This window comes from Proteiniphilum sp. UBA5384, assembly GCF_002410825.1.
Lineage (GTDB): Bacteria > Bacteroidota > Bacteroidia > Bacteroidales > Dysgonomonadaceae > Proteiniphilum.
Genome location: NZ_DHOS01000001.1, coordinates 112,574 through 170,244, shown reverse-complemented (window position 1 = coordinate 170,244; position 57,671 = coordinate 112,574). Strand labels below are relative to the sequence as shown.

General features: G+C 41.8%; 43 protein-coding genes and 1 pseudogene (1 of these 44 cut by a window edge). 21 read left to right on the top strand and 23 right to left on the bottom strand.

Going from position 1 to position 57,671, the window contains the following annotated elements:
* Positions 1–628, top strand: the end of a protein-coding gene (atpA, locus tag B4G81_RS00655; RefSeq protein ID WP_294078985.1) for a F0F1 ATP synthase subunit alpha. Its footprint begins 962 nt before the window's first position; 628 of the gene's 1,590 nt are visible here — the last part of the coding sequence; the start codon falls outside the window, past its left edge; its stop codon occupies positions 626–628.
* A 4-nt stretch (positions 629–632) separates the two neighbouring features.
* Positions 633–1,499 carry an ATP synthase F1 subunit gamma gene (gene atpG / locus B4G81_RS00650; protein WP_294078983.1) on the top strand — a complete coding sequence of 289 codons (867 nt, stop codon included), beginning with the start codon at positions 633–635 and terminating at the stop codon, positions 1,497–1,499.
* Between the two features lie 234 nt (positions 1,500–1,733).
* On the opposite strand, the gene B4G81_RS00645 is transcribed toward atpG, so the two are convergent.
* The 3 genes from B4G81_RS00645 to B4G81_RS00635 form a co-directional block, all read right to left on the bottom strand.
* Complete coding sequence (locus tag B4G81_RS00645; RefSeq protein WP_294078981.1) at positions 1,734–4,625, bottom strand: collagen-like protein; 2,892 nt, start codon at positions 4,623–4,625, stop codon at positions 1,734–1,736.
* A gap of 407 nt (positions 4,626–5,032) precedes the next feature.
* Positions 5,033–5,800: a LytR/AlgR family response regulator transcription factor gene (locus B4G81_RS00640; RefSeq protein ID WP_294078979.1), complete on the bottom strand. Its 768-nt coding sequence runs from the start codon at positions 5,798–5,800 to the stop codon at positions 5,033–5,035.
* 14 nt (positions 5,801–5,814) lie between these two features.
* Positions 5,815–6,549 (bottom strand): sensor histidine kinase, encoded by a 735-nt coding sequence (locus B4G81_RS00635; protein WP_294078977.1) that lies wholly within the window; start codon positions 6,547–6,549, stop codon positions 5,815–5,817.
* Positions 6,550–7,045: 496 nt separating this feature from the next.
* Between B4G81_RS00635 and B4G81_RS00630 the strand changes: the two genes are divergently transcribed.
* Entirely contained in the window at positions 7,046–7,843 is a 798-nt protein-coding gene (locus B4G81_RS00630) for a LytR/AlgR family response regulator transcription factor (RefSeq protein ID WP_294078974.1), read from the top strand.
* Positions 7,844–8,171: 328 nt separating this feature from the next.
* On the opposite strand, the gene yihA is transcribed toward B4G81_RS00630, so the two are convergent.
* Together yihA and B4G81_RS00620 are read right to left on the bottom strand one after the other, a co-directional pair.
* Positions 8,172–8,768 carry a ribosome biogenesis GTP-binding protein YihA/YsxC gene (yihA, locus tag B4G81_RS00625; protein WP_294078972.1) on the bottom strand — a complete coding sequence of 199 codons (597 nt, stop codon included), beginning with the start codon at positions 8,766–8,768 and terminating at the stop codon, positions 8,172–8,174.
* Between the two features lie 23 nt (positions 8,769–8,791).
* Positions 8,792–10,255 carry a sodium:solute symporter gene (locus B4G81_RS00620; RefSeq protein ID WP_294078970.1) on the bottom strand — a complete coding sequence of 488 codons (1,464 nt, stop codon included), beginning with the start codon at positions 10,253–10,255 and terminating at the stop codon, positions 8,792–8,794.
* 208 nt (positions 10,256–10,463) lie between these two features.
* Between B4G81_RS00620 and B4G81_RS00615 the strand changes: the two genes are divergently transcribed.
* The gene (locus B4G81_RS00615) at positions 10,464–11,414 is read left to right on the top strand and encodes a diacylglycerol/lipid kinase family protein (protein WP_294078968.1); all 951 of its coding nucleotides are present in this window, start codon (positions 10,464–10,466) and stop codon (positions 11,412–11,414) included.
* On the opposite strand, the gene ovoA is transcribed toward B4G81_RS00615, so the two are convergent.
* Together ovoA and B4G81_RS00605 are read right to left on the bottom strand one after the other, a co-directional pair.
* Complete coding sequence (ovoA, locus tag B4G81_RS00610) at positions 11,415–13,523, bottom strand: 5-histidylcysteine sulfoxide synthase (protein WP_294078965.1); 2,109 nt, start codon at positions 13,521–13,523, stop codon at positions 11,415–11,417.
* A 135-nt stretch (positions 13,524–13,658) separates the two neighbouring features.
* On the bottom strand, positions 13,659–15,584 hold the full coding sequence (locus B4G81_RS00605) for a biotin/lipoyl-containing protein (protein ID WP_294078962.1): 1,926 nt from the start codon (positions 15,582–15,584) through the stop codon (positions 13,659–13,661).
* Positions 15,585–15,755: 171 nt separating this feature from the next.
* Here B4G81_RS00605 and B4G81_RS00600 point away from each other — a divergent pair, with 171 nt between their 5' ends.
* From B4G81_RS00600 to B4G81_RS00590, 3 genes are all read left to right on the top strand, one after another.
* Positions 15,756–19,046 (top strand): S41 family peptidase, encoded by a 3,291-nt coding sequence (locus tag B4G81_RS00600; RefSeq protein ID WP_294078961.1) that lies wholly within the window; start codon positions 15,756–15,758, stop codon positions 19,044–19,046.
* A 115-nt stretch (positions 19,047–19,161) separates the two neighbouring features.
* Positions 19,162–20,397, top strand: a complete 1,236-nt coding sequence (locus B4G81_RS00595) for a PQQ-dependent sugar dehydrogenase (protein ID WP_294078959.1) — start codon at positions 19,162–19,164, stop codon at positions 20,395–20,397.
* A gap of 2 nt (positions 20,398–20,399) precedes the next feature.
* Positions 20,400–21,119: a pirin family protein gene (locus tag B4G81_RS00590; protein ID WP_294078956.1), complete on the top strand. Its 720-nt coding sequence runs from the start codon at positions 20,400–20,402 to the stop codon at positions 21,117–21,119.
* A 22-nt stretch (positions 21,120–21,141) separates the two neighbouring features.
* On the opposite strand, the gene B4G81_RS00585 is transcribed toward B4G81_RS00590, so the two are convergent.
* From B4G81_RS00585 to B4G81_RS00570, 4 genes are all read right to left on the bottom strand, one after another.
* The gene (locus tag B4G81_RS00585; protein ID WP_294078954.1) at positions 21,142–21,825 is read right to left on the bottom strand and encodes a zinc metallopeptidase; all 684 of its coding nucleotides are present in this window, start codon (positions 21,823–21,825) and stop codon (positions 21,142–21,144) included.
* 21 nt (positions 21,826–21,846) lie between these two features.
* Positions 21,847–23,106, bottom strand: a complete 1,260-nt coding sequence (locus B4G81_RS00580) for an adenylosuccinate synthase (RefSeq protein WP_294078951.1) — start codon at positions 23,104–23,106, stop codon at positions 21,847–21,849.
* A 74-nt stretch (positions 23,107–23,180) separates the two neighbouring features.
* Positions 23,181–23,708: a Fur family transcriptional regulator gene (locus B4G81_RS00575; protein ID WP_294078948.1), complete on the bottom strand. Its 528-nt coding sequence runs from the start codon at positions 23,706–23,708 to the stop codon at positions 23,181–23,183.
* Between the two features lie 138 nt (positions 23,709–23,846).
* A complete protein-coding gene (locus B4G81_RS00570; protein WP_294078945.1) occupies positions 23,847–25,298 on the bottom strand; it encodes a glycoside hydrolase family 10 protein in 1,452 nt (483 codons plus the stop codon).
* Positions 25,299–25,478: 180 nt separating this feature from the next.
* Between B4G81_RS00570 and B4G81_RS00565 the strand changes: the two genes are divergently transcribed.
* The 10 genes from B4G81_RS00565 to B4G81_RS00520 all read left to right on the top strand — a co-directional run bounded on the left by B4G81_RS00565 (position 25,479) and on the right by B4G81_RS00520 (position 37,379).
* Positions 25,479–25,922 (top strand): BT0820 family HAD-type phosphatase, encoded by a 444-nt coding sequence (locus B4G81_RS00565; protein WP_294078943.1) that lies wholly within the window; start codon positions 25,479–25,481, stop codon positions 25,920–25,922.
* Positions 25,923–26,021: 99 nt separating this feature from the next.
* Positions 26,022–28,391 (top strand): SLBB domain-containing protein, encoded by a 2,370-nt coding sequence (locus B4G81_RS00560; protein ID WP_294078940.1) that lies wholly within the window; start codon positions 26,022–26,024, stop codon positions 28,389–28,391.
* A 17-nt stretch (positions 28,392–28,408) separates the two neighbouring features.
* Positions 28,409–29,533 (top strand): Wzz/FepE/Etk N-terminal domain-containing protein, encoded by a 1,125-nt coding sequence (locus B4G81_RS00555; RefSeq protein WP_294078937.1) that lies wholly within the window; start codon positions 28,409–28,411, stop codon positions 29,531–29,533.
* An 83-nt stretch (positions 29,534–29,616) separates the two neighbouring features.
* Complete coding sequence (locus B4G81_RS00550; protein ID WP_294078935.1) at positions 29,617–30,969, top strand: LPS biosynthesis flippase; 1,353 nt, start codon at positions 29,617–29,619, stop codon at positions 30,967–30,969.
* The gene (locus tag B4G81_RS00545; RefSeq protein WP_294078925.1) at positions 30,950–31,750 is read left to right on the top strand and encodes a glycosyltransferase family 2 protein; all 801 of its coding nucleotides are present in this window, start codon (positions 30,950–30,952) and stop codon (positions 31,748–31,750) included. Before B4G81_RS00550 ends, B4G81_RS00545 begins: the two co-directional genes overlap by 20 nt.
* 2 nt (positions 31,751–31,752) lie before the next feature.
* Positions 31,753–32,562: a glycosyltransferase family 2 protein gene (locus tag B4G81_RS00540; protein ID WP_294078923.1), complete on the top strand. Its 810-nt coding sequence runs from the start codon at positions 31,753–31,755 to the stop codon at positions 32,560–32,562.
* A gap of 1,260 nt (positions 32,563–33,822) precedes the next feature.
* The gene (locus B4G81_RS00535) at positions 33,823–34,686 is read left to right on the top strand and encodes a glycosyltransferase family 2 protein (protein ID WP_294078920.1); all 864 of its coding nucleotides are present in this window, start codon (positions 33,823–33,825) and stop codon (positions 34,684–34,686) included.
* A gap of 1 nt (position 34,687) precedes the next feature.
* A complete protein-coding gene (locus B4G81_RS00530) occupies positions 34,688–35,506 on the top strand; it encodes a glycosyltransferase family 2 protein (RefSeq protein ID WP_294078917.1) in 819 nt (272 codons plus the stop codon).
* Between the two features lie 29 nt (positions 35,507–35,535).
* Positions 35,536–36,438, top strand: coding sequence for an NAD-dependent epimerase/dehydratase family protein (locus tag B4G81_RS00525; protein WP_294078914.1), 903 nt, complete (start codon positions 35,536–35,538; stop codon positions 36,436–36,438).
* Positions 36,435–37,379: an MraY family glycosyltransferase gene (locus B4G81_RS00520; RefSeq protein ID WP_294078912.1), complete on the top strand. Its 945-nt coding sequence runs from the start codon at positions 36,435–36,437 to the stop codon at positions 37,377–37,379. Before B4G81_RS00525 ends, B4G81_RS00520 begins: the two co-directional genes overlap by 4 nt.
* Positions 37,380–38,011: 632 nt before the next feature.
* Here B4G81_RS00520 and B4G81_RS00515 read toward each other — a convergent pair.
* The 7 genes and pseudogenes from B4G81_RS00515 to B4G81_RS00485 form a co-directional block, all read right to left on the bottom strand.
* A complete protein-coding gene (locus B4G81_RS00515) occupies positions 38,012–38,197 on the bottom strand; it encodes a hypothetical protein (RefSeq protein WP_294078909.1) in 186 nt (61 codons plus the stop codon).
* A gap of 239 nt (positions 38,198–38,436) precedes the next feature.
* A complete protein-coding gene (locus B4G81_RS00510; RefSeq protein WP_294079219.1) occupies positions 38,437–39,795 on the bottom strand; it encodes a phosphatase PAP2 family protein in 1,359 nt (452 codons plus the stop codon).
* Positions 39,796–40,139: 344 nt separating this feature from the next.
* Positions 40,140–40,838: pseudogene (locus B4G81_RS00505) on the bottom strand (ThiF family adenylyltransferase); the annotation flags it as partial.
* A gap of 68 nt (positions 40,839–40,906) precedes the next feature.
* Positions 40,907–41,845 (bottom strand): hypothetical protein, encoded by a 939-nt coding sequence (locus B4G81_RS00500; protein WP_294078907.1) that lies wholly within the window; start codon positions 41,843–41,845, stop codon positions 40,907–40,909.
* A 14-nt stretch (positions 41,846–41,859) separates the two neighbouring features.
* Entirely contained in the window at positions 41,860–42,834 is a 975-nt protein-coding gene (locus B4G81_RS00495; protein WP_294078905.1) for a hypothetical protein, read from the bottom strand.
* Positions 42,835–42,846: 12 nt separating this feature from the next.
* Positions 42,847–43,251, bottom strand: a complete 405-nt coding sequence (locus tag B4G81_RS00490) for a hypothetical protein (RefSeq protein ID WP_294078903.1) — start codon at positions 43,249–43,251, stop codon at positions 42,847–42,849.
* A gap of 35 nt (positions 43,252–43,286) precedes the next feature.
* Positions 43,287–44,621, bottom strand: coding sequence for a BACON domain-containing protein (locus B4G81_RS00485; RefSeq protein ID WP_294078900.1), 1,335 nt, complete (start codon positions 44,619–44,621; stop codon positions 43,287–43,289).
* A gap of 496 nt (positions 44,622–45,117) precedes the next feature.
* Here B4G81_RS00485 and B4G81_RS00480 point away from each other — a divergent pair, with 496 nt between their 5' ends.
* From B4G81_RS00480 to B4G81_RS00465, 4 genes are all read left to right on the top strand, one after another.
* Positions 45,118–46,026: a caspase family protein gene (locus tag B4G81_RS00480; protein WP_294078896.1), complete on the top strand. Its 909-nt coding sequence runs from the start codon at positions 45,118–45,120 to the stop codon at positions 46,024–46,026.
* The gene (locus B4G81_RS00475; protein WP_294078894.1) at positions 45,950–46,570 is read left to right on the top strand and encodes an RNA polymerase sigma factor; all 621 of its coding nucleotides are present in this window, start codon (positions 45,950–45,952) and stop codon (positions 46,568–46,570) included. Before B4G81_RS00480 ends, B4G81_RS00475 begins: the two co-directional genes overlap by 77 nt.
* A gap of 5 nt (positions 46,571–46,575) precedes the next feature.
* Entirely contained in the window at positions 46,576–47,379 is an 804-nt protein-coding gene (locus B4G81_RS00470; protein ID WP_294078892.1) for a hypothetical protein, read from the top strand.
* Positions 47,380–47,597: 218 nt separating this feature from the next.
* Positions 47,598–50,474, top strand: a complete 2,877-nt coding sequence (locus B4G81_RS00465) for a CHAT domain-containing protein (protein WP_294078889.1) — start codon at positions 47,598–47,600, stop codon at positions 50,472–50,474.
* Positions 50,475–50,852: 378 nt separating this feature from the next.
* Here B4G81_RS00465 and B4G81_RS00460 read toward each other — a convergent pair whose 3' ends face one another.
* The 5 genes from B4G81_RS00460 to B4G81_RS00440 all read right to left on the bottom strand — a co-directional run bounded on the left by B4G81_RS00460 (position 50,853) and on the right by B4G81_RS00440 (position 57,334).
* Positions 50,853–52,508, bottom strand: a complete 1,656-nt coding sequence (locus B4G81_RS00460; RefSeq protein WP_294078886.1) for a fimbrillin family protein — start codon at positions 52,506–52,508, stop codon at positions 50,853–50,855.
* A gap of 40 nt (positions 52,509–52,548) precedes the next feature.
* Positions 52,549–53,433, bottom strand: a complete 885-nt coding sequence (locus B4G81_RS00455; protein ID WP_294078884.1) for a fimbrillin family protein — start codon at positions 53,431–53,433, stop codon at positions 52,549–52,551.
* Between the two features lie 8 nt (positions 53,434–53,441).
* Complete coding sequence (locus B4G81_RS00450; RefSeq protein WP_294078881.1) at positions 53,442–54,329, bottom strand: FimB/Mfa2 family fimbrial subunit; 888 nt, start codon at positions 54,327–54,329, stop codon at positions 53,442–53,444.
* A 34-nt stretch (positions 54,330–54,363) separates the two neighbouring features.
* Complete coding sequence (locus tag B4G81_RS00445) at positions 54,364–55,422, bottom strand: DUF3575 domain-containing protein (protein WP_294078879.1); 1,059 nt, start codon at positions 55,420–55,422, stop codon at positions 54,364–54,366.
* An 808-nt stretch (positions 55,423–56,230) separates the two neighbouring features.
* On the bottom strand, positions 56,231–57,334 hold the full coding sequence (locus B4G81_RS00440) for a helix-turn-helix domain-containing protein (RefSeq protein ID WP_294078876.1): 1,104 nt from the start codon (positions 57,332–57,334) through the stop codon (positions 56,231–56,233).
* Between the last annotated feature and the right edge of the window lie 337 nt (positions 57,335–57,671).

Genomic DNA, 57,671 nt, shown 5'->3' with positions numbered 1-57,671 from the left:
CATCATGAACGACCTTCCACCCAGCCTCGAGGGGAAAGTAAAGGGTGGCGGTTCACTTACCGCCCTGCCTATTATCGAGACCCAGGCGGGCGACGTATCTGCTTATATCCCCACCAATGTTATTTCCATCACCGACGGACAGATATTCCTGGAGACGGACCTCTATAATAAAGGAATACGGCCTGCCATCAATGTAGGTATTTCCGTCTCACGCGTGGGAGGAAACGCCCAGATCAAGTCGATGAAAAAAGTAGCCGGTACGTTGAAAATCGACCAAGCTCAATACCAGGAACTGGCAGCCTTCTCCAAATTCGGCGGAGATATGGACGCGGTAACCGCCATGACCATCGACAAAGGACAGAAAAACGAACAGCTGCTTGTCCAGCCGGTACACAGCCCCTTGGACGTGGAGCAACAGGTAGCTATCCTCTATTGCGGTACCCATGGGCTTCTCAAAAATATCGCTCTCGAGAAATTGGCAAAATTCGAACAGGAATTTCTCGAAATGCTGGAGACCCGTCATCGACATGATGTACTCGATCCATTGAAAGAAGGCCGGATAAATGATGAAATCGGTAAAATGATTGAAGAGGTGGCGGCAGAAGTCACGAATATAATAAATTCCTGAAACGATGGCACAGCTGAAAGAGATAAAAACCAGGATACAGTCGGTACGATCCACACAAAAGATCACATCGGCCATGATGATGATCTCTTCTGCCCGACTGATGAAAGCCCAACGACTTATCAAGAACCTCTACCCTTATGAGCAGAATTTGTACCGGATACTGCAGTTGCTGGCAGACCAAGAGGAGAGCATCGACTCTCCCTTCCTGCAGGCACGCACCGTCAAACGGGTCGCCATTGTGCCTTTTACCTCCAATACAGGAATGGCAGGCAGGTTCAACGATGAAGTCATTGAAAAACTGAAAAAAGTAGTGGCGGATTACACGCCTCTCGGAAAAGAAAATATCCTCCTCTATCCCATCGGTGAGAAAGTGGCGAAAGCAGTGCGCACTATGGGGTTAAAACCGCAGGGAGATTACAGTTCAATCAGTGAAAACCCATCTTATCAGAATGCGCAACAGATAGCCGATGAGTTGATGGGGATGTTTCTGAAAGGGGAAATAGACCATGTGGAATTGATATACCACCACTTCGTCAGTAAAGGTACCCAGACCATAGTCAATGAAGCGTTTTTGCCTATTGAACCGAAAATAGATGACAAAGAAAATTCGGTACAGAATTATATTGTAGAGCCGGACAAGAAAACCATCCTCATCCAACTTATTCCTAAAATACTCAAGGTTAAGTTTTATACGGCGCATATCGACTCAGTCACTTCGGAACATGCCGCTCGTATGACAGCCATGCGGATCGCTACCGACAATGCAGATGATCTCACCCAAGAGCTCACTCTGGAATACAACAAACTGCGCCAGCAATCCATCACTAACGAACTTCTCGATCTGGTCGGCGGCTCTTTCAACATTAGTTGATATTACCCGGACAGGAAAGATTTTCTACCCTCCGCCTTCTTTATATCGAGTTTTGTTGCAATTGTTTAAAAAGGGATATGTAAAGAATGGGCGAAGTGGTAGAAAATCCGATATGTGAATAATTGATTATATGTTATAGTCGATTTACACCTCCAAGCGATTATCATGTATGGCACACTATGAAGAAAGACGTCCATAAAATGGACGCCTTTCACAAATTACTTGTCTAAACTATTAGTTAATAGCCATATTAAATTCTTTCGGTATGATGAATGTATAGCCATGTCCGAAATTATCCCTCAGTGTCACCTGGAGTTTGGTAGCTACAGGTCCTGCAGGAGGACTGGTGATTACCGGTGCGAAGTCGAATGCGTTTCCGTTGATTGTCGGAACGAAGTATTCGTTCACTTTGTCAAATGTATCGCCCGTCAATACTTTCACTTCTTCCACAGTGAAGGTCCTGCCGTCCTGCAATGCCGGTGAAGTGTTGGTCAGATTGACACGTGCACCTACAGGGGGTAAAGCCGTGATATTGGTGAATGCGTATCCTGCCAATGCTTCTGCATATTTCAAGGCAGGAGTATTAGCCTGGTTAGTACCAGTGTACTGCCATTCTCTCAGATCTTGTACATAAGAACGGAATTCAGCCTTGATCGGTATGGTCGGTGTCCAATGGACAATGTGTGTAGTGGTTCCGTCATATTTCACGTAACCAAACTCTTTACCAAGTTTCAGATCAAAGATCTTACCTGCTGCTGTTCCCGGCAGGTAAGGTACGCCGATTTCAGCTACAGGAACAATACCTTCAGTATTGCTCGGATTCCATGTCGGTAAAGTTGTGAATGTAGAAGCATTGGTTACGAGATATCCAGTTCCGTCTGTACCGATACCGTTCAATGCGTTGGCAAGATTGTAAGTTTGATTACCCGGTAACGGATAAGCGAAGATTACTTTCTGTCCATTTACATCGTGGTGGATATTGGTTTTATAACCGATACCTGTATTATCGAATGTAGGCATTACTTTGGTCAGGGTTACATTGGTGGTGCTGAAAGGCACATTGAAACTATTATGCAAAGTAAGCGTACCGGTATATGTCTTGCCTTCTTCCAGGTCTGACGGTGCCACGTAATCAATGGCAAGTTTCTTGATATCTGCAATATTCCCTACCGGATTATTGTTGTTACCAAGCCATACTAAATAGCCTTCATTCAATGTAATATCATGGCCGATATTCATCGTGAATGTCATATACGATGCGTTGGCAAGGTTTACACCCGGATTGAATGCGAGAATATTGGTACGAACAGCAGCTCCCGATGCCACATAATCTGTAATTGTCTGGGTGAAGTTGAGAGCAGATGTAGCCACGTTTCCTACATATGTATAGAATGACTTGCCATCGGGGTCAACCAGAGTGCCGTCGTAGTTCACAACTTTCACGCGGAAGCCAATAATATCACCTTCTGCCGAACCGGATTTAATGGTAATATTGGCAACTTCATCTGCTTTATATACCTTGTTCAAACCTTCTATCTCGTTCGCGTAGCTGAGCCAAGCATTCTTTTCAGAAGGAAAACTTTCTAATGCCCAATCCAGGTCTAACTCGACAGTGTAAGCGTATACATCATCGGGGTTGTCCAATTTCACGTTAAATGGCTTATTGATTTCAGCGCCGAACCAATCTTGAGCCCTTCTGTCGTCAGCATCGTCATTCACCTTGTTGTTTTCAGCGGTAACCCATGCAGTGTTCCATCTTTGATCTTTCGGTACAGTAGTTCCTGATTCGCTGGTCTGCCAACGGTTCCTGATGGAGGTGTGAGGTCTGTAAGCAGTTGCATCTTCAGTCCCTTTCTTCACCGAGAAGACCAGGTCATTGGGTGCGTCAGCGCTATTATAGATCGGATCTTTGTCATAAGCCGCGATTTCAATACCGAAATCGGAAACCACAAAACGTTCGTCAGAAGTAGCTGTCCCACCCACGTTGCTTTCAATAGCTACAGCAAAAAGATAGGGATCGTACCATATTCCGGGAGAAGTTCCCTTTTCTTCAGCTGTTACCTCTATTAATCCGCTTAAGTCTGTCCCGGCAGGAATCTGGAATGTTACGTTCCAAAGTCCGGTTACGGTAGGAAGAGCGCGCAGTCTGGTAGAACGTTCGGCTTTGACCGCTTTTACATACTCATTCACCTCGTTGTTGCCGTCGCGACGGATCAAGTAGATATTGTCGATCATCTTGGATAAGTCGGCAGTAGCCGGGCTTACTTTGATTTCGATGGTTTGGGTTGAATTCTCGATGCGTTTGTCTTTCACGAAAGTGATCGCGCCTGTGAATCCCTGTCCGAATGTCCAGCTTTTTTTTGCCGTTGCAGTAGAAAAGTCCATCCAACGGCCTCTACCTTCTTGATTCCAAGAATTGGGATAGCCATCCCCTTCATAATCCAAAGTGACACCGGTAATCATTACGTTCACGTCTCCGAAGTTGAAAGTGATATTAGTAACACCTTCTCCTGCTTTTACATTGTGAAGGGTAATCTCGCCTGTTTCCTCATTTACAACAGCGGTAATTGTTCCGTCTTGTAACCACTTGTTTTCGGTCTTGGTTTTAACGTCACCGTCCACTTTGTACCAGTAGCCGTCGGCGTTGGGTTCAAACCATACACCGTCTTTACCCGGAGTTCCCGGAGTTCCCGGTTCACTTGGAGTTCCCGGAGTTCCTTGTTCACCTTTCCAGGAAAATTCGGTTTTCACACCGTCGATGTACCAGAAACCGTCAGCATTAGCGGTAACAACAGATCCGTCTTTACCGGGATCACCTTTGTCACCTTTGGCTCCTGCATCACCCTTAGCACCAGTAGGGCCGGCAACACCGTCTACACCGTTTTTCAGGTCGAAGGTTTTACCATCACTCAACGTAACTTTTACACCGCCGGTGGTGCTTTCAACCTTAGTGATAACGGCACCGGCATCTACTTTGGACTTGAGGTCGTTCAAAGTGGTGCTGAGTCCAGCAATCTGTTTCTCGAGGTCGCTGATGTCATCATCATAATCTTTACAGGATGTAACTGTCACAAAAGCGCCAATTACAGCAAGAACAAAAAATTTAAACAAAACTTTTCTTTTCATAAATCATACATTTTTAATTAATTGAGTAATTTTAATCTATTTCAGATACATTGCTAGTATTGTCATTTTCCGTTTGTTTCATTCAATCCATATTCTTTTCACATTTGTTTTCAATGAGTACAAAAGTAGAGAGAAACAAATTACAGCACAAGAGGCTAAAATACTGAAAATGATTATCATGCAACTATGGTGACATATCCTGCAAAATCGATGCTTATCCGGTATATTTTTGTTTCCACAAAAATCATGACAGACAATCGCCTTGGACAACGCATAAGTTGAAGCCGGAAAGGGCAACACATTAAAAATTGCGGCCGAAACCGGAATTATAAAAGTGCGGACCTGAGTGTAAAAAAACCGGAAACGGAAATGCCGGGCTAAATAGCGATAGAAAACCGACATAAACATCATATCTGATAAAACTTCTCCTGTAAAGTATTCATATAGTTCCGCGACACGCAGAGGTTCTCTTCCCCGTCGAACGGAGGGGTCAGGTGGCAGGCTTTTCCTCTGATCGTGGACAGATAATTCAGGTTAATGATCTGGCGCTGGTTGATCCGGACAAACGAAGAAGAAGCTTCCAGTATATCACTCGCCTTTGTGTTTCTCCTTAACGATACCTGTTTACCGTCGATCAAGGTGGTATTCCATTGGCGTTGCGCATTGATATAGGTAAAATAACCGATCTGGTTTATATGGAGCAATTGGTATCCGGTGGCATCAGGCACAAGGAAAATCTGGCTGGACGGCAACAGTTCAGAGTATTTCCGGTCGAAAAAATGCAGGTTCTTCTGCCTTGCCGAATGTTCAAAAAAACGACGGATGATCAATGAGAACTCTTCATACCCATAGGGCTTGAGCAGATAATCGAAAGCGGACTTCCGTAAAGCGTCGAGCCAGTATTTCTGGTAGGACGTGTAGAATACCACCTGCATGGGCCATGTAATGCGGTATTGCAGGTTGTGCAACAGTTCCACCCCGCTCATACCGGGCAGTTCCACGTCGAGGAAAAGCAGGTCAGGGGTCTTCTCCAGTATCAGTCTGATCCCTTCTTCAGCCTTTGGGGCCTCTCCCACGAGCGTTAATTCTGGAAAGCCTGCCAGCGATTGGTGCAGGTTCCTGATGCAGACTGGTTCATCATCGATCACTGCCACGGTGTACATTTTGTGTATCATGTCATCCGACTGTTTTATTCGAACTTATAATTATCCGGTATGTAAACTGAGACCTTTGTTCCACCTAACCCCTCTTCGTCCGAACGAAGAATCCGGAAGAAGATCTTTTCCTTGTTTTTGTGATTGAACAGGTCGATACTCTGGTACAATACTTTTAATCCCGTATCGGTACCCGCCGACGGGTTCCCTTTCCCTGGTGAATAACCAGGGCCATTATCCTGAATGAGGATGCGGGTGCCGTCTCCCCATTTTTTCACGCGGAGAGACAGCCTTTTTTCTCCCCCTTTCGGGCGTAAAGCATGTTTGATGGCGTTTTCCACCAGTATCTGGATGATCATCGGGGGCACCAAGACCTGTGTTATATCGATACGTGGATCGATGTACCATTCGAGCCGAAAGCCTTCACCGAGGCTTTCCTGCTCCAGCCCGATATATGCCCGGGCGAACTCCAGTTCCTGTGCAAGCGTCACATAAGTCTGCTCGGTCAGTTCGAGGCTCCTTCGCAGCAGTGTCACCAGCCCCCTCAGGTTAGAGTGGTCGGAGTCGCCCGTGGAACTTATTTCCCTGTTAAGCACGTTGAATACAAGATGGGGGGAGATACGGTTACGGATATTGGACAGTTTTAGTTGGGTCATCTGGTCTTGATAAATCATCGATTGCCTGTCTTTTTGTTTTTTCATGACCAGATACACAATCGTCGCCACAACCACAACCAACAAATAGACCATAACCAATACAGAATTTTCCATCCGGAGCAACTTTGTTAAATAATTGTTCTTATTTCCATTCTGAAATATTTTGGAAACAAAACTCGGCTGTTCACCTCTATTTTTTCTCACGGCCTCCCGTGATTTTTGATCTTTTTATTTCTAATGTTACAAAGATAGAAAGAAGCAAAATGCAGCACAAGGGACGAAAATGCCGAAAATGACTATCTTGCAATTCAACAAGCCTATCCTGCAAAATAGATGATTAACCGGTATATTTTTTTATCCCTCAATGTTGTTTTTCAATTAAAATGACATAAATTTGCAAATAGAAGATTTTACACAACTTCATTAAAAAACAAATATTTCTCAATGAAACGAGCGCGTCGGAATGAAATGAATACCCGTTTAGGGAGGGAATTACGGGGCTTTGGCCTCTCCGCCCATTCTTTTTGGTCACTCCCGGCGGATACCGGTGGAAAACGTCATAAAACATGCTTTACACCAAAAAGAGGGAGAAAAAAGACTATCCGTCCGGATGAAAAACGAAGAGAAACAGTCAGATGAGATGATACACAAAAGGTATACCGTAGCAGTAGTCGATGATGAACCGGTCTGTATCAGGAACCTGCGCCAATCGCTGGCGGTCTTTCCAGAATTAACGCTCGTGGGAGAGGCCCCAAAGGCTGAAGAAGGGATCAGACTGATACTGGAAAAGACCCCTGACCTGCTTTTCCTCGACGTGGAACTGCCCGGTATGAGCGGGGTGGAACTGCTGCACAGCTTACAATACCGCGTCACATGGCCCATGCAGGTGGTATTCTACACATCCTACCAGAAATACTGGCTCGACGCTTTACGGGGATCCGCTTTTGATTACCTGCTTAAGCCCTATGGACACGAAGAATTCTCATTGATCATCCATCGTTTTTTCGAACATGCCACCAGGCAAAAGGATCTGAAGTTTCTCGGTCGAAAATTATCCAAACTACTACCTGAAAAACAGATCTTTATGGCGCCTGATGTGACGGGATACCAGTTATTTCACATCAATCAAATCGGCTATTTTACCTATATCAATGTGCGACGACAATGGAATGCCACTTTGAGCGACGGCAAACAGGTATTGTTAAAAAGAAACACAAAGGCGGACGATATACTGGAGGCTTCTTCTTCGTTTGTCCGGATCAGCCAACGCCAGATCATTAACCTGAATTATCTTTGCACGATCAGGGGAAAAGCCTGCCATCTGATCCCTCCGTTCGATGAGGAAGAGGACCTCTGCGTATCGCGAAACTATATGAAGACTTTACAGGAAAAATTCTATCAGATATGAAACGAGTATGAATAAAGAGTGCAGTACCTTATTGGTCGATGACCAAATAATTAAACAAAAAATTGCAGTGACAAAATTTTAACCCTGCATTTACAATACTAAAATCAATGACGATGCCGGCATTATTTATTATTTTCGGTTTATGATTTTACTTTTACGCAGACGAATACCTGCCAATGCATATTCATATTGAGAATGGTCCACAGGGAGGAACTGGACGAGGATATTCATATCCATCAGCAGTTTTTTCGATACAGCAGAGCAAACCAGACAAGATAAAAGCCACACTACACCGCCTGGGCAGAGAGCTTACGGCTGTGTAAATGAATTATACTGTTGTATTAATGTTGTCAATATAATTAAGTAACTCTTCCCTACCCTGCCTTTTCTCTGAGGAAGTAATAAAGATAGGCGGCAGTTCCTCCCAGGTCTCCAATAATTTTTCTTTATAAGCATTTACATTCAGAAATAAACGGTCGGAACCTTGCTTATCGGCTTTAGTAAATACGATTGCAAATGGCACACCATTCTCACCCAGCCACTCCATAAACTCAAGATCTATCTTCTGTGCCTCATGGCGTGAGTCTACCAATACAAACAGATTGGTCATTGTTTCCCGTTCAAGCACATAATCCTCGATGATCTTACGGAGTTTTTCACGACCCTCTTTGCCCCGGCGAGCATAACCATATCCGGGTAGATCCACCAGATACCACTCACCATTGACCAGGAAATGGTTGATAAGCATGGTTTTACCGGGAGTAGAAGAGGTCATCGCCAATCCTTTCCGGTTGGTCAGCATATTGATCAATGACGACTTACCCACATTCGACCTGCCTATAAACGCATACTCCGGTTTACCGTCCTGTGGACATTTCCGGTAGTCGCTGTTACTTATTACAAATTCTGCACTTTTTATATTCATTGTCATCCAATTGTTATTCAAATTTACCTTGTAAATTTAGAACGGATCACCCAAAGCCCTATGCCGGTCAGTAGTCCATTCATCAATAGCAATTCATAGCCCACCTGATAGCCATACCATTGTTTCATCACGATCTCTATTACGAAACAGATTACCGGCGCAGCAATAGCCACATACGGCACCCACTTGTCCAAAGGCTTCACTTTACTGTAAAGGCCAAAAACATAAAGTCCCAGCAATGGTCCATAAGTATAAGAAGCCAACTTATAGATAGCTGTGATGATACTGTCAGAGCCAATTGCTTTTATCAATAAGATGATCAGCACAAATGCCGCACTGACGCCCACATGCACTATTCTCCTCGTACGGATATCTTTCTGTTCCTGTTCTTTTGTTTGGGAGATGGGGTTCATATTCAGTATATCTACACAAAAAGAGGTCGTCAGTGCGGTCAGCGCCGAATCAGCACTAGAGAAAGCAGCAGCCACAATCCCCACAATAAAAATACCCAATACCGTCTGTCCAAGATATTCGCTTGCAATCACAGGCATGATATTATCCGATATTTCGGGTAATAAAATACCATTCTGTTCAGCAAAAGCAATCAGAAGTACTCCCAGGCAAAGGAAAAGAAAATTGATAGGTGCAAATGCCATTCCGTATGACACCACATTCTTCTGTGCATCTTTCAGCGTACGGATAGTCAGATTTTTCTGCATCTGGTCCTGGTCTAGCCCCGTCATCACAATAGTGATGAACATACCGCTAAAAAATTGTTTAAAAAAATTCTGGGTACTCGCCCAGTCGTCAAACACAAAAATACGGGAGTGCGGACTATTGGCGATCGTTGTCACTACCCCACCAAAATCCAGGTTTAACCGTATTGCTATCTGCCAGACGATCAATATGAGTGCAGTGATAAATAGGATTGTCTGCAGCCAGTCGGTCCATATAATCGTCTTGATTCCGCTTTTATGGCTGTAAAGCCAAATTACCAGAATAATCCCTACCACTGTCACTACGAACGGCACACCCCATGCATCAAAAACCAGCGTCTGCAGGATAAAAGCCACTAAATAGAGGCGTGCAGCCGCACCCACAATCTTAGATAACAGAAAAAACCATGCACCTGTCTTATAAGATTTCGGACCGTACCGTTGATCCAGATAACCATAAATTGTTGTCAGATTCAACCGGTAATAGAGAGGTAGCAATACGTATGCAATCACCAGATATCCGAAAAAAAATCCAAACACCATCTGCATATAAGTCATGTCAAGGTTCCGTACCATCCCGGGTACCGAAACAAATGTCACACCCGAAATCGAAGTACCGATCATTGCAACGGCCACTACATACCATTTGGAAGATTTATTGGCGCGGAAGAAGGTATCGTTCCCCGAACCTTTCCGGCTCGTGAGGTAAGATATCAACATCAATACACCAAAGTATACAAGAATTACGATCAGGATAAAAGCAGATTGCATAATGTGTCTGTATAATTAAGGGGCAAATATAGTGAAAGCCGAAAGAAATACCAAGTACACCTGAGTATTTCCGAGATGCAAACAAAATAAGAGATCAGTTGTTAATATATATCGCCCCGTTATGAGTGCTAAATGTTGAGCTTTTAGTTTTTAGTCCTGAATGACACATAACAGGCGGGATACGCAATAACAAAATGCGACAAATAATATGCCAAAAGAAAAGATATGTCTCATCATTAATCCTATCTCAGGGACTGAATCCAAGAAAAGTATTCCCGAAGAGGTGGCAGCTGCATTCGATCAGCGACAGTACGATGTTTTTATCCGGATCACCGGTTATCCGGATCATGCCACAGAAATAGCCCGGGAAGCGGCAGAGAAAAAATACAAATATGTGTTGGTCGCGGGCGGCGACGGTACAGTAAATGAGGTAGCAAAAACATTGGTACATACAAATACTACCCTGGGAATTATTCCATCGGGGTCAGGAAACGGATTGGCCAGGGAACTGGGTATACCGATGGAACCGGAAAAAGCAATAGACATCATCCTGCAATCACATATCCGTACTATCGATTATGGAATAGCCAACGGTCATATCTTTTTCTGTACATGTGGGTTTGGATTCGACGCTTTTATCAGTGATCGCTTTGCCGACGGCAAGAAGCGCGGACCATTGGGTTATGTGCGCAATATCCTGGAGAGTGTGGTAGATTTTCGATCGGAAGAATATGAAATCACTTACGATGAGGGAACTATTAACGAACGGGCATTTATCCTCACCTGCGCCAACGCATCACAGTACGGCAATGATGCTCATATCGCACCGGGTGCCAGTATGGATGATGGTTTGATGAATGTTTCCATATTGAAGCCGTTGAATGCTCTGGAAATTCCGCAGACGACACTTCAACTTTTCAACAGGAATATCGATAAAAACAGTAAGATGACCACACTGCTTACCCGTAATTTACATATCAAGCGTTCCCGATCCGGAATGATGCATGTGGATGGCGAACCGGTAAATGCGGAGAATGAAATCAACGTGGAAACCATCCATGGGGGATTGAAGGTACTTGCTCCCCATAACGATAACCATGAAAAAAAACGGACAGATATCGAAAATATCTTCAACTCTCTGACCCGCTGGTTTAATTAATCACCTTTTTTTCCAGATGGAGACCTGCATCAAACGGTTCTCCGTGAAACGTGACGATCTCCTTATCGTCCTGAAGATATCCTGTGGATCGGTCACAAGATCGAACTGGGGCAACAATACCGTCTTGATCCCATCGAGCGATGCAACCGGTTCACCATCCTTCTTATAACCTCCCGGCCATTTATCCCTTGGCGTTTTTGCCGGGTCCCACTCATAATCAGAGGCCATTATCAGGTAACCATTTTCATTTAACCGTAAATGTATCTGCGACAGGAATAACAATGGGTCACTCAACTCTTCCAGTAGCGCAGGGATAATAACCAGGTCGTATCCCGAATAATTAGGTTTCAAATTCATCGCATCCGCCTGCATAAACAGGATATGATTTTTTGTCTCCTCCAGACCAAAATCGGTCAATACGAGATCGCGATAAAACACCAGTTCACCCTCATCTTTAGTGATATAACGCATATAACCCCGCTCTTGTAGCTGGATAGGAACCCGGATCATACGAGCAGTAAAATCAAGTGCCGTAATGTCTTTGTAGTTCCTTGCCAGTTCAAAGGCCAGACGTCCGGTATCGGCATTCAGATCCAAAATTCTTGCATCGACATTCCCTTTCATCAGAGCATCAGCTATTTCTGCCAACCGGATAATAAAGTCAGGCTTATTGGAATAGGCATCTCCCCAACTATTCTCACAGGAAAGTGTCACCTCTGCATCGGTTTCATAATCGGCCTGTTGTATCACCAACGGAGTATCCGACTCCACATACCTGAATCCGGCATGCTGATAGAAATGTCTCCGGAAAGCATACCGGGAATGGACCGTCGTTTCATTACCGGTCGATATCCAGGAGCCCCCCTTGATTATATTGTGTTTACCGTCGAACGTAGGCGTGGAGAAATCATCATATATCGGATGTACTTTAAATCCCGGAAATCCGGTGATAGGGGTTTCCGTCCATTGCCACACATTCCCGATTACATCAAAGAAATCACCTTGCGGGAACATATCCACAGGAGAAGGTGAAGTAAAATATTCCAGGTTGATATTGCCCGGCGCTTTTCCCCGTTCGGTAATCTCTCCCAGACCTGCCAGATGATGTAAACGGTACCATTCCGCCTCGGTAGGTAACCTAAAGTTACGGTCCGTTTTCATACTCTTCCAGTTACAAAAAGCTTTTGCTTCAAGATAGTTTACTTCTACCGGCCAGTTCCACGGCATAGGTATTTCTTCGGCAACCAGCCTCAGACGATAGCCATTGGCTCCTTTCCGCCAGAAGAGTGGCATTTTCGCCTGTTTAAAGTTACGCCAGTTCCATCCTTCTTCCGTCCAGTACCTTTGTGTTTCGTATCCTTTGTCTTCTATGAACTGCAGGAATTCCTTGTTGGATACCAAATATTTCGATGCCGAAAAACCAGCAACTTCTTCCTCATATGAACCATATTCATTATCCCAACCATACAGGGGATAATCCATCGATTTACCTAATTTCATCGTCGCACCCGATACCGCTACCAACTCGTTCGCGGGCGGCTCCCCCACCGCAGTACAACGTTCACCGAAACGGCCTCCTACCACCTGATCCAAGGGCAACTGCCTGATCAACACGGAAGAGGTCTCCAGATGAATCCGTTCATGCTCAATACCCATCATTACGATCCAGAAAGGACTATTCCAATCGATGGGCATCTCCAGGGAAGTATGATCGATCACATTCAGGATCAACTCCTTCGCCTTATCACGATAAACCCGCACCTCCGATACCGGAGGCCAATCGTAGTGGTTATTATCCAGATCATCCCAGCTCATCTCATCTACTCCAATAGCAAAGACCGATTCGAAGCGGGGATTGATACGCCGATCGATTATCTTTGCAAGATAGAGCTTATTGATAAAAAAAACAGCCGTATGCCCCAGATAAAAGAGGAGAATATGTCTCAATGGATCGCCCCGCATATAAAATACATCCTCCGACTTCAACTGGGTGTATAATAACTCGTCAATTGCCCAGGTCTTCAGAAAATAATCGCGGATTTCCTGTCTCTTTTCTTCCGGCGAACCGGAACGGAGATCAATGGTCTTGGCCAGTAAAACTTTCACCATATCTTCGACAGTTATTTTGAATGATTGTCTTTTGTTATTGAACAAAATAGAATGAGGTATGTTCAAAAAAAATATTTGCCGTTCAGTGAATAAACGGCAAATATTTTTTTATACACAGTAAGTTACTCTCCCGGATCAGACAATCTCTACTAAAGGGGTCCCTTCCATTACCGTATCTCCCTTATTGACAAAGATACGGGAAACGGTACCGGAAAAATCTGAAGCGATATCATTCTCCATTTTCATCGCTTCAAGGACAAGGAGATAATCACCTTTTTCAATCTTGTCTCCTTCTTTTACCATAATCTGCAGGATATTACCCGGCATAGGGGAATTTACCTGAAAGCCTTTAGGTCCTTCAGTCCGTGCTTTCGCCTCATTTCCAACTTGTGTATTTCCTGATTCTTGTTTTATATTCTCTGCCTGAGATGAAACAGGGATTTCGGCCTGTCGTGTTTCCCACTCTTTCTTACGTTGACCTTTCAGATAATTGGCAGCAACAGTGGGGAATAAATCCAATAGAAGTCCCTCCTTCTCATCTTTTGCAAGAACCACATTCCCATACTCTTCCAAAACGGGATTATCCGGCTTCTTATACAGAGAAGTATCATACGGAGTTTCTTCTTTTGTACCGGCAATCTTCAATCTGAATTCCGGATCTACCGGCACAGGCGTTTTCCCGTACTCTCCCTTTACAAGTGAGACAAACTGGTTGGAAGGATTGGCATATTTAGGACGTCCATTTTTCAAGTTCAAGGCTGAACTCACTGCCTGTGCACCCACAATCTGGCTGGTTGGAGTTACCAATGGCGGTAATCCTGCATCAAGACGTACACTGGGAATCAATTTCATTGCATCCGGTAATATATCAAGCGAATTGACCTGCTTCAACTGGGCAACCATATTGGTATACATTCCTCCGGGAATTTCCGCTTCTTTCACCCGTTCATCAGGTTTAGGAAAATTAAAATAAGCTTCAATAGCATGACAGGCTTCCAATAAAGCGGTTTCGTCTTCGCGTTTTACTGCTTCAATGGCCAGATCGAATTCCTTATCAACCTCTGCGGGGATAGTATCCGTCAATGGATTGAACGGCCTGGGAAATTGTTTTACCGCATCATATGCTTCCAACTCCTTACGGATATCAAGCAATTCGCCATTGATCTTCGCTACAGCCTCCATATTCACATCTAATTCAATCCCCAGTTTCTTGCAGAAAATATAGATCAATTCTATGGCCGGAGCAGCCGGACCACCGGCAAAGTTCCAGATAACGGTATCAACGATATCCGCACCATGCATAATAGCTGTGAGCACTGCTCCCAATCCAAATCCCGGCGTACAGTGAGTATGAAAATCAATCGGAACATTCAATTGATCCTTCAACAATGGAATCAGCCGGGCAACACGTGAAGGGGGAATCAATCCACTCATATCCTTTATTGTGATCATATCGGCACCCAAGGTGAGCATTTCCTTAGCTTTATTTACAAAATACTCATCTGTGAAAATTTTTGTATGCAGGGGAGCCGCCTCCTCTTTTTTTCTGGAAAATAGACCGAATACCCCCCGCTTTTTCACTTCAGGAGAAGGCTCATCGTCATATTTCGGATCCACAGTGTAACAAACGGCACAATCGGCCATTCCTCCATATTTCTTAATTGATGCCACACTCGATTTGATATTGTCCACATCATTCAAAGCATCAAAAATACGCATGATATCCAATCCCGATGCAACGGCATTTTTAAAAAATCCATCAATAATTTCATCGGGATAAGGAGCATATCCATATAAGTTCCGCCCGCGTGAAAGTGCGGTCAATTTAGATATCCCTCCCACAGATTGGTGAATTTTCTCTAATCTGTTCCAGGGATTCTCGTTCAGAAAACGCATCACCGAATCGGGGACAGCACCTCCCCACACTTCCATAGCATAAAAATTGGCATCCTTGTAGTAAGGCAATACTCTGTCGACTTGCGATTGATTCATTCGTGTCGCAAACGCCGATTGCTGACCATCCCTTAATGTGAGATCTCTGATTAAAAGTTTTTGTGTCATACTTAAGTGGTTTTTACCTAATAACTAGACTCTAAATATCTACAAAAGTAGAACAATAATAACTTACTTCCAACTTTAATTACGGAAATTTTTATTTAATTTAATTGGATCGCCGGAGAATGGGATTTTTTCAGAAAAAAAACGTAAATTTGGGAGCAAAAAAATAAACTTATGAAAAAATCAGCCACACTTATCTTATTAACCCTTTTCATTTTACAGGTTTCAGCAATGGATAATGCCAGAATGATGCGTTATCCGGATATCAATGGAGATCTTATCGCCTTTGTTTATGCAGGGGATATCTGGTCGGTAAATGCCAATGGCGGCACAGCCCGGAGACTCACTTCGCATCCGGGAATTGAACTGTTTCCCAAGATATCGCCCGATGGTAAATGGATTGCTTTCTCCGCCGAATATTCCGGCAACAGGCAGATATGGGTGATGCCCGCCTCCGGAGGTACGGCTCGTCAACTTACTTTTTATAACTCCGTGGGAGAAATGCCTCCGAGAGGCGGATTCGACAATGTGGTACTCGACTGGACACCCGACAGCAAGCGAATACTTTTCCGTGCCAACCGCACCAGTTTTGGCGACCGTAACGGACGCTATTTCACCGTTAGTATCGATGGGGGTTTTGAAGAACCGCTTCCCATTGTCAACGGGGGATTTGCCTCCTTTTCATCCGATGGAACGCAACTCTGCTTCACGCCGGTCGACCGCGAGTTCCGCACATGGAAACGTTATAAAGGTGGACGTGCTACCGAACTCTGGACATATGACTTAGTAAACAACCGGTCAACCCAAATCACCCATTGGGCAGGCTCCGACCAATGGCCCGTATGGTATGGCAATGACATCTTTTATACATCCGACCGCGATACTCGACTCAATATCTGGCGTATTAATCCCGCTACCGGAGAAAATGAACAGATTACCTATCATACCGACTTCGACGTGATGTGGCCTTCCGGCCGTAATGGCAGGCTGGCATATGAAAACGGAGGTTATCTGTATGTCCTCGACCTCGCTTCGGGAGACAGCCATAAGATCAACGTAGCTATCCATTACGACAATCCCAACCTACAGCCCTATTTCAGGAATGTAAAAGATTTCATAGGAAGTTATAGCCTCTCCCCTACCGGAAAAAGGGCTCTCTTTGAAGCCCGTGGCGATATCTACAGTGTACCGGCAGAAAAAGGAGAGATAAAAAACCTTACCAATACCCGTGGAGTTCGTGAAACGTCGCCGGTATGGTCGCCCGACGGCAAACAGATTGCTTACTACTCCGATGCTACCGGCGAATATGAACTCTACCTCCTTGAAGATAAGGACGGAGCTTCTCCACGGCAAATCACACATAAATCCGCAGCCTGGAAACATACGGCCGAATGGTCTCCACAAAGCAGCCATCTGGTTTATAGTGATCGCACCATGAAGTTATGGCTGGTGGATATATCCACGGGCAGCCAAACCGCTATTGATGAAGCTACGGCGGAAGAGATCAGGGATTACACCTTCTCTCCCGATGGCAACTGGATAGCTTATAGTAAATCATCTCCCAACGACCAATCGGCACTGTGGGTTTATCAACTCTCTACCGACCGTAAATTTCAACTTACCGATGCTACATTCTCCGATGGCAACCCGGTATTCAGTCGCGACGGGAAATTCCTGTTTTTCGTTTCTAACCGTGATTTCAATCTCTCCTTCAGTAGTTTCGAATTCGACTATCTCTATAACAATGCTACCCGCATCTATGCCCTTCCACTACGTAACGATGGCACCACTCTCACCCCCTATAAGGAAGACAATGAGGCTTATGACAATGAGAAGGGAGACAAAAAGGAAGATACCGGGAACGGAAAAGAAAACGGGAAGGGTAAAAGTAATGAAGAAGACCTATCACCGGTTGCAAAAGTGAAAGTTGCAATTGACATGGAAAATCTCCAGAGCCGCATTCAGACTCTTCCTCTGCAAGCCGGCAACTATAACATCATCGGTGCTGTGGAGGAGGGACTTCTCTATTCCTCGGGAAACAAAATCATGCGATATAATATTAAAGACCAGAAAATCGAAGAAATTCTTGACGGTGCGGGATACGGCATACCGGCAGCGGATGGCAAATCGTTCATCTACCATAGAGGCAATAACTTCGGTATAGCCAAAAATCAGCCGGGACAAGCAGCGGGGACAGGCACGATCAATCTGGACAACCTGAATATGAAGATTGATCCCCGCGCAGAATGGAATCAGATCTATGCCGATGCTTTCCGCATCTTCCGTGACTATTTCTATGTGGATAATATGCATGGTGTAGACTGGAAAGCTATCAGGGAAAATTATGGTGCACTGTTACCATATGTTCCCAGCCGGTTCGACCTCGACTATATACTTAACGAAATAGTGAGTGAAACCAATACCGGCCATTCTTATGTGGACTGGGGCGATATCAATCGCATAGACCGTATCAACGGGGGACTTCTCGGCGCGGAACTCGAAGCAGATCTCTCTGCCGGACGTTACAAAATCAGGAAAATATATCAAGGTGAGAACTGGAATGAAAGTCGGCGCTCTCCCCTTACCGAAAGCGGGATCAACGTGAAAGAGGGGGATTACATCATCCGCATCAACGGCCAGGAACTTACTACCCAACAAAATCCATATGAACTGCTGGAAAGCCAGGGCGACCGTTATATTGCACTGACTGTAAACAGCACACCCTCTCCTTCGGGAGCAAAGAGTTATAATGTCAAAACCATCACCAGTGAACATGAGTTAAGGTATCTGGACTGGGTGAACGAACGCAGGGAAATGGCAGATAGATTATCCGGTGGAAAGATCGGCTATATCCACGTTCCCAATACCGCTATAGAAGGTAACCGCGAACTTTTCAGAGGTATGTATGCTTATCACCATAAGGAAGCCCTTATTATTGACGACCGATATAACGGAGGAGGATTCATCCCCGACAGGATGATTGATCTGCTCAACCGCCGTACTCTCGCATACTGGCATCGCAATGGGCTGACACAACCCATGAAAACGCCCGGTATCGCACACGACGGTCCCAAAGCTATGCTCATCAATGGTTATTCCTCCTCGGGGGGTGATGCTTTTCCTTACTTCTTCCGTAAGACAGGAGAAGGCAAGCTGATCGGTACCCGCACCTGGGGCGGATTAGTTGGCATTTCGGGGAACGCCCGGCTAGTAGACGGAGGCTATATTTCCGTACCCCGCTTTGGCATCTATGACCGGGCAGGTGAATGGATCATTGAGGGAATTGGGGTTTATCCCGATATAGAGGTGGTGGATCGCCCCGATGAACTGGCCAAAGGAAATGACCCCTCCATCGAGAAAGCTGTGGAAGTATTGCTTGACGAACTAAAGACCAATCCCCGTCCACAAGTCACCGTACCTGCACCGCCCGACAGGTCTAAATGGATAGAAGTAGAAATAAAATAGGGTTTCATGTTTAAATGTTTGGATTCTCAAATGACATATAATTGAACAATTGTAATTTGGTGATTGTTAGAAAATAAGCTATCTGATTAAATAGAATTAAATAAATCACAGCGTTATGAACTATCTAAAAATCACAGCACTTTTTCTATCAGCCTTTGTATTCCTTTCTTCTTCGTGCGAGGAAAAGAAAACAACCGGAGAGCAGTCACCTGAAGAATCCCTTCCCCCGGTAGAAACGCAACAGCCCAATAATCCCGGCTTCAAACCTGCTTTTGAGGGGCAGACCCGTGTGGCGGGAGTAAAAACAACCACCCCATATGAAGTCACGGTAATAACAAATGAATTGGTTAAGCCTTGGGCAGTCACCTCATTACCCGATGGTCGATTGGTCATCACCGAAAAAGGAGGTAGTCTGCGTATTATTGCCACCAACGGGAATATGAGTGTGCCCATCACCGGCTTCCCCGACGTAGACGACCGGAATCAGGGAGGACTGTTGGATGTTGCACCGGCGCCCGATTTCGATCACAGCAGAATGCTTTATTTTACACTTGCCGAACGCACACCGCAGGGGTCTCTTACGGCTGTAGGAAAAGGAAGACTTTCAGACGATGAAACCCGGATAGAAGATTTCAACATCATTTTCCGTGCCATCCCCTATTTCGACAACAGCATGCATTTCGGAAGCCGCTTATTATTCGACAAGAACGGACATATCTTCGTCACGACCGGTGAACGGTCTGATCTCAGGACCCGTCCCAATGCCCAGAAACTAAATACCGCCCATGGGAAGGTGATCCATATCACCACAGAGGGAAAACCGGCACCGGACAATCCGTTTATCGGGATTGAAGATGTGTTACCCGAAATTTATAGCTATGGACATCGTAATCCACAAGGACTTGACATCCATCCCGTCACCGGTGAACTTTGGCTGAGCGAGATGGGACCGCGTGGCGGCGATGAAATCAACCTTATTAAACCGGGCAAAAATTATGGATGGTCAATTATTACCTATGGTATCGAATATAGCGGCGAGATTATCGGTGAAGGTATTACCCAAAAAGAAGGTATGGAACAGCCCGTTTACTACTGGGATCCTGTAGTGTCTCCCAGTGGTATGGCTTTTTATAGTTCCAACGCTATTCCCGAATGGGAAAATAACCTCTTTATTGGCGGCCTTAGCAGTAAACACATCGCCCGCCTTATGATCAAGGATAATAAGGTAACAGGTGAAGAGCGCCTCCTTGCTGACGAAGGGCAACGGTTTCGTGATATTGCCGACGGAAAAGATGGCGCCCTTTATGCTGTGACGGATGAAGGACGGTTATACCGCATTGCTGCGAAATAATTATGAAAAAAATTTATCATCCGGCCAGTTCGAGGGGATACGTCGACCACGGATGGCTAAAATCCGCGCACACTTTCAGTTTTGCCGATTATTACAACCGGGCGAGAATGCATTTCGGCGTACTCCGTGTGATCAATGACGATTTTATAGAAGGGGGAAGTGGTTTTGGCACTCATCCACACAATGATATGGAGATTGTCACCCTACCCCTGGAAGGGGTTTTAAAACATCAGGACAGTATGGGTAACAGTGGTGTGATCCGGGAGGGAGATATACAAGTGATGTCTGCCGGCACGGGGATTACCCACAGTGAACTCAATGCGAGTGACACCACGCCTGTGAAATTCCTGCAGATATGGGTCTTTCCCCGGGAAAAAGGAATTACGCCGAGGTATGACCAGATGCACATTGCCGATTCAGCCAAACCCAACGATTTCCAGCTAATCATTTCTCCTTATGAAGATGAAGAAGGACTATGGATCCATCAGGACGCATGGTTCCATCTTGCCTGTTTCGATAAGGGGGTATCAAAAGAATACTACTTAAAAAAAGAGGGAAACAGTATATATATTTTTGTGATTTATGGAAAAGCCAGAATCGGTGAGCAGATACTGAATGAACGAGACGGTTATGGTATATGGGATACCGACCATTTTTCACTTGAAGCGTTGGAACCCTCGGAAATCCTCCTGATGGAGGTTCCCGTAGAGTTACCCCAATAAAATTATTATTCACAGGTGCAGATCATCTTCTGCTACCACTCATAGCAATCATGATATAGTAAAGTAGTGTTGCCAATGAACTGAGTGCTGCTATCACGTAGGTATATCCTGCCCAGCGCAAGGCATCCACAGCCTGGGTATGGTTGCTTGCATCAGTAATACCAGCACTGCTTAACCAGCGTAAAGCCCGGTTGGTAGCATTCTTTTCTACCGGCAATGTGATAAAACTGAAAAGGGTGGTAAGCGCAAACATTGCGATTCCAAACCAGAGCAGCATCGGGAAAGTTTGTATCAGGATTATACCTGCCAAGATCACCCACATCACCCATTTCGAAGTAGAAGAGATTACCGGGACAAGGGCCGACCGCATCTTCAACGGGGCATAACCCGTGGCATGCTGGACAGCATGTCCTGTCTCGTGTGCTGCGACGGCGGCAGCCGCAACACTATAAGATCCGTATACCGGTTCGCTTAAATTAATTGTTTTGTTCAAGGGATTATAATGATCCGTGAGTTGCCCTCTTACCGAGATAACCTGCACATCATAAATTCCATTGTCATGCAGCATCTTCTCTGCCACTTCTTTTCCGGTCATCCCATTACGTAAAGGTATCTTTGAGTATTTTTTAAACCGATTCTGCAGAGTAGCCTGTACGATCCATCCTGCTACTGCAATCGCTATAAATATAATCCAGATTGTTGCCATTTGTTATTGTTTGATATATTATTATCTTATGATTGTTTGTGCCCGGTCGGGACCCAGCGATACAATCGCCACCGGCACCCCCAGTTCGGTTTCCAGAAAGGTGAGATAGCTATTGAATTCTTCAGGGAATTCATCTTCCGATTGCATCTTACTCATATCCACTTGCCATCCGGGCAGTTCCACATACACCGGTTCAATCCCTTCTGAAATATCATAAGGCAGGTCTTCAGTTTCCTCTCCGTTCACCTTATAAGCGACACAAGCTTTAATCGTTTCAAAAGTGTCCAGCACATCACTTTTCATCATTACCAAACGGGTCACACCATTCAACATGATTGTATATCGCAGCGCCACCAAGTCGATCCACCCGCAACGGCGTGGTCGACCTGTCACAGAACCATATTCGTTACCTTTATCTCGCAATAACTGCCCGTCCGCATCAAATAATTCCGTGGGAAAGGGACCGCTGCCCACCCTTGTACAATAGGCCTTGAAGATACCATATACTTCGCCGATCTTTCCGGGAGCTATTCCCATTCCGCTACAAGCACCGGCGCAGATGGTATTGGAAGAAGTCACAAAAGGGTATGATCCAAAATCGATGTCCAGCATCGCCCCCTGTGCTCCTTCAGCCAGTACCGATCCCCCCGAAGCCAGATGCTTATTAATGAAATGCTCGCTGTCGATAATAGTGAACTGTTTCATCTTTTCAATTCCTTCGAACCATTGCTTTTCGAGCGAAGTCAAATCATACTCAAATTGATAGTGATCCAGCATTTCCTTGTGACGCAATACCGCATTACGATACTTTTCTTCAAAATTATGGAACAAATCTCCCACTCTCAACCCATGGCGTGCGATCTTGTCGGTATAAGCCGGGCCAATTCCCCGTCCCGTGGTGCCAATCATGGCATCGCCCATCGATCTCTCCGAAGCGGCATCCAACAAGCGGTGGGTTGGCAGGATAAGGTGTGCCTTTTTAGAAATAAAAAGCCGGTCGGTAAGGATGTGTCCTGCAGCTTCCAATCCCTCCACTTCCTGTTTAAAGAGCGCCGGATCGATCACCACACCATTTCCGATGATATTTATTTTCCCTTCCTGAAAAATTCCCGAAGGAATCGATTTCAAGACATATTTTTTGCCTTCGAATTCTAGCGTATGTCCCGCATTGGGACCACCCTGAAACCGTGCTACCACCTCATAATGGGGGGTGAGCACATCCACAACTTTACCTTTACCTTCATCGCCCCATTGGAGCCCCAAGAGTACGTCAACCTTCATTTTATATTATTCATTAAGCTATTTATGCTGTTTTATCCAAAATATATCCTGTCAAATTTACAGTCGGAATATATTTATTTCTTATTCTGTTTGCCGCTACCTCTTTTTAACGGCTTTACCTCATTTTTCCTCGTCAGTTTTCTCAATTCCATTCGCTTAGCGTGGATACATTTGCTACATGTACCATAAATATAGGTACTATAATAACTCACGCTGAATTTCCTGATTTTTTTCAGTTGGGCCGGCGTCAGCAGGTCACCCGTCATCTCACGCACCTCACCACAAGTAGTACAGATAAGGTGATCATGGTTTTCATTGCCGTAAGCCCGTTCATATTTCGACGTGTTCGCTCCAAACTGATGTTTCACCACCAATCCACAATCCAACAACAATTGAATAGTATTGTAAAGTGTAGCACGGCTCACCCGGAAGTTTTCTTCAATCATGGAATTGTAAAGAGAATCCATATCAAAATGCCCCCTTACAGAGTAGATATGATCGAGAATGGCAAAACGTTCGGGTGTTTTTCTATGCTTATGGAGTGTCAAATATTCCATAAATTCATTTTTAACCTGTTGCTTCAATTTCTGAGCAGTATCCATAGGCTACAAAATTATTCTATTTTTTCGATTTTTCCTCGTTATTTCAATTAAAAATTAGCATCAAGCGTCAAGAGCCAAGAATCAAGATTCTACTCTCACTCTCCTTGTCTGCCAGTCGATCATTATTCTCATTGCATATCATTTCTCCATCTCCGAGTGGAAGAAAAATGCCGGAATACACGGGCTACTCTCATTAAAATAGGCATCCGAGGTAGTAATATAGTAATAATAAGCCTTATCATTCTCCTCCGGCAGGCAATGATACACAGTCTCATGCAATCCCACCGCTATCAGTTCCTCAGCCCTGTCAGTGTGCAGTGTATCTATTTCACTCCGGTAAACATTATAAGTCATCCTTTCCCGGATATTAGCCTGCCATGAAAGTTCAAATACCCCCTCTTCATTTTTTTCTGCACGCAAATCAAACGGACCTTCAGGAATAGAATCACTTAGCCATGTCATTGGGGGAAGCTTGGCCGGATATCGATAGTATTCCTTCAACTCATTAAGAATTCCTTTTGTATCGGAAAGCACATTATCTGTACGAAAATAAGCCTGCCCATACGTATCTCCCTTACGGGTATAATCCACCTGATTCAATATATCCCGGCACGACCAACCCAGTTCTATCATCTGATACGCGCCCAATCCCGGTACGATGATCCGACCGTTACTGTGCTTCAGCCAATCGTCAACGAAAGGATAAAAGAGCCCTTCTTTATAATACATCATCGGGTAAATCGCATCATGCTTACCCATCATCATCCATTTACCGGCATCCTGTGAAACCGTCTCCAACGCAGTCCATCCCGCGCCATGACCACCCAGCGAACGGTATCTCCCCAACGGAGAACTGCTCACCTGCACCCATGGTTTCTCAGCTTTCACCCAATCATATACTTTCACTACAAAACGGGTGATATTATCCCTTCGCCATTCATCACGCGATTTTCCCTTACCATATAGCCGATACATTCCGTCATCAGGGAAACGTCCCCTGTTATCCGGATAACGGATATAATCAAAATGGATTCCATCTATATCATAACCCGTCACAATCTCTTTCACGATTGAGAGCAAGTAATCGTCAGTGCGTGGATTTCCGGGGTCAAGAAACCATTCCTTTTTAAACTGTTTGGTAATGGACGGATTCTTTTTAATCAACGACCGGCTTCCTAAACTCTTCACATGGCGATCGGTTCCTAAAGGGTAAGTGACTATCCATGCATGACAGACTAATCCCCGCTTATGACATTCCTCTATAACAAATGCCAATGGGTCAAAGGCCGCCCCCCCGGGTCCCACAGGTGCAACAAGAGTCGACATCGGCTCTATCTTCGAGTTATAAAACACTTCTCCCCTACCTCTCACCTGAAACAACACCGTATTGAAATTATATTTTTTCAGCTTATCCAGTATTTCGATTAGCTCTTTTTTTTGCATTTCTATATTGGTACGGTTGCGCGGCCAGTCCAATCCGTAATTAGTGGTCAGCCAGACCCCTCTCACTTCCGTTGCCGGCGGAGCTGACGAAAAGAGACTCATTGTTCCGGTTAAAAACAAGATCAGTAAAGGAAATATTTTGTACATACTGTGAATAAACAATCGTCGTTATTAGGATGTAATATCTATCATTTCGAAGTGCAAATTTAGCATAATATTCCTCTTTTCACATTATTCTTTGCTTATAAACAGAAGAGTATTCATTTCGAAAACAAGATTCACTCTTTTTTCGTACCTTTGTACTCTTAAAGCAATCCATACTGAATTATGATTATAGCCATTGATTTCGACGGAACCATCGTAGAACATGCCTACCCAAAGATTGGCAAACCCATTCCTTTTGCTATCGAGACTCTTCAGCAGATACAAAAAGATGGACACAAACTAATCCTGTGGACAGTGCGACGGGGACAACTCCTGCAGGATGCCGTCGATTACTGCGCAGAGCGTGGTCTCTACTTCTATGCGGAAAATGAAAATTACCGTGGTGAAAATAAAGAGATGAAAGAAAATGTGGCACGCAAGTTGAATGCCGATTTGTATATCGACGATCGCAACCTCGGAGGATTACCGGATTGGGGTGTAATCTATAATGCGGTCAAGGCCACTGAGGCAGGCATCAATGCCCTTCCACTGATGGCCGGACAACTCACTCTGCAACAAACAAAGGCAAAAAAGCCGAGATGGCTGAGAGCCATTGGCATACGCTGAAAATAACAGTTCTTTTATTGCCTGTTATCAAAATTACCACTATTTTTGTTACCGGTCGAATGACCAATCATCGGCTATAACGAAAAAACTAAAACTGCTATGCATAGAGAGTCTAAATTTATTGGCCTGTTAACCTTGCTGTTCTTGCTGGCCGGAGCCTTATCTGCACAGATGAGCGACCAACAAGTGATTCAAGAGTTAAAAAAATACCAAAACTCGAATATGTCACAGGAAGAGATCCTGTTGGACCTGAACAGTAAAGGGGTGACCATATCCCAGTTGCAACGTATCCGGGCCCAATATGAAGAAAACCAGGATACATCTGACTTCGACACAATGTCCGATATCAACTCACCAAGGTCGGTACTTCGCGATTCAGCTGAGATACCTCTCGTGATTCCGGAAGCCGACCGCCTCCCACAGGAAGACCGCATTTACGGGCAAAATTTATTCTCTGCAAGAAACCTCAGCTTTGTCCCAAATACCAATATGCCCACCCCGGCCAATTATGTATTAGGACCCGGGGATGAAGTTATCATCGACGTCTGGGGTAATTCCGAATTAAACCTGAAATACATCATCACTCCCGACGGCTATATCACTGTACCCGGTGTCGGAAGGATTATGCTGAACAGCCTTAATATACAGCAGGCTGAATCGAAAATACGTACCCAGTTCTCTACCATTTATTCTGATCTCGACTCGCCCACGCCGGGCACTTTCCTTGCTATTTCTGTAGGGAACCTGCGAACCATCAAAGTACATGTAATGGGAGAAGTAGTCGCCCCGGGCACCTATGACCTATCCTCCTTCTCATCGGCATTCCATGCGCTCTATGTAGCGCGGGGTCCCTCCCAATTGGGGAGTTTGCGTAATATACGCATTTTTCGTGGTGGAAGGAACGTAGCCACGGTCGACTTGTATGAATATCTGATGAAGGGCAACAGCATCGATGACATCAGCCTGCACGACGGGGATATTGTAATGGTAGAGCCGTACAGTTTATTAGTCCAGATTACCGGAGAAATAAGGCGGCCGATGTGGTATGAGATGCGTGAAGACGAAACGCTGGAAGACCTGCTTCGCTTTGCCGGGGGGTTTAGCGGCAATGCCTACCGAAGCAATGTGTCACTCCAGAGGAAAGGAAGCAACGAAATGGAAGCATTCACCCTCAATCAGCCGGAATATGCCACCTTCAACCTGAAGGACGGTGACCAGATCATAGTGGGGAATGTATTAGAGAAATTCTCCAATATGGTAGAAATTACAGGAGCAGTAGAACGCCCAGGAAAATATGCTCTGGGAGACCGTATCAAAACCGTACGCGACCTTGTGAATATTGCTTTAGGCCCCACCGGCGATGCCTACCTGCAACGGGCTCTTCTCTATCGTGAAAGGGAAGACCTGCGACAAGCCATCGAGTCATTCAATCTCAGTGCACTCCTTGATAACCGGATAGCCGATATCCCTTTGCGCAAGAACGACCGACTTCATATCCCGTCCATCTTCTCGCTCGAAGACAGCATAACAGTATATATTGATGGCGCAGTTCGTCATCGGGGCAGTTACCCATTTGCGTTGAATATGCGAATAGAAGATGTGATCTTGCAGGCAGGAGGACTCTCCCAGGATGCCTCTACTGCCCGTGTTGATGTTTATCGACGTATCAAAGATCCCTCCAGCATGACCATTCCACCTACTATGAGTGAAGTCTATACCTTTACATTACAGGAAGGTATCATCGTTTCGAGTGATCCCACTTTTACTTTACAGCCATTCGATGAGATTGTGGTACGCCGCTCACCCGGTTATGAGCCCCAGAGGAATGTCACGATAGAAGGAGAGATACTCTTTAGCGGGCGTTATGCAAAAAAGACGCGGAATGAACGAATTTCGGAATTAGTGGAAAGAGCGGGAGGATTGACTGAATATGCTTATCCCAAAGGAGCCAGGCTATTGCGTAAGCTCACTCCTGATGAGATAGAAAGAACCCGTAGAGCATTGAAAACGCGTGCGCGAATGGAGACAGAGTCAAAACTTATCGACAGCCTCGACCTCACAGAGCAGTATGTAGGTATTGACCTGGACAAAGCGATGAAAAATCCGGGAGGCCAGGATGATATTATTCTAAGGGAAGGGGATGTATTGACCATTCCACAATTCAATAATACGGTAAATATCTCCGGAGGGGTTATGTATCCCAATACTGTCACTTTCCAAAAAAACATGAAACTGGGAGGGTATATACAACAAGCGGGAGGATACTCACGCCTTGCAATGAAGAGCAAGCCGTTTGTGATTTATGCCAACGGACAGGTCGCCACTGGCCGTTGGGCCAGAATCGAACCCGGCTGCGAAATCGTAGTACCCGAACGTCCCGAGAAAGCTCCTATGTCACTGCAAGGCATATTGGGCATCTCCACCTCCATTGTATCTATTGCCGTACTTATCAGCAATCTAGTCAAATAATCAAACAAAGTGGATTCATGACACAAGACATACACGAAAATAAAATTCCACCAGAAACGACTAATGAAATCAACCTTGCTGATCTTATTCGTCAGTCATGGTTGAAACGCCGCTTTATATTGAAGGTAACAGGAATTTTTCTCTTAATTGGGTTATTTATCGCACTCTTTTCTCCTGTGAAATATACTGCCTATTGCACTGTTGTACCGCAAAGTGGGAAAGAGAGGTCTTTGGGTAATCTGGGTGGCATTGCCGCTATGATGGGAATGAATATCGGTTCTTTAGGTATGGAAGAAGTTCTTTCTCCGTCAGTCTATCCACTTATAATGAAAAGTGTGCCCTTTACCCGGGAAATTATGCAAACATCCATTAAGGTAAAGAAATCCGAAGGAAAAGAAATCAACCTGTACGATTATTATACAAATAGTCAATATCGCCCGTTCAATCTTATAGAAACCATCAAAAAGTATACTATCGGATTACCGGGAGTATTTGGCGGGCGAGATGATAGCCACGAACAGGACGACGTTTCGTCAGACAGTGTTTCGTTTCCCGTTCTCAGCAAAAAAGAAGCACAGGTTTATAAGGCTATTCAGAAGTCTTTACAACTGATGCATAACCAAAAAGAGGGCTATATCACCATCAGCTATTCCTTTCCGGAAGCAGAATCCTCAGCACGACTGACCGATCAAATACGTAAGACACTCGAAAAGTATGTCGCTTCATTTAAATCAGAAAAAGCAGAGGATAATCTTGCTTTTGTTCAACAAAGTTTCAATGACGCCCGGATTGATTTCTTAGAAAAGCAGGAAAAATTAGCCTCGTTTCAAGATGCCAACCGTAAGCTTACGACTGCTTCGTCCCGTGCTTCTGAACAACAACTCAAAAGTGAGTATGATATCGCTCTCACAATATACAACGAATTAGCTAAGCAATTAGAACAGGCTAAGATAGCAGTAAAAGAAACAAAGCCGGTACTTACAGTTATTGAACCGGTAGCCATACCGGTTCAGAAAAGTGCGCCTAAACGTAGTATGATCATTATTATTTTTATCTTTTTAGGATTTGTATCCGGTATTGGATGGATATTGGTCAATCCATTAATCTATGATCTAACTCAGAATGTAAAATATAAAAGATAACATTGTATTATTTTTTATATAAATCCGAACTACTACATCAAAAAGGTAATCACGCAGTGCATTTAAAATCCATCATTAATTGAATGACAATATTAAATAGATTATTCAAAAATATAGACAATCGGACTGCGGTTGCTCGTAAAAACATCTTATTTTCTTTTTCGTTAAAAGGAATCAGTATAATTATATCTTTTTTGTTAGTACCTCTTACTATTGATTATTTGGATGTAAATGAATATGGTATTTGGCTTACATTAAGTTCTCTACTAATATGGATAAATTTTTTTGACATAGGATTATCCAACGGGTTACGAAATAAACTTGCAGAATCATTGGCAGAAAAGGATTATTTACTGGCTCGTAAATACGTAAGTACGGCTTTTATTCTTTTATCCATAATAATGTTTGTATTTTTTATCCTTTTTTTTATTGCCAATAAATTCCTGTACTGGGATAAGATATTAAATACGGATATTTCGCAGAGGGAAACATTAAATAATTTAGTCTTGATCGTATTTGCTTTTTTCTGTTTACAATTTGTATTTAAAACAGTAGGTACTATACTCATTGCAAATCAACAACCGGCATATAATGATTTACTGAATGTTTTGGGTAATTTATTGTCTTTAATAATCATATATATTTTTACAAAAACGAGCCGGCCTGGATCACTCTCTGGTGTGGCAATCACATTTTCCGCTTCGCCTTTATTAGTTTTTGTTTTGGCTTATTTTGTACTGTTCTATGGAAAATATTCTTATTTGAGACCTACCTTCTCTTTTGTGGATTTCAAATATACTAAAACACTTATGGGACTAGGTGTCCAATTTTTCATCATTCAATTGGCTGTTTGTATTGTAGTCTATTCGTCCACTAATATTATCTTAACTCAATTGTTTGGCGGAGAAAGTGTAACCCAATACAATATTGCGTATAAATATTTCAACGTATTATCAATGATATATATTATTATTATCACACCTTTCTGGACAGCAGCCACAGATGCGTATATCAAGAAAGATCTTGATTGGATTTTCATTTCTCTGAAAAAATTAATTCGGATTTATCTCCTATCTATACCTATTACCTTTATAATGATACTGTTTTCTAATATTTTCTATAAATTATGGGTAGGAGATAAAGTAATCATTCCTCTCTCCTTGTCAATTGCTGTCGCTATATATATATTACTTTTTAATTGGAGTAACACTTTTATTTATTTTATAAACGGAATTGGTAAGATAAAGCTACAATTATACACAACAGTTATCGTAGCTATATTATATATACCTGTCGCCATAATTGCAGGTAAAATGTTTGGAGTAACAGGAGTAGTAATAGCCTCTTCATTGAGTTTGTTACCAACCTCCATATTAATGCCCATTCAATGTAAAAAATTATATTCTGGTAAAGCAAATGGAATATGGAATAAATAAAGAACAGTCAAAGCTAATGCAAGTTGACCCTTCGATTGCTGTTATAACTGTAGTTTATAATAATGTCACAGGCATAGAAAAAACAATACAAAGCGTTATAGATCAAACTTATAACAACAAACAATACATTATTATTGATGGAGGCAGCACTGACGGGACAGTAGACATAATAAAAAAATATCAGGACAAAATCTCGTTTTGGATAAGTGAACCCGACAAAGGAATTTATAATGCAATGAACAAAGGTATTGTAAAATCAAAGACCGATTATATAATGTTTTTAAACAGTGGCGATGATTTTTTTGAACAGGATATAATTGACAGGATTGTTAGGGAGAACGACAATAAATATGATATTATATATAATAATTTAAATATTATTGCATCCAATGACAAGTCTTTTATAAAAACTTATCCCAAGGAATTATCATTCAACTATTTTACATATGAGACGCTTCCTCATCCTGCCACGTTAATTAAACGGGAGTTATTCAGCCACATAGGGATGTATGATGAAAATCTCAAGATCGTGTCTGACTGGAAATGGTTTCTATTAGCTATCTGTAAATATGAATTTACATATAAAAATTCGGAAATTATAGCTGCAAACTTTTATTTAGATGGGATTAGTTCTTCGAAAAAATATAAGAATTTAATTTCTCACGAAAAATCTTTGGTTTTAAAAGATGAATTTTCGTTTAATTTGAACTCCTCGGTGAAATTAAAACGGCATTTAGCATTAAGGCTATATAAAATTAGAAAAATATTAGGATTCCATTAATTATGAATGAATTAATATCTATAATAGTTCCTTGTTACAATCAAGCAGAATACATGGACGAGTGCCTTCAATCGGTATTGGATCAAACATATGCGAATTGGGAATGTATAATGGTAAATGATGGGAGCCCCGATAATACAGAAGAGATTGCTTTAAAATGGCAAAACAGAGACTCTCGTTTCATATATCTAAAAAAAGAAAATGGAGGATTAAGCAATGCCAGGAATTATGGAATAGCAAAAGCTACCGGTAAATTTATTCTTCCTCTCGATTGTGATGATAAGATAGGACCGGATTACATATTATTAGCAATAAAGGTATTCCATTCGAGACAGGATATCGGAGTAGTATATTGCCAAGCTGTTTTTTTTGATAAACATACAGGAAAATGGAAATTGCCTGCTTTTGATAAAAGATATCTTTTATGCTCCAATCACATATTTTGTTCGGGAATTTTTTTAAAGGATGACTGGAGCCAAATAGGTGGCTATGATGAAAATATGAAACAAGGTTGGGAGGATTGGGAGTTCTGGATCAACTTATTATATACATTGAATAAAAATGCATATAGAATAAATTATACCGGCTTTTATTATAGAAGAAAGGAGAATTCCATGGGAGATAATGTTTTTAATAGCCAGCAGACACAATTAAAAATATATGAGTATGTTTACAGTAAACATAAAGCACTTTATGATTGCAATTTTCCACATCCTATAATTGCCTATAAGAAGTTAACGTCATTCGAAAAGAAATTCAGACCTTTCATACAGATCGGACAAAAAATATCGGCACTCTCAAGACGAGGATAAAATGAAATAAATATTTTAATGAACTCATTGAAAGTTGTTTTACAAAAATCAACGATCCAGCTATTTCTCTGGATGGTCGTAGTCCTGCTTTTAACAAGGCAGGTTCCTTTTTCGTCGTTTTCATTTATATCCAATATTGCAATTTTAATTTTAGTACTCTATTCATTATCCAGAAAAAAAGAGGTATTTTTTGAATATGGAGTAATATTATTATGGTTAGTTTTATTAGTTGCTTATTCAATCGTTTCTCAAAATAATTTATCCTATATAATCAGGTTTGGTATCATTTGCCTTCTTATTCCTTTATCTTATTACGTTAAATTACCTATTAAGAGTATCAATATACTTTTTTTCTTTGTTACAATTCAATGCCTTTTTATCACTTTTATCGAACTATACCTGCTATTCTTCCAGAGTATAGAGTCTTATTTTCCTATCAGATTTTTCTTCAATGAAAAAGAATGGGGCGACATTTATACTTACTCGGGATATTATTATTTTATTCAGTTAAAAGGTAATGCTTTAATTCCCTTTGCCTATATGCTGACTTTCATTTTCCCATTTAAATCAAATAAATCAAAATGGATTCTGCGGATTATATTCCTGTCCGGAACCTTAATCGCCGGTAATTTTGCATTTTTCATCTCTCTGTTTTGCTTCCACTTCGTCAAATACATAAATATTAATGGTTTATCTAAGAATAAAGCTGCTATTAGAATCATCACATTATGTTTCATATTATTGATTACATCCTCAATAATATTCTCTTACGTAGAAAATGTAATGGATAGGAAGCAGGATAATTCCCTGAGCACAAGAACCGATCAATTCCATGTATTGATGAATGACGTCCAGGAGAATACTCTTACAATTCTGTTTGGGCAAGGGCTGGGACATACTATTTCAGAGAAAACAATGTATAGGGATTATACTGATAATGTATATTATGAATTGCAAATTGTATATTTCTTCAATCAATTAGGAATTTTAAATTTTCTCATTTTCATCGCTTTAAATTTCTATTTGACAATTAAATATATTCCGCAAAAAAATCTTTTATGGATTTATATTTGTTACGTCTTATATGCAGTTACCAATCCCTATATCTTAGATACGAATCACATTGTTGTGATTATTTGCCTTGTATCCTTAAATAACTTTCCACATATGGATAAATGGAAAGAAATTTATCCCAAGAGAGAATTGCATGGCAACGAGAGAGATGAAATAAAATTGCCAACAATATAAAATGACCTGCAAATGAAAATAGGCTGTATCCTGGTACTCTATAATCCTGACATAGACATCTTAGAGATGTCTATCAGCGCTTTAATTGATCAGGTGGATATCATATACATCGCAAATAATTCCAAGCCACAAGGGAAATTCAAATTTATTGATCATTACAGGGAGAAGATCATTTATTCTGCGATGGATGGTAATATCGGTATTGCCGCGGCTCAAAATGAAGGATTAAAGTTTCTAATAAGCAATAAATACGATTATGTGTTATTCATGGATCAAGACAGTATAGCTCCTCACAATTTAGTACAAGGATTATTATCGGACTTGGAATTTTTGAGAACAAAAGGGGTGAATGTTGGAGCAATAGGACCAAGACCTATCAATAGGCAAGATAACAAGGCCTATATCGGGTTAATAAAAAAAGGGAAAAAAATTACAGACGGATTAACAGAGGTTTCCGAGTTGATTAGTTCGGCATCTTTTATTCCGGTTCCAAATTTCGAAGAAGTTGGACTAATGGATGCAAAATTATTTATCGACGGAGTAGACCATGAATGGTGCTGGAGAGCCGGCTATTTTACAAAAAAAAGATTTTTCATTTCTGAAAATAACCACCTGAGTCATCAACTTGGGGAGGGAGACCGTAGCATTCTTTTTAAAAAGGTTGCCATACCCACACCATTCAGGACATTCTATCAATACAGGAATTATTTTCTATTGCTAAGAAGAAAATATGTACCACTATATTGGAAGATATCGAATGGGTTTAAATATTTCATTAAGATGTTTTACTACCCCCTTTGTCTCAAACCACGCAGGCAATATTTGAAAAATATCTCAAATGGGATATACAAGGGAATTTTTTATTCAGATAAATGATATGAATTTTTCGGTATTACTTTCCATATATTTTAAAGAGAATCCGGAGTATCTGACACAATCTTTGGATAGTGTCTTTCAACAGAGTCTCCCTCCTAATGAGGTGGTATTGGTAAAAGACGGGCCTTTAACTCCCGCGTTAGATTTTATCATTGATGAATATCTGAATAGATATCCAATTCTGAAAGTTATTCCCCTGACAGAAAATAAAGGATTGGGGATCGCTTTAAATATAGGATTGACACACTGTTCAAATAATCTTGTGGCAAGAATGGATACCGATGACATTGCCCAACCCTCTCGTTTTGAGCAACAGGTTCAACAATTTAAACTGAATCCTGAACTGGATGTTATAGGTTCATGGATAGATGAGTTTTCGGGTAATAAAGATAATATATTGTCTATACGAAAAGTACCGGAAACCCATAAAGAAATATATGCTTTTGCCAAAAAGCGAAATCCGGTCAATCATCCATCGGTAATGTTCAAGAAGGAGGCTGTAATTGCTGCGGGAGGCTATCAACATTTTCCTCTTTTCGAAGATTATTATCTATGGGTAAGGATGCTAAAACAGGGATTCAAGTTCTATAATATACAAGAAAGCCTTTTGTATTTTAGGACTTCACCCGATACCTTCCAAAGAAGGGGTGGAAAAGAATATTTGAAAAATGAGAATAAACTTCACTCTATTTTTTACCAGATGGGGTTTATTTCATTTTCGCGGTATATGGCCAATATGATAGTAAGATCTTTAGTGAGGTTAATGCCCAATAAGTTTCGTTCTTATCTATATAATAGATTTGTCAGAAATAAAAAATAAAACAATTCCAGCACGCTATCTCAATGTCTATGAACAAACTATTATTTACCGGCGCATCGGGATTCCTTGGTCATAACGTGAAGCCTTTGTTAAATTCAATATATGAGGTAAAAACATTAGGCTTCTCGGATAATGACGATATAAAGGTTAATCTTGCAACCACTGTCCCTGAAATAGAGGAATCGTTCGATGTAATTCTGCATGCGGCAGGGAAAGCACATAGTATGCCTAAGACGGAAGCGGAAAAAAAAGTTTTTTTTGATGTGAATTATCAGGGAACAGTCAACTTATGCAGAGCATTGGAAAAAAGGACTATTCCAAACGCTTTTATTTTTATCAGCACTGTAGCCGTATATGGACTGGATTTCGGAGAAAATATTACCGAAGAACACCCGCTAAATGGAAATACACCTTACGCATTAAGTAAAATCCGGGCGGAACAGTTTCTCACAGAATGGTGTGCACGGCATAATGTAACATTGGGCATTATCCGACCATCATTGATTGCAGGACCTCATCCACCGGGGAACCTCGCTACTATGATAAAAGGGATACAGACAGGACGTTACTTCTCAGTGGCAGGAGGAAAAGCAAGAAAAAGCATACTGATGGTGCAGGATATCGCCCGTTTATTGCCATCGCTGATTGAAAAGGGTGGCATATACAATGTTTGTGATGACACACAACCTACATTCCGGGAACTGGAAATACTTATCGCAAAACAATTAGGAAAAAGACCTCCCCTGTCCATTTCCTATTGGCTGGCAAAGCCGATAGCACTGATTGGAGATCTATTGGGAGACAAAGCACCTGTCAATTCGATTAAATTGAAGAAGATTACCGGATCGCTGACTTTCTCTAATGAAAGGGCAAAAAAAGAATTGGGATGGCATCCGGTAAATGTGTTGGACAATTTTACAATTGAAAAATGATATATCTATTCACCATAATTATTCTTTTTGTCGCTGAACTTATTTACTTCCGCATTGCGGATAAATACAATATCATAGACAAACCCAATAAACGCAGTTCACATACGCAGATTACATTGCGGGGAGGAGGGATTATCTACTGGATAGCCGCCTTACTCTATGCAGTATTAAATCCTTCTGGAGCAACATGGTGGTTTCTGGCCGGCATCACACTGATGGCAAGCGTGAGTTTTTGGGATGATGTAAAGGGGTTGGGACAAAAGATCAGATTGCTGTTCCATTTACTGGCAATTACCTGCACATTCTTCATGGTGAATTTGTTCGGAGTATACCCATGGTGGAATATTATCATCGCATATATCCTGTTCATCGGGATTGTAAACATTTATAATTTTATGGACGGGATCAATGGGATTACGGGATTGTATACGTTGGCTGTGCTACTTCCGATGATATATGTGAACAATTATGTCTATACTTTTACCGAAAATAATTTCCTGATTTTCCCATTGCTGGCTTCGGGGGTATTCCTTTTTTTCAACTTCCGAAAACAAGCGAAATGCTTTGCGGGCGATGTGGGAAGTGTAAGCATCGCCTTCTGGATAGGAACCCTACTGCTGATATTGATTATTGAAACCCAAAACCTGATATGGATAGGCTTCCTGATGGTCTACGGAGTAGACGGCATCTGCACTATTTTTCATCGAATATACCTGAAACAAAATATCATGCAGCCTCATCGATTGCATTTCTACCAGATACTGGCAAATGAACAAAAAATGGATCACCGGATAGTCTCAATGACCTATTGTATGACACAACTGATTTGTTCAACACTCATTATCTTTCTCTATCCCATCACCGGTTGGTGGATCTTCATCATATCGATTATCGCATTAATCCTGATCTATGGAACAAAATTCCGGTTGATGAAGTATTAAATCGAGAAAATATGTTAGATAAGATTAATGAGGACAGTGAGTTACAAAAGTATATTATCTATTACTTGGCAATATAGGAACTCTCTTTCGTCATTAAAATGATGACTTCCTATTAATAAAACTCAATTCTGAAGGTTATAAAAAACAAATTCTTTCCATAAACAGTTGTATACTTGTATCTGAACCGACTCAAGTACTAAAATAAATTAAATTATGGACTCAAAGAAAACAAACGATGACAGGGGGCACAAATGGGACTCCACTTCACACACCGACAAGAAGACGGATAATAAATCCGGATCTAGAGACAGATAACGTGAAGTAATCCAAATTATCAAACTAATCAATGTAATAAATTAGATACCGGAGTGCAGCCGACAACTACACTCCGGTTAAAATCCAAAAATTATTAATTATGGACTCAATTAATCAATCAGCGCGTGGCCAATTGTATGGCAAAGATATTACAAAAAACCGACAAACCGCCCGTTTTAACGAAAAAATTAGTGAAAAATTAAAAAAATTTCGTTGAAGAATTAAAAGATATCTATTTTGCGGAGGAGGAAATTTTAAAAGGTTTGGACAAGATGGCCAACATCGGCCTGATATAACCGGAAACTTTTTCCCGTTCCTCATGAGAAGACGTAGGATGCTTTTTTCGTCGTCGCCCGGGAAGAGGTAGTTTTATATTTCTTTTCAGCCAATTTGGTCACTTTCGAGTGGGAAGGAGTGTGATTTTCGGCATCGTATTCTTCATGCACGACATATATGCCGTTATGGCTCTTCGGAAAAACGTATTTTATTGACAACGAATACATCTTGACCGGAATATTTATCAGCCCAAAACCGATAGCTCCATTCCAAATTGATAGAGAATTCCGAAAAGGTGGAGAAGATCGTTGAAGGACGTCCCTACCCGATTATCCGGATAAAAAGACAAAAGGAGTAAAACATCCGGGCATATATGCCTGTACTCATTGCGGAAATACACAAATGATGAACGAAGGAGGAGGGGGGAAAGATTTTTTTATGCTCTTTAAAATCCACACCGATGGATTCAATTTAAGAAAGCGGTAAACCTCAGTCCTGACGACATATTATTCAGGCTGAAGGATGTTCTCTCCCGAATATAATCCAGCTGGTCGCCAAAGGTTTTCCCCGAAGGTTTTATATCGAAGGTCAACTTGGTATATTTATAATCGATAAACCATGATAATCCGATCCGTGGCGTCATCATAGCCGTGAAAGTGACCCCGGAGCCGAATGCTATACCGGGCCGGGCTTTATATTCCACAAAAGGAAGAGTGATATCGCTTTTTATACCGGTCGCTTTATCCTCGGCGATTCCCACAAGGCTCATCTCACCGGTTGTTCCTATTGTCATGCCGGTTGTCAGCTTAGCCTGTAAAAGGAAGATAGAGCCCATAAACTTTGCATACTGTGGTCCCGTCATGAAATATAACATACCCATCGATTGAAAATCCTGACGGGGATTTCTGATGATGACATCAGGCAGTTCAAAGTCGTCCACCACATTTCTACCATCTTGCCCCGGCGGATAATGCCCAAAGGTAGCTTCAGCAGATATTCCCCACCTCCGGTTGAAATAATAGGCTCCTTCCAAAGTCGATTCAACGCCCAACACTTCGGGATCGGCATCCGTCACGTCGAACGAATAGCCTATCCGTGCCGAGAGATAAGAGGGCTTGTTGATTTCATCTTCCAACATGAAGCCGGAAAAATAATCCCCCTTATTATCATAGAAATGATCAACAATAGCATAAGAGAGTTCCGTGGATATGATGCCGATTGCTGCCCCTACAAGGATATCCGATATCCAATGCCTGTTATTGAGGCTCCGGGAAGCTCCCACATACGAACTGCTCGCATAACCGGCAACGCTGTATAGGGGATTTATATGGCCATACTCTTTATGCAGGAAGGTGGCATTCATGAAAGCTGTGGCTGTATGTCCCGAGGGAAAGGAATTACGGCTCGTGCCGTCGGGGCGCATCACTTTAGAAGTATATTTGACAGAATTGACCAGCGTTCCCATTATAAGCATGCTGCCTCCCCAGTTAAAGGTCTGCCTCTTCCAACCGTTACGTCCTTGCTGTCCGGCCATATTTAGTCCCGCCACTCCCAGTACCGGCAGGTATTGCAGATAGTCATCCATGCGGTTCGAGAAGTTCGGGACATACCGGTTGCGCACTGCCCGAACGTCCTTGCGTTCTCCCCAGGTAAGGAAGCCGGCTGTCAGCAACGTAGCCGGAGCAATTCCCCGGCTTACCCATTCGTTACGCAACAGATAAGACTGCCCGGACGGCTTGACGCACGTTGTATCTTCCCCAAGCATGGAATATGCAGGAGGGATAACTTCGTAAGCCTTGACACCTTGTATAGCACAAAGCGGCATCACTAAGAGAATGATTAAAAAGATATGAATAGGCACGCCACTTTTAGTCACTATGCTACCGTATTAAATAAACAAGACTAAATAAAAAAATCAAGCCCAATGTTTTTTGCTTCATTTTCATCATTGCATATTTTTTGTTGTTTCCCTCGAAAATATTTCAATGCAAATATGGGATTTCTATTTCATTTATGTATTACACAAAAGTGTATTTTTTTGAAAAATACCATAAAAACGTACTTTTGCGGCTTTCCTGTTACAAATTGCCACATGGAACACATACAGCTTAAATTGATATGACGCCATGCTATGCGGTTACAACTGCTATCGGCCCGTAATCCCGCCGATTAATTCATGTCACCGATAATGGACGAGAGATAGAATTTGGGATATATTTTTGTCCGCTGCCCCGTGGCAATACAAAACAACAGGTTCACGCACAATCCGGCGGCTATCCACGAAGCGACGGGGAGCTGTGGCGGCGGAAGCGTGTCTTTTTCATCTTTATACCGGGTGACGATGTGCTCAATCCACGGTTTGGGCTGTCCCCATGTCTTAAAATAGTTTATGACGTGCTCTATAAAATTGATTTCGAAGTTCTCCCATTTATCGTAAAAATCTTTCAGTTGCGGGCCGGCAGGAGTCACCACAAAGGCCAGACCTCCCCAGCCGAGGTTATAGGGATGGATAACCGGGATATTGTATTTCTGGCACCAACCATCAAAAACAAATGGAATATCCGACCGGAAAACCAGCGAATTAATGGCCGCATCATGGTCTTTTACCAAAGCCTCCACGTTGTCCTCGTCTATATACTTGTTCACCAAAGTGATATGAGCCTCGGGATTAATACGCAACAGGTATTCTTTCAACGCTTCGGATTTAGGCTTGCCGATATCCTCCATCCGGTAGTTCTGACTGTTGAGGTTCGATTCTTCCACCTTATCGCCATCCACAATGGTTATTGTCTCAAATCCAAAACGCAACGCACATTCAGCAATGACGCTCCCCACGCCGGTACCTCCCAGGAGAATGCGGAAGCTTTTAAGCTTTTGCTGCCACTATGGGGAAATTAAACCGGACAGTAGTCACCATAATTATTAAAACGAATGAACTATTTTTTTTCTTCTTGCTTCTGGAGTGTCCACTCATTAGAAGACTTGTTATGCACCCATTTTACATAGGTAGGTATAAATTCTTTCCAATTGAAATCAAACTTCCAACCACTGAAGTTGAAATAGTGAGGAGCTCCTGATATCGTGGTGCATTTGAGCATATTGCCCCCGTGGTGCGACACGAACGAATATTGGTAGGGAATAACCTGTAACACAGACTCTCCCTTTTTTCCGTCTTCTTCATACACTTCAAGCAAGACAGCACCATATTTTCCTGAATTTTTAGCTATTATTGCCCAGCAACCGGTTTTACTCCACCATTCGGAATCGGAAACGACCTTATATTCCTGCGCTTCATGGAGCATCTTGCCGTTTACGAATATCTGCTGACGATTTGAGTTTGGCTTAGGTCGGATTTCGAATTTGCCGTCGGGTCTGACCAAACCACTGAGATATTTAGCCTGCTCTGAGGCTACTGCCTGAGCCATTTTTTCAGGATTAAACTCGCGCCCCTTGTCGAAAAAGTCATGGCTGGCAGTCTGCGCTTTAATCTCGACCGAAGGGTCATCTCCGGAATAATAACGGGTTTCTCCTTTTTTTGTGACAACTATGGTTCCATCTATCACGGCAATTTTATCGTAACGCTGTGTTAGTCCTCCACCCAATTCAACCTCCTTACCTGCGCGATCGTAGATGTAGAACTCCTCGCCATCATAATCTGCTATGAAATACTTGCCGTCAGAGGAGGTAATGCCGGTAAACTCTTCGTCGAAACCGATTACTATCTTGCCCCCTACTTCAAGAGCTATATATTCTCCCTTCTTCAGCAAATATGCGTCACCTTTGAGCGCCACGCGAACCTGCTGGGTGTATGCACTGACGGAACAGAATGCCGCAAAGATAAAAATTGCCGCGCTTCGGATTAAAATTCTTTTCATAGTTCGTATTGAGTTTACTGATAATATTCTATCGTTCTTTTATAGGTGCATACCGTTTCACCGGCCGACGTACAGTTTTTTTCGATCCAATTTCCATGATGATCATAACAGTAAGTAAACGCACTTTCGGAATCTTCGTCATCGCCGTATGTATTAGTGATTTTGTGCGACGACGGATCATCCTTCTCATTGTAAGTATATTGATGCACCTTACCATCCGCGGTTTTTTCGTAGATTTTCCTTCCCTGTGCATCGTACTTTAATTCTCTGACAGGCGCTCCATCCATATTCTCCATATATTCGGCAACAAGACGGCCTTTATTATCGTAAACATAAAGCGCAGGTACAAACTGGCCTGTATCTCCCGTCTTATCCGCCCTGACTATTTTTCCGCTGTCGAGATAGGTGTACCTTATCGTCTCCTCGGGAATGCCCTTAATTCGGGGATACATAATGGTTTCTCTTTTAGAGTGCCCCTTTTCATAATCGAGATACCGCTGAAAAATATTGTTCATATATACGACACTCTCCCACCGCATTGAAGCGTATTCTCTATCGGATAGCGTTATCTTACGGTCTACTATACGCAACTGCCCGTCGATCATAGTGTACGAACACTCCATAACGCCATCTTCGGTTTCGTACCTCTCGATCATACCATCTGTATTGTAAGAGTAAGTAGAGATACGTGGGGTCTCGCCATCGCTCCAGATTTCCTGCTGAACAATGGTCTTGACTTTTCCTGTAAGAAAGGCTTTTGTAAGATCGGTCGTAAAGTTTTCTGTTGCGGTTTGTGACTGTTTGGCCTGCGATTGCAGTGTTGCAGTTGTTTGTTCTTTGTTCTTATCGCTCTCGCCGTTCAGCAATTTATCGGCAGATTCAAGCGTTTTATCCACTTTTTTAAGCGCCTTTTCAAAAAAAGACTGTGAAAAGGCAGGCTGCATCCACATTGTAGAGATGATAGCCGATAGGATGATTATTCGTTTCATATGACTTATCCGTTAGAATGATTTATAGCTGTCAACATACCATTTACCTGTGTCGTCGTCTTTTTCGAGTTCGACCTTGAATAGATCTTTAAAATCAGGATCGGAACCTGAAGTCACGTCGAACCATATATCAGCCCCCCCCTCGCTCACACTGGTAGATTCTTTATCGACAGTAAAAATATATTCCATTTTTTTAGCTTCCTCTTTAATAGCCCTAACCACGGCCTTTTCCATTGAAGACATTTCTTTCGAAGGGGTAAACTCTTCGTCTTCCATCATCTTGTTACATTTATCATAATCAGCATTAAGATACGCTGTGGTAAATTCTTCTGCTATTTTTATAGGGTCGGACGAAGTACCGCAAGCCGTGAGCAGAATAGCAATAGAGAAAAATAAAATCAAGTTTTTCATATTCATGATAGATATTCGTTTTTAATTAATATTGTAGCATTTTATTCGTTTCCCCACTTCACATATATTTCAGTAGTATTATCCGAGACATACAACGGTTTGTCTTGGAAAAAATGAAGGTAAGTTTCTCCATCTGTAAAATCAGCATCACTATAATACCCAACAATGGTTTTGCCTTGCAATGACGGAGTAAATAGCTTAACATCTTCACTCATCAAGGTAGTGCTGTAAATTTCGTGATACAACCCGAAACTTTTGTCTATACCATATTCATGCCCTGTGAAAAAAGTGGTTTCGCCCAATCCCTCTCCCCATATAAACTTTATATTGCACTGTTCAATCGGAGTAAATTCTGCCTTCGATATATTGGCTACCGTTGTCGGGTTTATACTATATCCTATTGATATATCATTCTGATAGATATAAGGCGCTTGGCTTGATTGGGTTCTGTTTGAAGTAATCGCAGTGATTTTTCCATTGGTAAGCGAAAAGTTTATCTCATCCACAAAATCGGAATGATAATACCTTCCAGTGTAGGTGTTTCCGCTCAAAGTCCACACATGTTTGGTTAATCCTATGCCAACTCTACCTATCAATTCAATGGTTCGTTTGGTATAATAGGAAATAGAGTTTGTGTTCCAGATATTTTCGGTCAATACATTAAACGTTTGTTTTTTTGTTCCATTGATAGTATATACTGTTTTATCTTCAATGTATTGTGTTACTTTGTCGTTTATAAAGCCCTTTGCGTATAGTTTTTTAGCATTTCTATTGAATGCCAACACATATTGCACTTCTTCCCATCTTGAAATATTGTAATTGTATTGTTTATAGTTGTTGGTAATAAAAATTTCATTATTTTCTTCAAGAAATCTTGTTAGAGCGTTTTGTAAATCTTGGGGTATCTCTTCGTCAGCATCAGGTTCTTTTGGGGTTGTACCATCCTCCTTGGTTGCTTTCTGTGTAATGGTAATCGTAATTTGAGTATCTCCACAAACGATTGTTATAATTGCTGTCCTGTCTGCTCCGGTTAGATTCTCTGTAAGATTGATAGAAATCGTATAATCTCTGGCTTCTTTTCCGGCATCGGGAGTAATTGAAATCCACTCGGGAGAAGATTTCCTGGAACTTTTCAATGAAGTATTTCTCAAATCATTTGTATCTGATTCCGAAATGGAAGAGGTCCAAGCCCCCTTGGTTGTAAAATTCACATCATTATTTCCTTTTAAATCATCGGCGAAGACACTTTGCGTTAACTGTTCTTGATTTGATACGATAATATTTTTATCTGTCACCGGATCGTCATCGCCACATGCCAAGAAGGAAAAACAAATAACCAACACTGCTAAAAAATTAAATAACATTCTCTTTTTCATAAAATTTACTGATTTATATTGTTAATTTATTTAAAATAAATTCATAAACGACCACTTTGTTATCAGCATCTGTAATACAATCAATAGTTTTACCGATTATTGTTGCTGGATCGAGATCCATATTAAATTACAAAATAAAAGCGTGGGCATGTTAAACTTACTATTATCAGACAGGCTCTGGTAAACCTCGAGTATAATAACAAGCAACAGCCCACGCCACAATTTTATGACTGTGAGAAAATCGCTTATTCTATACTCGAAACTAAAATTTACCAGATTTTGTCTGATAGAATAAACTTCAAACACTATACATGTTCTTTGTCTTGATAGACAAGGGCAAAGTTACAAAAAATGTTTTAATTTCTACTGGGCTGTTGCTATGCTTTAAATCATGCTTTTATTATACTTAGTACCCTAATAGGACAAAAGGTAACCTTGCAATAATAAATATTTTCATAAAATAGCCGTATATTTGTGCTTTTCAGGTTAGAAAAAGATGTATAGATCATTCTACACATTAATATTTTGTTTATTCGTTTGTTCATGTTTATACTCACAAACGAATAAGGCTTTATTTGTTGCCATAGATAAATATCCACCTAATAGCGGTTGGAATCAAATTCATGCAACTAACGATTATAAGCTTGTGTTGCCAATGCTTAAACGTTATGGCTATAAAGAGGCTGATGTCAAGGTATTGCTGAATGAGAAAGCTACAAAAGATAATATAGTGAAAGCCTTATCGAAAATGTGTAATACTGCGAAAAAAGGGGATTATATCTACATTCATTTTTCATGTCATGGACAACAAATGATTGATGATAACGGGGATGAACCCGATGGATTAGATGAAGCATTGATTCCTTATGACGCCCGAAGAAGATACGCCAAGGGTGTTTACGAAGGCGAGAACCACTTAAGGGATGATCAATTGGGTGCTTTCATCAATAAAATACGAGAGAAAACAGGATCAAAAGGGAATGTGACTGTTGTATTTGATGCGTGTCATAGCGGAACTGCAGATAGGGACGGAGATGATGAATGGTACGCAAGAGGCACTTCCTATGTTTTTGCTCCCGAGGGTTGCCAAATTAAGATGCCAAATAGTGAAACTGTTTCACTGCATTTACAAAATGGCAAACATCTTGCTCCGATAACCGTATTTGCAGCCTGTAAACCTGATGAAATCAACTATGAATATAAATCAAAAGTTGATTCAACTTATTACGGTTCTTTGTCGTATGCGCTCTGTAGCGTTTTAGAAACGAGCAGAGGCAAATCCAATGCAGAGTTTTACGAGTTACTGAATAACGAAATACAAACCATGTTTGCCGGAAGAAGAAGAAAGCAAACTCCTTATTTTGAAAGCACCGATGACAATAGGGTCTTTAAAATCTCAAGATAGAAAAGATGACAATAGAGATATTGATGATATTATTGCAAAAAATGAACGGGCAATAAAACAATTGTATGATATGTATAGAGACATGTTTATTAGATATTTTACAAAAACATATTCTATACAGGAAGCTGATGCTGCAGAAATATATCAGGAAAGTTTTCTTGCTATGTATCAGAACGTAGTCAATGGTAAAGTAACAACAATAACTTCATCTCTGAAAACCTATCTTTTTAGGATAGGAAAGCATAAAACCTATAACCGTTTCAGAGATGCAAAGCCAACGATAGAGTTACACTCTTCTATGCCGGATACCGACTCTGAGGATGGAGAACTAATACAAGAAGTAGTCTATGAAGTCGTTTTTGCGATGGAAAATCCATGTAGCCGGTTATTAAGCCTTTTCTATTGGGAGCGGAAAAACATGAAAGAGATTGCCGGTATAATGAATTATAAAAATGAGCAGGTAGCCAAAAATCGCAAGTCGAGTTGTATGAAGAAACTGAAAGAGCGATTGATTGCAAGGCTCAAAGAAGACGGTTTAATGTAAGAAATATGGAAATAGGAAGAAGCAGGGAGGAATTAATAGACCTCTATTTATTAGATAAACTTCTGCCTCAAGATCGAAAAGACTTTGAAGAAGAGATGCTTCGCAATGAGGAATTGCGTAAGGAGGTAGAATCCATGCGGCATATCATAACCGGATTTGAACGTAAAGGTGAAGTTGATGCAATTGATGCCATGCAAAATATGTCGGAAGAGCGAATCAAATCAATTATTGCTGATGTTGAAAACGGACATAAGCCGCCTGTAAAAAGAAGATGGTTATACTACTCTGCAACAATTGGAATAGCTGCAAGTATTGTCCTGCTACTATATATTGGATTTCAACCCAAGTATTCTTCTGAAGAATTGTATGGTAGTTTTTCTGCATTTGTTGCGTATGAATATGTACCCAGCCGAGGAGGAGGAGGTTTGAATGAAGACCTAGAACATTTGCTGGAACAAGCGGTCACCGTCTACAATCAGGGAAATTACACCGAAGCCTTATCCTTATTCGAGAGCATCACGACAGATGAAGAAGATGTATCGGAAGAGATAAAATTCTACGTGGCATTGTGTAAAGTACAAACAGGAAAAGAACCCGATGCGATAAAAGAATTGGGATATATTGCCTATTCTGTGGATTCTGAATTCAAGAGTGATGCTTTATGGAACCTTGCATTGCTATACCTGAAAGTTAAAGATCGGAATAGATGTTCCACTATCTTACAGAGTATAATTGATGATAAAAATAATCCTTATGCGAATGATGCTGATCGGCTCTTAAATAAATTGAATACAAGAAAATGGTTCTAACAATGAACATTATAAAGAGAATAGTTGCCACCGGTATTCTCATATTCGGTATCAACCTGGTATACGGACAATCGAAAATGCTAATAGGCGATAAAGACGATTATTGGACATTAGAAGATTTGGCTACTATTTATAAAGATGCCGGAAAATATTTTCTTGCCGATTCCATATACAATGAAATGATTCCCGTATCGAAGAAGTATTATGGCGAATCCGGTTTGGAATATGCAAAAGTGTTAAGCAACTTAGGAAAAATCAGAATCGAACAACAATTATATGCAGGTGTCGAAGAGATGCTTAAAACCTCCCTTTCTATAAAAAAACAAGTTGCGGGAGAATGCAGTATGGAGTATGCCGAAACCTTGAATATTTTGGGAGTGTATTATACTTTTTCCGGAAATATTAAGGCTGCGGAAACTGCTTTAGTACAGGCATCAAAAATAAAATTAGAATTGAAAGGTTCTGATGACATATCTTACGTTACTTCGTTGATAGATTTAGGAACACTAAAATTCATGACTCGTGAATTTTCAGAAGCTGAACAGTACTATAAAAAGTCTGTAGAATTGGGATGTATTGCCTCTGAACCGTTGTCTTTCGGCGGTTTAATGTGTCTGAGCTCGTTATATGCGACAATGGGCAAATATCCCGAGGCAAAAGTATATGTGGAGCAATATATTACAGCTATCAGAAGCAGCTATCCCAAAGAGCATCCCAATTATATAGCAGCCCTTACCAATCTGGGAGGATTTCAGGTCGTCCTGAGTGAATATGATGAGGCGGAACAGACACTATTAGAGTCGTCAGCACTATCGTTGGCTGCATTTGGGAAAAAACACAATTATTATATCCATTCGCTTAGCGGACTCTCCGTGCTATACAGCAAGACGGGACAATATGAAAAGGCAGAATCGGTAGCTGAAAAATCACTTTCAATAAGCAAAGCGCTACATGGGCAAAATCATCCGGAGATAGTAAGAGGATTAAACAATCTTGCTGCTTTATACCTGAAGACAGGGAACTATGTCAAAGCCATACAAGCCGTAACAGAAGCTATGGAAATAACAACCCAAACTGTCGGTCTGAATTCGATAGAGTATGTCAGATTATCCAACGTGTTGGCGAACATACATATCAGTAAGGAAGAATTTGAAAAAGCCTATCCTATATTGTTGCATGCAGATTCCTTGTTGGCTACTATTGAAGGAGGGCATACCGAATTGGAGCTGGCACTGCTCAACAATGTAAATCGAGTATTGTTTAACATTCAATCTGTTGAAGATACTGTATTAGAAAAAAGGCTTATTGAAGTAATCGAAAAAAAGAAAAGATTAATAGGAGAAAATGAAAGCTATTCTTTGTCATTAAGCAACTTAGCTTCATTTTACGATGAAAGAAATAAACACGCTCAAGCAAGAATCATATTTGATTCGCTACTTGTCGCAGTGGAGAGAAATTCCGGAGAAGAAGGCTTGCTATATCACAATATTCTTCTGAACTCGTCCATTAATTATGAATTAACAGGAGATGTTGAGCAAGCCAAACAATCGTTTATTTCATTTCTGGAATTGTCCAAAGAACGTGTGAGCAGCAACTTTGCATTCATGACCGAGAATGAACGCGAATTATATTGGAAGACATTGAATCATGGAATTAAACGTTGCCAAAGTTTTGCCGACCGTTACAAAAGCAAAGATACTGCACTCGCATATCTGGCATACGATTGCGAGTTGTTTTCCAAAAATCTGCTCCTCAGTTCATCTCAAGCCGTACGGCAATCCATTCTTGAAAGTAATAATAAACAACTTATTGCGGATTGGAATAGCTTATCCGCATTAAAAAATAATCCTCAAAGCGATACCGATACGATAAGACTTCTTGAGAAACGACTCATGGTGCAATCAAAAGAGTACCAACAATTACAAGCAAGCTTTTCAACGGTGTGGAACGATGTCGCCCTTTCTTTAGCAGATCATGAAGCAGCTATTGAATTTATTACTTATGAGGTTGCGGATTCGACAGGAATTGCAGAAAGGATATACACCGCATTGATTCTTAGGAAAAACGGGGCACAAACCGAGATAGGGATGTTGACACAATGTACCGAAAGCGATCTGAAAAAAGTGCTCCACTCATCCGCTTATGATTTTGACGCACTATATAATCTTGTTTGGAGCCCGATAGATGAATATTTGCATGGAATTAGAAACGTCTATATATCGCCAACCGGATTATTGAATTCTGTACCATTCGCAGCCCTTAGACATAAGGGAAAGTATCTTTTGGATCACTATTCCATACACACTGTTTTATCCTCAAAAGATATTATCTCATTAAAAAGTAATAGACAACAATTCTCCAACAGGCGGGCAATCCTATTTGGAGGAGCTGACTTTGGTTTAGCAACAGAAGATTTTGGCAACTCAGTTGTCCGTGGGCAAGGATTCGATTATTTACCGGGTTCGAAACAGGAAGTGGAGGAAATCGGCAAAATCCTATCGGATATGGATTGGAATGTAGCCACTTACATTGATAAAAATGCTACGGAAACCACACTGAAAGCGAATTTAGAGCAGAATGCTCCTGCATTATTACATATTTCGACACATGGATACTATTTTCCTCTTGCAGAAAAACTTTCTCTACCGGAATCTAATGAATTTTACAAACGGTCAGATAATCCGTTAATGCGCTGTGGATTACTTTTCTCGGGAGCAAATAGTACCTGGAACGGAGAGATACAAGCGGCAAATACGGATGATGGTATTTTGACTGCATATGAAATATCAAATCTGAACCTCTCAAATACAGGCCTTATAGTATTATCAGCTTGTGACACAGGGCTTGGTGATGTAGATTACAGCGAGGGTGTCTATGGCTTACAAAGAGCCTTTCGACTTGCAGGAGCGAAATCGATGATTGTTTCATTATGGAAAGTTTCGGATAAAGAGACCGTTACAATAATAACTGAATTTTATAAAAACTGGTCGAAGGAGATGGATATAAAACAAGCCTTCTCGGTAACTCTGCATAAACTACGAACGAAACATCCTGATGATCCTAAAAACTGGGCTGGATTTGTAATGATAGAATAGATGGCAATCCTTCTGAATCCGGCGGGCACCCCAACAAATAAGTATCTGATTATTAGTATATTTAAAACTAACAAAGCCTCCGTATTTTCCAATATACTGTATGGGTAGTTTGATTTATGGATATGATCAAGAAACTCTGTTTCGTTTGCTTTCAGGTGTATTATTTTTGGAAAGTTTGTTTTACTATTAATTATGCAAATGACAATACTCTCCTCATTATTTGTTATATGGTCACTCATTGTATTACATATTTATCATATTACAACAATGCGGGAATTCTTTCGAACCCCGCATTGCCATAACATTTCAGGTTAATAGTTATAAGTACTTATTTGTTTTCATTTGTTTATAAATTAAAATTGTGAATGATTGTTATATTTAAAATTCCCTTATCCAGCGGATATTACCATCATAGTTTTTGGGATCCGCAGAATAGAGACCCATTGCGAAATTAAAACTATAATAATTCCCATATCCGCTTATCTCCGATGAAGACAGATACCACTCGCTGACTGCGTTACCGCTGCCGTTAATAGCCATTCCGCCTTTTGCGGTGAGATGTGAGTTGAAGTCTGTGCGGGCTGCCACGCATTCAGATGAATCATAGTCCGGCATACTATTCGATGTCCAATTCACAATACTCTCATATTTTTTGCCGCTATACCCAGCGAAAAGCATTTTTAGTTCATCACGCGCAGGTAAGTACCAAGCACCGTTCTCGTTACCTCCATTCACCGTATTATAAATGTAGTAGAACGCCGGATAATCTGATGCAAATGTTCCGCTGCTCTTATATTTGGCAATCATGCTCCTGGTTGCCGTTGCTCCGTCTGTCACGCTGCGGATGCCTATTACGCCGGCTGCTTGTTCGTCATTATCAGCACCCCATTGTGAGACATAGGTTTCATTCAGCCCCACCACTTTGCCCTGAGCACCCAAACTGCCCGGTTTCACCCAGAACACGACACCTTCGGGGTTGGTTGCGTCAGGCCAGTAATCGCCCACAGTGTAAGATGTACCGGTTATCATATTAATCAAGTCGAGAGCATCTATCTTCAACTGAAAGTAATAGCTTTTGCCTTGTTCTATGCCATTTGAAAGAAAATAGAGATTAGTTCCTACATTGTAAGTTTTAGTGACAAGGTAATTATTCGTTCCATCTGTGAGGGATAGTTCAATGATTACATCGCCGGAATTCACGAAAACGTCTGTGTTTGTAGGCAACACAGCCATATAGCCTTCACATTGGCTTTTTCCGTCTTTAGTAGAAAAATTGCGGGCATCACCTGTTAATTGTAAAGTCAGAGCCGGAACTTTCGAAAAGTTAGTAACAGTAAGCGAAGCAGCATTAATATCAGTTAATTTAGCATTTGTAGCAAACACTGCTTTGCCGGAACTGAGTTTTACATTAATATTTGCCAACTTCAAATTATTGTTGCCGGAATTATTCCATACTGCAAAACGTAGTACCGAGGCGAGATGCTTGTATACCAGATTAATAGGGTTGCTGCCATCCACTGTTACAGTATTCTGTGCTTTCATCAACATATATGCACCCAAATGCGTAGAATTAGCTTGGTTTTGTATTTGATAAGCAGGTATATTTGCTTCAAGAAAAGATGCATAGCTGGTTCTAATATCCCAGGCCGTTGCCGGGAAGAATCCATAGACCGTGTATTGGCCATTATCGATACTTTCGGACTGGATAACATCGAATGAACAATTCTTGCTTTGTACATCTTGAGCAACGTTTGCTTCATAGTCCATTCTTTTGTATTGAGTGGCATCCGTCATGCTTGAGTTTCTAAAAAACACGGTGGTGGCATCTTTATTGCTCCAGTAAAATTTTTCGCCTTGGGTATAGTCGTTATTTTCTATCACCCCCGATTTGGTTGTCGGGTTTTCTTCAACGGTTGCTTTCAGTTGTGGGGCGAAGTTTTTTCCTTTGGGCCGAGGCACAACCTCTTCATCGTTATTACATCCATTCAGTAATAGAATGCCGACAAAGAATAAAAGTGTATATATATTTTTCATTGTAATTTCTTAATTAATTGATTTCTTCTATTCATCTCTCTTAGTTCCATGAAATTCCTCCTCCCTGACTATAGTCACTCCCCGTGTCTTCCACAACGCCGCTACCTTTTTTCAGGTTGAGGTTAAACGTCAGCATTTTGCCACTTTCTAGTATGGTCAGTCCGGTGGGAATCTTATAAGTGAATGTCTTTCCATTCAAAGTGATTTCTATCAGGTCTGTACCTACGGCAGGGAGATTCTGAGGCGCTACGATAAGACTCGTGCTTGCTCCCTGTTTATGCGGATAGGCATCGGTACCGGAAGCAGACGCATAATTAATGGTGGCATCTGTATAATTTACTGAAGCCGTTGAGAAGAGGTTTTTCAAACCGACAGTGGCACTACTCAGTTCACTTTCGGTGTAATCATTGCTTGACAGGCTTACTACCAGCTTGTGCATGAGATGGTTAAAAGTCAGATAAACTGTCCCGCCTTTCGCTACTCCTGCAATTTTAGCTCCCAAAAGATCGGGATTTGTCGCTGTGGCGGCATTGAATCCATCAATTGCTATTTGCCAAAAAGTAACATTGGGATAGTATGCAATGAAGTCGTAAGGTGGCTCTCCTAATGCCAACAGAAAGTCTTCAGACCATTGTGTGCCTGAATAGTCGCCTGAAATCAGATTATCCCAGTGGAGTTTTGAAGAGCCGATTGTATAATCACTAAAACTTATAGTATGCGGCAGTTTGTCTGCGAGTAATAAAATTTTATCCCCGTTTTCCAGATTACCTCCACCTGTGACCGGGTCGATAGCGGCTTTTGTGGTTCCGCTCACAGATGTTATTATTTTCACTTCTTTGTACGAATTGTCTACTTCCTCGTCGTTCGAACAGGAGGTAAATCCGCAAACGCACGCTATACTCAGTGCTATTACTGTCTTTTTCATTTTCATGTCTATTTTGGTTCTATTTCAGATGCTATCTCATCCTGTACTGCCCAGCCTTTTATCGTCGATTCAATTCCAATGGCTGTAAAAATTTCCATATTGCCAGTTACCCCCAGAGGCTTATATTTGTCATTATTGTTGAAGCTCGCGAGTAGAGGACTTATATCCGATATTATATGTTGATTGGCTCCTCCTTTGTAGTGTATGTCCAGTATTAATTCCTGCTTTTCGGTAGTTAATCCTATTAAACGTACCGAGGCCGATAACTTGTTGCCATTCCGGATAAATAGCGGGATAACCTTTAGACCTGTTCCCGAATAGCTGTTGGTTTTCAAGTTCATTGAGTTGGCTACTCCACTCAACGAGGCTGTTATTAATTCTATATTGTTAATATCGCCGTCTGTAACAGTCAGTTCTATGTTCAGCTGACGTATTTGCTGCGTCATAACGGTGGTAAACTCGTGATGGGTATCCTTTTTTATCTCCACTTCATCGCTTGCGCTGAAAAACCAACCCGGGAGCGCTTCGATAGTGCTCGCGGCACGAGTCATGACACCAATAGTAGCAATTCCATTCGACACGGTGATATGCTCAGCCGTGTTGTAGAAGTAACCGCGATATATTCCCGCGTCGAACAAATGTTCGATGATGTGCTTGTCTGCGTTAGCGGTAGCCTTATGTTCACCGATTTCGATTGTGTAACTCGCCGGTTTAGTGATGCCTTCGCCCATCTTAGACCAGTCGGTGGTCAGCGTTATCTTTCCGTGCTGAGGATGCGCCGTTTCATAAATCGGGTCATGGACATTGCAGCCCAACAGGACGAAAAATGAAAAGTGAAAAGTAAAAAATTTTACTCCCCAGCCGGTCAGATTTCGTTTGCTAATTCTTATTTTCATATATATTTCGTAATTATTAATTCGTAATTCATAATTATTTCGCTAATTTCCAGATTAGCGATACTCCCGCCTGAGTCGGCCCAAAGAAATTCTTGCTCTGGTCGCGCTCTTTGTAGACACGGGTTTGGTTGACAACATTGAATGTATCGTAGCTTGCACTGTTATAGCCCAACCCGAGATTGAAGTCCAGAGCGAACGAATGCCCTAACGGTAATTGATAGCCTGCAGTTGCTCCCGTGTTCCACATCGAACCCTGATAGCCGGTGTCGTCTGAAAACAGACCGCCAACCATACCTTTATATATATTGTATTTGGAGTAGTTTCCTCCCGCACCCACATAAAAGCGTCGGGCATTGTCCATATAGTAGCGCAGTTCCGGATTCACGAACCATAGTTTTTGTACTTTTCCATGTTCGTCGCCCCAGTAGCCGCCCCCGGCATCAAGCTTCACATCGATGCGGTTTGTGCGGTACTCCAGTCCAAGATTAGGAACTAACATTGCATCATACAGCAGGTTGGTACGCAGGCTAAGATCGTAATTACTTTCTTTCTTAACTTCTAACGGCACAGAATCGGGCGCAGGTGTAGACCGTGGCTCCTGTTTTGGCTCTTCAACCACAGGCTCAGGCTGTGGAGTAAGTTCAGGTTTACGTTCCGGCTTAGGGTCGGACTGCGGTCTCTCTTCCACGACGGGCTGAATCTGCGATACGCGCAGCGTCACAACCACAACAGACTTGTGCCCCTCATAAGGCAATGCGTGAATGGTAGTGGTAAAATTCTCCTCCTTGATGCCGTTATGCACGATCAGTTCCGACTTTACACGGTTGGCACGTATAGCAGCCGATTTGAAGTTCTCGCTTTGCGTTGCATAGGACGAACAGTAACCCGCTACGTTTATTCTCACCGTACCATTGGCAACCAACACTTTATATCGGTCGATAGTTGTAAACAGTTCTTCTAACTTGTCTCCGTTACCCAGATAGGGGATGTAGAAGGTGTCGTTGTCGGCAACGAATTTAAATACAATCGTATCGCCATTCGGATCGACGGGCTTGTGGGTTTGGTTGCCGGGGGTCTGTCCGAATGCCGTCAAAACACCGAGCAAAAAAAATGTCGCAAATAAAAATTTTATTCTCATTCTTTATAATGTTTATTAATTTTGGTGCTGAAATTTCAGATGTGAACGTTGTTAAACAGGAGCGCTATACAAAGCTACAGCCTCCTTGCGAGACCGTTCCTCCCAAAACAAGTAAATATGACATCGAATTTTGGGATTTTTTGCTTAGTCATTCCCAAAACTTAAATTCTGTGTCGGATTTTGGGAATTGCCCCACTTTACAATCTGTGTGTATTTAAAATCTATCAGGCGTCCGTATCAGATTCGGCATCAAAACTCTTTCGGTAATCTGTCGGAGTCATACCTGTTACGGCGACAAAATTGCGATCAAATGTGTTGCTGCTTCTTATGCCCGATTTCTTAGCAATTTAGGCAAGCGGGATATCGCTTTGTTCGACAAGCAACCGCTGAGCCTCCGCTATGCCAATAACGATAACAAGAATATATATATATTTCTCACCCACAGCAGTCTTCGCTTTTCGGTATCGGAGAAAAAATGGTCGAGTTTCCGACAGTATCTGTTAAAGTAAGCTAAAGATGCGAATCGTCTGGCAATGCGATAGCTCTTCAGCAACAGGCAAATTCCCAGCACCAGAGCCCCCCCCGACATTAGCCATACAAGTTTAAAGTAATCGAATTCGAGCATATTATTTACGATAGAAAATACATAATACACAAAACTACGATGTTCTGCCCAAACAAAAATTCCCAAAACACGTAAAAATCATATCCTGTTTTGGGATTTTTTGTTAATCGCAGATAAAAAAAAGCCTGAAATCAACTTTCAGACTCGTTTACTATCTTTCTCTTCAACTTTGTTTCGCCGCCGGTATTCGGCCGGAGTCATGCCCGTTACGACAACGAAATTGCGGTAAAAAGTGCTGTTACTGGGAATACCCGACTGCTCGGCAACCTCTATAAGCGACAGGTTGTAATGGTTGTCTAATAATTTCTGGGCTTCGGCAATGCGCAGAGAATTGATCCATGCCTTGAAATTCTGACCGAATCGGGCATTGATATGCCGCGAAAGGTAAGATTGATTGGTACACAGTTCGCTGGCCAGCGATTCCATCGTTATATCCTGCTGTATAAACCCTTTTCTGTGTATCCAGGATTCAATGGCTGCCGAAATATCCTGATTGTCTGAATAATTACGAGAAGTTCTACCCTCTGAAGCATCAACAATCGGAGCAATTCGACGAAACAGGTTTACGTAATTGATATATTTAATCGCAAAAAACGGATACAGAAGTAGGTAAGAAAAAATAAAAATGAGATATGCCGTTTGACTTGCAAACAGTGGAATAGTGGCTGCCATCAAGCCCACGCCTGTTGCCATAAAAAATATATTGCGCACCCATACCGTCCTGCGCTCTTCATCACCGGAAAAGAAGTTGTCCAGTTTCTGACGGTAACGCTTATATTCTCTCAGGAAGACTGTTACTAGCAGTACCAATTGCAGGCAATAAAGCTCCAGTACAACGTAACAAGCCCAAAGAAAAATAGTTGGTGGTAACTTGAAATAAATGACAACTAACGTTGTACCACAAATCAAGATCGGGATTACCTGAGCCCATATCTTGCGTGCAGTAACGAATCGGGAGTTGATCAGAGTGATCAAAGCTGAAGTAAACAGTAATGCCTGAAGCGGGGCGATGGTCAAAGTAATGGCCAGCAGCAATGATCCTCCTTCGGGCTTTAACAAGTGAAATGCCTGTGACAGACCGACAGTCGAAAGAACGATGTATGCGATAGCCAGCAATACGCGTGAAATGCGGTAGCTTTTAAGGGCGGCTTCTTTTGGCACATAAACAGCCAACAGACAAATACCCATTATTAATACTACAACGGCAGCAATTAATCGTATTGTTAGAAAATAATCGACCATAAGCACCTGATTATAAATCCCCTGTAAAGATACGAATTTAGCAGAATATGAAAGGCGTAATCGTTAATTGAATTTGTCAGGGAAATTGTATTTATTAAAAATCATACTGAAAAAGTTGGCAATATAAGGATAATGTATATATTTACACGCATTAAGTCGCTCTTTGAGTATGGCAGAATAGTAAAGCGGATCTACGAACTTTGCTCGTTTCTAAGTCGTCACTTATTGATGAAATATTTTTCGCAACTTTCTTGTTTACAGAGTAATTTGAAAGGTATTGTCTTGTGTTGTCTCTAAACTGTCTTTTTAGAGATTGAGCGGAAGACGGGACTCGAAC

What these genes read in the sequence shown, in the direction of transcription:
- atpG (WP_294078983.1), top strand. Translation starts at nt 633, where the DNA reads ATGGCACAGCTGAAAGAGATAAAAACCAGGATACAGTCGGTACGATCC.
- B4G81_RS00645 (WP_294078981.1), bottom strand. Translation starts at nt 4,625, where the DNA reads ATGAAAAGAAAAGTTTTGTTTAAATTTTTTGTTCTTGCTGTAATTGGC.
- B4G81_RS00640 (WP_294078979.1), bottom strand. Translation starts at nt 5,800, where the DNA reads ATGATACACAAAATGTACACCGTGGCAGTGATCGATGATGAACCAGTC.
- B4G81_RS00635 (WP_294078977.1), bottom strand. Translation starts at nt 6,549, where the DNA reads ATGGAAAATTCTGTATTGGTTATGGTCTATTTGTTGGTTGTGGTTGTG.
- B4G81_RS00630 (WP_294078974.1), top strand. Translation starts at nt 7,046, where the DNA reads ATGAAAAACGAAGAGAAACAGTCAGATGAGATGATACACAAAAGGTAT.
- yihA (WP_294078972.1), bottom strand. Translation starts at nt 8,768, where the DNA reads ATGAATATAAAAAGTGCAGAATTTGTAATAAGTAACAGCGACTACCGG.
- B4G81_RS00620 (WP_294078970.1), bottom strand. Translation starts at nt 10,255, where the DNA reads ATGCAATCTGCTTTTATCCTGATCGTAATTCTTGTATACTTTGGTGTA.
- B4G81_RS00615 (WP_294078968.1), top strand. Translation starts at nt 10,464, where the DNA reads ATGCCAAAAGAAAAGATATGTCTCATCATTAATCCTATCTCAGGGACT.
- ovoA (WP_294078965.1), bottom strand. Translation starts at nt 13,523, where the DNA reads ATGGTGAAAGTTTTACTGGCCAAGACCATTGATCTCCGTTCCGGTTCG.
- B4G81_RS00605 (WP_294078962.1), bottom strand. Translation starts at nt 15,584, where the DNA reads ATGACACAAAAACTTTTAATCAGAGATCTCACATTAAGGGATGGTCAG.
- B4G81_RS00600 (WP_294078961.1), top strand. Translation starts at nt 15,756, where the DNA reads ATGAAAAAATCAGCCACACTTATCTTATTAACCCTTTTCATTTTACAG.
- B4G81_RS00595 (WP_294078959.1), top strand. Translation starts at nt 19,162, where the DNA reads ATGAACTATCTAAAAATCACAGCACTTTTTCTATCAGCCTTTGTATTC.
- B4G81_RS00590 (WP_294078956.1), top strand. Translation starts at nt 20,400, where the DNA reads ATGAAAAAAATTTATCATCCGGCCAGTTCGAGGGGATACGTCGACCAC.
- B4G81_RS00585 (WP_294078954.1), bottom strand. Translation starts at nt 21,825, where the DNA reads ATGGCAACAATCTGGATTATATTTATAGCGATTGCAGTAGCAGGATGG.
- B4G81_RS00580 (WP_294078951.1), bottom strand. Translation starts at nt 23,106, where the DNA reads ATGAAGGTTGACGTACTCTTGGGGCTCCAATGGGGCGATGAAGGTAAA.
- B4G81_RS00575 (WP_294078948.1), bottom strand. Translation starts at nt 23,708, where the DNA reads ATGGATACTGCTCAGAAATTGAAGCAACAGGTTAAAAATGAATTTATG.
- B4G81_RS00570 (WP_294078945.1), bottom strand. Translation starts at nt 25,298, where the DNA reads ATGTACAAAATATTTCCTTTACTGATCTTGTTTTTAACCGGAACAATG.
- B4G81_RS00565 (WP_294078943.1), top strand. Translation starts at nt 25,479, where the DNA reads ATGATTATAGCCATTGATTTCGACGGAACCATCGTAGAACATGCCTAC.
- B4G81_RS00560 (WP_294078940.1), top strand. Translation starts at nt 26,022, where the DNA reads ATGCATAGAGAGTCTAAATTTATTGGCCTGTTAACCTTGCTGTTCTTG.
- B4G81_RS00555 (WP_294078937.1), top strand. Translation starts at nt 28,409, where the DNA reads ATGACACAAGACATACACGAAAATAAAATTCCACCAGAAACGACTAAT.
- B4G81_RS00550 (WP_294078935.1), top strand. Translation starts at nt 29,617, where the DNA reads ATGACAATATTAAATAGATTATTCAAAAATATAGACAATCGGACTGCG.
- B4G81_RS00545 (WP_294078925.1), top strand. Translation starts at nt 30,950, where the DNA reads ATGGAATATGGAATAAATAAAGAACAGTCAAAGCTAATGCAAGTTGAC.
- B4G81_RS00540 (WP_294078923.1), top strand. Translation starts at nt 31,753, where the DNA reads ATGAATGAATTAATATCTATAATAGTTCCTTGTTACAATCAAGCAGAA.
- B4G81_RS00535 (WP_294078920.1), top strand. Translation starts at nt 33,823, where the DNA reads ATGAAAATAGGCTGTATCCTGGTACTCTATAATCCTGACATAGACATC.
- B4G81_RS00530 (WP_294078917.1), top strand. Translation starts at nt 34,688, where the DNA reads ATGAATTTTTCGGTATTACTTTCCATATATTTTAAAGAGAATCCGGAG.
- B4G81_RS00525 (WP_294078914.1), top strand. Translation starts at nt 35,536, where the DNA reads ATGAACAAACTATTATTTACCGGCGCATCGGGATTCCTTGGTCATAAC.
- B4G81_RS00520 (WP_294078912.1), top strand. Translation starts at nt 36,435, where the DNA reads ATGATATATCTATTCACCATAATTATTCTTTTTGTCGCTGAACTTATT.
- B4G81_RS00515 (WP_294078909.1), bottom strand. Translation starts at nt 38,197, where the DNA reads ATGTATTCGTTGTCAATAAAATACGTTTTTCCGAAGAGCCATAACGGC.
- B4G81_RS00510 (WP_294079219.1), bottom strand. Translation starts at nt 39,795, where the DNA reads ATGCCGCTTTGTGCTATACAAGGTGTCAAGGCTTACGAAGTTATCCCT.
- B4G81_RS00500 (WP_294078907.1), bottom strand. Translation starts at nt 41,845, where the DNA reads ATGAAAAGAATTTTAATCCGAAGCGCGGCAATTTTTATCTTTGCGGCA.
- B4G81_RS00495 (WP_294078905.1), bottom strand. Translation starts at nt 42,834, where the DNA reads ATGAAACGAATAATCATCCTATCGGCTATCATCTCTACAATGTGGATG.
- B4G81_RS00490 (WP_294078903.1), bottom strand. Translation starts at nt 43,251, where the DNA reads ATGAATATGAAAAACTTGATTTTATTTTTCTCTATTGCTATTCTGCTC.
- B4G81_RS00485 (WP_294078900.1), bottom strand. Translation starts at nt 44,621, where the DNA reads ATGAAAAAGAGAATGTTATTTAATTTTTTAGCAGTGTTGGTTATTTGT.
- B4G81_RS00480 (WP_294078896.1), top strand. Translation starts at nt 45,118, where the DNA reads ATGTATAGATCATTCTACACATTAATATTTTGTTTATTCGTTTGTTCA.
- B4G81_RS00470 (WP_294078892.1), top strand. Translation starts at nt 46,576, where the DNA reads ATGGAAATAGGAAGAAGCAGGGAGGAATTAATAGACCTCTATTTATTA.
- B4G81_RS00460 (WP_294078886.1), bottom strand. Translation starts at nt 52,508, where the DNA reads ATGAAAAATATATATACACTTTTATTCTTTGTCGGCATTCTATTACTG.
- B4G81_RS00455 (WP_294078884.1), bottom strand. Translation starts at nt 53,433, where the DNA reads ATGAAAAAGACAGTAATAGCACTGAGTATAGCGTGCGTTTGCGGATTT.
- B4G81_RS00450 (WP_294078881.1), bottom strand. Translation starts at nt 54,329, where the DNA reads ATGAAAATAAGAATTAGCAAACGAAATCTGACCGGCTGGGGAGTAAAA.
- B4G81_RS00440 (WP_294078876.1), bottom strand. Translation starts at nt 57,334, where the DNA reads ATGGTCGATTATTTTCTAACAATACGATTAATTGCTGCCGTTGTAGTA.